The following is a 56,838-nucleotide window of genomic DNA, read 5'->3' on the forward strand; positions in this document are numbered from 1 at the left end:
TCTTCGCCTTTGCCGCGTCCGACCTTGCTGCCTGCATGGCAGGCACCATGCTCAACCAATCGGCGGGGCATATCCTGGAATGACGGCGACTGGCGGAACTCACGGCAATCAGAGATCAGGGATTACCGCTGATCCGAAGTGCCGGGTATCCAGAAGGCAAACCGGTTCCTTTGCCTCGAACGGGTAGTCTTCAGGCCGGTTCAAAAGAGCCCACGATCGAAGCGACAGAAGGGTTTTCAGCTTTTTGACGGGTCTGAGCCAGAAGCGATAGCCTGAAGAAGCCTCGGGCGGTCCGCCTCGTAGGCTTGGGCAAATGAAGCCGGTGCCGTGGTGTCTGGGTCGTGCTTGGCCCCCCAGTAGGCCATCTCGACCAACACCGGCACAAGCGCCAGCCCGGCCGCCGTCGGCTCGTAACGGATCTGTCGGCTGTCGCCTTCGACACGCTGTGACGTAATCAGCCCTGCCTGGGTCAACTTGTCGAGCCGGTCGGCCAGAATATTGGTCGATATTTTTTCCTCAGATGCCTGGAACTCTCTGAATCCGTGTTTTCCCTGAAACAACAGGTCCCGCAGAATAAGTAGCGTCCAACGGTCACCGAAGATCTCAAGCCCGAAGTTGATCGGACAATGTGAACGTAACTCACGGGACGGTCTGACCATGTGAATCCCCAAAATTATCACTTGCATTATGCAAGTAATCTAAGTACCACTTGCATTATGCAACCTATTTTGGAGAGCCCGCAATGGCAAGAAAATTCTGGTTCGCCTTTGCTGCCTACGTCGCGCCGACCTTCCCCCTTGGCTATCTGTGGCACTTGTCTTTCTTTCAGCACCGCTATGACGCGCTCGGCTTGTATCGAGAGGAGGTGATCATCCCTCTTGGCCTCGCTGCGATGGTCGCGCAGGGGCTGGTGTTTGCTTATACCTACCCCCGGCTCTTCAGCACCGCGGCCACGGATTGGCTGGTTAGTGCGTTGAAGTTCTTCCTTATTTTTGGCCTGCTTTCCTGGTCGTTTCAGGTTCTACCGGTCGCAGCCAAATACAACATGGTATCGGCAATCTCATTCATCACACTCGAGACAGTGTTTACGTTTCTACACTTTGCGGTAACGGCGCCGCTCATTGCCCTGGCGTGGCGGCAAAGCTCACCCTTGGCCGCATCCAAGGCAGTTTCTCTTTGATGAGTCCTGCGAGCTGAGTGGCAATGACCGAACTCGGCGGCCCGGAACACAACCTGAATCAGGAAACAGAAATGACATTGACCATCCACACAATCAGCGGCGCACCACGGCCCTGGCGGGTGCTTGTGGCTCTTGCGCTAAAAGGCATCCCTTGGGAACAGCACGTGCTGCGTGCCTCAGCCGGAGAGCACAAATCCGAGCCTTTCCTGTCGCTCAATCCCCGCGGCACCGTCCCGGTGTTGGAAGCGGACGGCATCGTCATCCGCGATTCGATAGCCGCACTTGCGTGGCTGGATCGACGTTTTCCCGAACCTCCACTCTTTGGCGCGACACAGGACGAGGCCGCGCGAATCTGGCAGATCACCATGGAAGCCTGCGATTATGTGCGGGAGGCCAACCGCGCCGTACTGGTGCCGGTCCTGCTGCAGCGCCTCGACCCGGAACCGGGCAGCGAAGAAGAAAAGGCGCTGATCGGGGCCAGCGAGAAGCTGCATTCGGAATGTCGCTGGCTTGAGAGCCTGCTCGCGGAAGGCCCCTATTTGGCGGGAGATGTACCGAGTGCGGCAGACGCTGTCGTGTTCCCGGAAATCCGCCTTATCCAACGGGCGGTCGAAAACCACCACAAGGTAATGGACCGGCTCGGTTTCGGCTATCCGCCAGACCTCTATCCAAGGGTGTCCGATTGGAAAGCCCGGATGAGCGAGCTTCCCGGTATAGAGGAGACGTTGCCACCACATTGGAATGAAAAGGAGGCAGTACCGTCCATGCGAAACTATAAAAAGTCACTCACGGTCGCGGCCACGCCGGAACAAGCCTTCGAAGCACTGACAATGGGGTTCGAACACTGGTGGACCACACCTGATCAGCCGATCCGAAATGAGGGCGATCGGGCCAGATTCACCTTTCCGCCGGGCCGGTCGTACTGGACTTTCGAAGCCAGGCGGCTTGTTCCCGGCAAACTGGTCGAGTTGGAATGCGTCGAGGCGCTGCACCTGCATGAAGGCAAGCCCAGGGAGATCGAGACAGAATGGCTCGGCACGCGGACGATCTGGACAATTTCGCCCGAAGAAAACGGCGCTAGAATCCGCTTCGAACATGTCGGACTTGCCCCCAACTTGCATTGCTACGAGGTTTGCGAAGCAGGATGGGACAGGTTCTTTGTCGATAGCCTGAAGGCCTATCTCGATACCGGCACGGGTATGCCGCACCGTGCATGAGATAGGTCGGTCGTAAGGGCAATGGAAAAGGCTGTTTGCCAGTGAACGTCGTCGATCAGATAACCATGCGGCTGCTTGAAGGGGCAGGAATCGGTCCAGGCATGCGCGTGCTTGATATCGGTTGCGGAACGGGCGCGGTGTCATTCATGGCGGCGGAACGCGTCGGATCGCACGGTCAGGTGATCGGTCTTGATCGGGACGCCGGCGCATTGCAATTGGCGCGCGCCAGACAAATCGAACTGGGATTGCTCAATATTTCCTTCCGTGAGGGAGGCTTTGACGCGGCAGGAGTCGGGAACGAATCCTGCGACGCCACCATCGGGCGGCGTGTGCTGATGTATCAGTCAGATCCTGTGGCCGCGGTACGCAGCCTTGTTCGTGTCGTCAAGCCGGGCGGGCGGGTCTTGTTCCATGAACATGACCTGACCACGATCGAACAGGTCGGAGCGCCTTGGCCGCTGCATGATCGGGTCAGAGGCTGGTTGCGCGATATGCTGTCGGCAGAAGGTGCCGACATCCACATGGGCCACCATTTGCACTCCGTTCTATCGAAAGCAGGACTGGAGGTAGAAGAATTCCGTGCCGAAGCGAACCTTCTGACACCCTCGTCCCGCTACCCGATTGCTTCGATCGTCCGCGCGGCGCTTCCGCGCCTTGAACGGTTCTCGATTGCATCGAAGGCCGACATCGATATCGATACGCTCGATCAACGGCTGATTGACGAGCGCCGGTGCGCCCAAGCGATCTGCGTATGGGAGATTGTATTCTGCGCCACGGCACGGAAGCCTGCCAGGGACGGGTCGGCGCGGCAGCTGCGCTCCCTGGAAAAGAGGAAGCGCAGATGAGACTCTTCTTGCTCGGCGCAAACGGCCGAACCGGCCGCGAGCTCATCCGCCTAGCTCTGGAAGGGGGCAACAGCGTCACGGCGCTGGTGCGGTCCAGGGACAGGCTTTCCGATATCCACCATCGGAATCTGACGATCCACGCGGGCAGCGCTTGCGATACCGAAATATTGGCGGCGCGGGTTCTTCAGTGCGCCGTGCCGCGCTCCATCGAGGCGGCACGGCGCATGGAACAGATCATCTGTGCTGCTACAGTCGACTGGACAATCGTGCGCACCGGCTTCCTCAAGAACGGGATTGACGGAACTTGCCGGACCGAGGTGGGCTCTCTTCCCGCGGAGGCCAGGGCAGTTTCACGCACTGCGCTTGCGCGATTTCTCCTCTCGGAGATAAGGCAGCCCTGTCAAGTTCGGAAAGTCGTCGGTCTGTGCGGCCTAGTGTCAATGCGTTACGAGCTGAGTATTCTCACATGGCTGCCAATGGAGCTTTAAGCAAATGTGCCATGCTCGGCGGCGCTCGCCCGCGAATACATGGATACATTGCGCCGACAGGTGGTTTTCCACGTTCTCTGAGTGCAATCCGTATTCCTAAAGTTACCAAACATCGCCGAGTTTCGTTAGATGATCCTCTGTTCGAGTTCAGAAGGATCTTCAACCTCAACGTGCCAGTAAGCACGCGCTTGAGGAGAAAGCTTGTCGAGTATCCGCTGAAAGTCCCTCGCATTTACGTGCCGCCGCAATGCCCAAGCCACCGCTTCGATGGCATTGTCAGGTGTGAGGTTGTGATGTTTTCGGACGGCTTTGACTTCATCGATGAGAGAAGCACGGTCACCGAACGGAAGCGGTTCTTCCGAGATGTCCCAATCCTTCACGAAAATCGCACGGGGCACACACGGGAGCACACTGGCGAAATCTAGCCCCTCCTGAGCAGTTAAACGCCGCCGAAACACCTGGAATACCGCATCAAGCGCTGTGTAGGCGTTGTTGTCAGACACCAGGCACATTCTTTCTTTGGCATCGTCAAGCAAAGCACGCCATTCCTTCGTGGCGTGCCGGTATGTCCATGGCATCGGCATTTTTTTCCAAGGCAAAAAGAACCGCCTTGGACTGTAGCTTGGCAACGTGGAAACGGGCAAGTGAGCAAGTGAGCAAGGCGAAGAATGCAGTCGCTCATCCATCCCAAAAACAAGATCGGGCCAAGCGATATGTTGCGACGCGCCGAAATGTGGCATCTGGTGCCTTTGGCTGGCGTCCAGTTTACCCGCTCCTCGATGGTCGACACGGCTCGCAGCGAAGCGTCGCTTGATTTTCGCGCGTAGAGTGGCCGACAATGACCGAACTGATGACACATGCAGCTTCACGGCCCCCGCCATGCCGCGTCTGCGTGAAGTTTCTGCTCATGCTGTAGCGGCAACTGCACCAGTCCGCTTTTCCCGCGACCCAATAATTGCCCCGGCGAAAATGCTGCGCGCTCGATAAAGATCCGGATCAACGGGCTGCGCCACGGCAACGACAAGTGGAGACGTACGGCGGGAAAGGGTCGGCCTCGCCTTACGCAATGACAGCTATTGTGCGCATAGCGTCCGTTCGGACCCTACGCAGCATGAGGTAGTTTGGGCTGATATTGTTGAAAAACTCGAAAATTTCACGTTCTCGATTTTCGCAAGACGCCAGAGCATCAGAAAAGTCGCCGCTGTTTGCGCCCAGCTGGTCATGAGCGCCTCATACATCGCCGCACCCGTGTTTTGGCCGACCCCTTAGCCAAATTTTCGGGCTGGCATTCTATGGCCTGCTTTTTCGCTGACTTTTGGCAAAATCTGACTTTTTCAACAGTATGGGTTCACTACCGGCATTCGCCGCCTGATCACGAGTGACTGGTTCGGGGAACACCGCCGTTCGCCGCGCAGCGCACGAACGGGTACGACGCGGGACAAAGTGTGCGTTCTCTGCAATCACACCAATGGCTGCTGGATGCGGTTACCTGCAGGTCGCCCAACTCCAACAAACTCTGGGGCGTGTTTTTGCATAGTGCTGGATTTCTCGACGCTTGTGTCGTCAATAACAGCTTGCCGTTAAGTCGTTAAGCTGTTGACCCAAGTTAAATCGCTTGATTAAACAATCGAACCCAATTTGCAGTTGCAAGTTCAAGTCTATAGAGAGTTCAGAAACATGGCAGATAATGCGCACGGGGGCCACGCGGACCCACATTGGTTTGTGTCTCCAGGCGACGGCGATTATCTGGCAATCGTTGTTCTCGTTATTGTCGTTGGCGGGCTCTACGGTATCGTATACCTCTATGCCGCGTTCGACCGCTGGGCGGAACATAAGGCCCAAGGGACACCGCTTGCGAAGACCATTCCAACCTTGTTGGCGATAGCACTGATTTACGAAATCTTTCCTGTAGATCATTTTCACCCGCTGCTGCCCTTAAGCGCCATTCTCATTGCCCTTATGGCTGATTGGTCTCGTTTTCATCTGAATTTCAAAGCTGATGCCGGTCCATCTGCTCCACCTACCACACCGCTTGAGGAGGGGGAGAACGACGATGTTTGAGCTTATGTTCACGTCCTTTCCTGCAGTGATCCGCTATTTTCAATTGCGGCGTCGCGGTGAAGCAATAACCGTTTGGAATATGAAAACGGCCGTGTTTTTGTGGGCAATCATGGCCTTCGCTGTTTTCACGATTGTCTTTTACTATCACCCAAAAACTTACGCGGGCGTGGTGCCCTTCCGTACCGTGTCTGTCGTTGCGCAAACCACTGGCCCAGTGACTGAGGTTGCTGTCGTCAACGGCCAGCGGGTTGAGCCGGGTGACCTGCTGTTTCGCATCGAAGATAGTGCCCAACGCGCAGCTTTGGCGGAGGCAGAGGCGCAACTAGCTGTGATTGACGCCGAAGAGATTAAGGCAGAGGACAATAAAAAGGTCGCACAAGCGGGCGTGGCCGAAATCGAGGCCCGTATTGTTAGCCTGGAAAACGATCTGGGCGATGCTCAAGCCTTGGTCAATCGCGGGGTAGGAACGACGAATACTGTCATCGAAGCGACCGCTGCCTTGGAAGCTGCCGAAGCCGACCTGCAGGCAGCAAAATCGCAACTCGACCTCGCTTTGGTCGAAATTGAACAAAGCCTCCCGGCAGAACGCCAGGCGATTAAGACTACAATTGAGCAGGCAAATACCGCACTCGCATTTACCGAAGTCAGAAGTCTGGTTCGAGGAACCGTCACACAGCTTGCTCTGAGCGTTGGCAGCCCCGCGACGACACTGGTTGTTCGCCCGTCGATGATTATCATTCCTGACCGTCAGGAAGATTTACCGGTCCGTGTCGTGGCCGGATTCTCTCAGGTAGCCAACTCCACGATTTACGACGGAATGCCGGTAGAGATTGCATGCGAAACCAACGCCAATATTGCATTCCGAAACGCAATTTTCCCGGCTCATATCGTTTCTGTGCAACCAGCAGTCGCGACTGGTCAGGTAGTGCCAAGCGGAGACTTGCTTGAGCTGAACAAAGCAGCATATCGTGGCAGCGTTCAGGCCTTTATTGAATTGGTGCACAAAGAACACGAAGCCATGTTGCTCGACGGATCAGGCTGCATCGTTCAAGGATACACAAATAACATCGACGGAACTTTTGGGCATATCGTTGCTGCGACCGGCGTGGTCAAAGCTGCCGGGTTGCGCATTAAGGTGCTTGGGTCAATTTTGATGGGAATTGGTTTGGCCGGTGGTGGTGGGCATTAGATCTATTTTTTGCAAGTTCGAGTTTGTGGTTTGCGGACATTCACCATGAAAGCCACAAAGGTCATTTCGGACTCAAACTGGATGTCCGATCCGTACGCCTAAAACATCATCGCCGCATGAACCGCCTTCTGCCAGCGGGCATAGGCTGAATCTCGGTCGCTTTGGGCCATTTCCGGTTCGAACCGGCGATCCAGCGCCCAGGTGGCAGCAAAGCCCTCCTGATCGGGGTAAACACCTGCCTGCATCCCCGCCAGCCACGCGGCGCCCAGCGCGGTGGTTTCCTGCATGACCGGCCGGTCGACGGGCGCGCCCAGAAGGTCGGCCAGCCCCTGCATCGCCCAGTCCGAGGCGCTCATGCCGCCGTCGACGCGCAGGATCACATCCGTTTCGGCACCCCAGTCGCCCTGCATCGCCTGCCACAGGTCTCGGGTCTGATAGGCGATGCTTTCCAGCGTGGCACGGGCAATCTCGGCCCTGCCGGAATTGCGGGTCAGGCCAAACATCGCCCCCCGGCAGTCGGGATTCCAATAGGGCGCGCCGAGACCGGTGAAGGCCGGCACAAGCACGACTTTTTGCGTCTGATCGGCCCGTGCTGCCAGCTCGCCGCTTTGCGCGGCATTGTCGATGATTTTTAGCGCGTCGCGCAGCCATTGCACCGCTGCGCCGGCGATAAAGATCGACCCTTCAAGCGCATAGGTTCGCTTTCCGCCCAACTGATACGCGATGGTTGTCAGCAGACGGTTGTTTGACAATACCGGCTCGGCCCCGGTGTTGAGCAGGGCGAAACAGCCGGTGCCATAGGTGGATTTCATCATTCCCGGCGCAAAACAGGCCTGCCCGATGGTGGCCGCCTGTTGATCGCCGGCAACGCCGAGGATCGGTATTTTACCGCCCAATAGTGTCGTGTGCCCGAAATCGGACGCACAGTCGCGAACTTGCGGGAGCATGGCCGTGGGGACGTCGAGCAGATCGCAGATTTCTGTGCTCCACATCCCCTTGTGGATGTCGAACAGCAGGGTGCGGGCGGCGTTGGTGGCGTCGGTGGCGTGCATCCGGCCTTCGGTCAGCCGCCAGACCAGGAAGCTGTCGATGGTGCCAAACAGAAGTTCACCCTTCTCGGCGCGTTGACGTGCGCAGGGGATCGAGTCGAGAATCCATTTCACCTTGGTGCCGGAAAAATAGGGATCAAGCAGCAGACCGGTCTGGTGAATGATGTCGTCTTCGCATCCAGCCTGACGGTAACGGTCACAGATCGCCGCTGTTCGCCGGTCCTGCCAGACGATAGCCCTGTGGATGGGCTTGCCTGTTGCCTTTTCCCAGACCACGGTGGTTTCGCGTTGGTTGGTGATCCCGATACCCGCCACCTGCGCGGGGGTGATGCCGTGGGTGTCCATCACCTGACGGCAGGTTTTCAGAACGCTGTCCCAGATTTCGTCTGCATCATGTTCGACCCAGCCTTCCTGTGGAAAATGCTGGGCGAACTCGACCTGAGCGGTTGCCACGCGCTGCATGTCCTGGTCGAACAGAATGGCCCTTGTGGATGTGGTTCCCTGATCGATGGCCATGACATAGGTCATCGGCACCCTCCCCTTGTCACTTTTGGGAGGACACTAGACCGAAGCGGCGCATTTGCGCCAGACCCGAGTTCAGAGGGCGGGAACCTCGACATTGTCGATCAGGCGGATGCCGTCGGCCCACCCGGCGGCCAACAGGCGCGCGGATTCGGTGGGGCGGTCCAGCGGCGCCAAGGTATGGGCGCTGCGCAAGTCGAAATATTCGATTTGCGTAAACCCCGCGCTGTGCAGTTCAGCAATCGCCGCCTTGGCCAGTGGCGCGAAACTCTCTCCTCTTGTCAGGGCATCCGCGACCGATTGCATGACCGGGTTCAGCCGGGCGGCCACGATCAGCCCTTCGCCAGACAGGCGCAGGTTGCGTGACGACATGGCCAGACCGGAGGGTTCCCGAACGGTCGGGCATCCGATCACGTCGATAGGAATGTCCAGATCGCGCGCCATGCGACGGACGACCATCAGCTGTTGAAAATCCTTCTCGCCGAAATAGGCGCGGCTGGCCTGTGTCTGCAGGAAAAGCTTTGCCACCACCGTGGCAACCCCGTCGAAATGACCGGGGCGAAACTCGCCCTCCATCACGTCGGTCAGACCAGCGACGGACACGTTTGTCGAAAAGCCTTCGGGGTAGATTTCTGCAGGCGCCGGGACATAAATCACGTCGACGCCGAATGGGGCAAGTTTTTCGGCATCCTCGACCTCGGTCCGGGGATATTTCTCCAGATCTTCGGGGTTGTTGAACTGCTTGGGGTTCACAAAAATCGTCACGATCACCCGGTCGCATTCGGCGCGGGCAGCTTCGGCCAGCGACAGGTGTCCCTGATGCAATGCCCCCATGGTGGGCACCACCCCGATAGTTTCACCGGCACGGGTCCAGGCGGTTGTTTTGGCACGCAGATCGGCCAGGTGGCGCAGAATGGGTGCTGTCATTTCGACGAGCCTCTGTCGGGTGCGTGATCGGCAAACACATGTTCGGCCGCGGGGAAAGTGCGGGCGCGCACCTCGGCTGCGTATTCGGCAATCGCCGTCTCAGCCAAGGGGCCAAGCTCGGCGAAGCGTTTGACGAATTTCGGTTTGAAGGCGGTGAAGAACCCAAGCATATCGTCCACCACAAGGATCTGGCCGTCGCATCCCGTAGAGGCGCCGATGCCGATGGTCGGGATCGGCACTTCGGCAGTGATCCGGTCGGCCAGACCTTGAGGCACCTTTTCGAGCACGACCGAGAACGCACCGGCCTCGGCCACCGCGCAGGCATCGGCCAGCACCGCTTCGGCCTGCGCATCGCGGCCCTGCACCTTGTAGCCGCCCAGCGTATTGATCGATTGCGGGGTCAGGCCGATATGCGCCATAACCGGAATGCCGCGCTTGACCAGAAAGCGGATGGTTTCGGCCATCTCGACCCCGCCTTCGAGCTTGACCGCCCCTGCCCCGGTTTCGGCCATCAGACGCGCGGCGTTGCTAAATGCCTGCGCCGGTCCTTCCTCGTAGCTGGCAAACGGCATGTCGATGACCATCATCGCCTTGTCCAGCCCGCGCGCGACGGCCCGCCCGTGCAGGATCATCATCTCCATCGTGACGCCAAGGGTCGAGGTCAGGCCATGCAGCACCATGCCGACGCTGTCACCGACCAGAACAAAATCGCAATGGGCATCCATCAGCCGGGCCATCGGAGTGGTATAGGCGGTCAGACTGACCAGCGGTTCGCCACCTTTGCGGGAACGGATGTCCTCGGCGTTGGGGGCTTTCTTGCGGGCTGTGGCGCTCATAATGGGTCCTGCGGGATTGGTTCGCTGCAGCGCGGCATAGCAGATGGGGCGTTTCAAAGAAAGCGTTTTGCGCCAACATTCCCTTGATTGGTCCGAGGTTTGAGAGGAGATTGAAAGACAAATGACCATCTCTGCGAGTCCGGTCATTCGAAAAAAGGGGAGAGTTTTCATGGGACAACCGATGTTTCGCACCTTTGCCTCGGCGCTGGCGCTGGGGGCCGGCCTGTTTGCGACGCAGGGCTGGGCACAAACCGATATCACCATCGCGACACAGCTTGAGCCACCGCATCTGGACCCGACGAGTGCAGCAGCCCAGGCCATCGATACCGTGGTTTATACGAACGTGTTCGAAGGGCTGACCCGTTTCATGGGCGATGGATCGATTGTACCGGGGCTGGCAGAAGGCTGGGAGATTTCCGAGGACGGCACCGTCTATACCTTCAAGCTGCATGATGGCGTGACCTTCCATGACGGCAGCGCGATGGATGCCGAGGACGTCAAGTTCAGCCTCGACCGCGCCCGGGCCGAGGACAGCGCCAATGCACAAAAGGCGCTGTTTGCCGGAATCACCGAGGTCGAGGTCGTCGATCCCCTGACCGTGAAGGTGACGCTTGATGGCCCGAACGGCAATTTCCTATTCAACATGGCCTGGGGGGACGCGGTGATCGTTGCGCCCGAAAGCATCGAGAACATCAAGACCAATCCGGTAGGCACCGGCGCTTACAAGTTTGATGAATGGGTGCAGGGCGACCGGATCACTCTGGAACGCAACCCGGACTATTGGGGCCCGCAACCGGCGCTGGAAAGAGCGACGTTCAAATTCATCTCGGACCCGACCGCCGCCTTTGCGGCAATGATGGCCGAAGATGTGGACGTGTTCGAAAACTTTCCGGCGCCTGAGAACTTGCCGCAATTCGAGGCAGACCCACGGTTTCAGGTCCTGATCGGGTCCACCGAAGGTGAAACGATCCTGTCCACCAACAACAAGAAACCGCCCTTTGACGATGTCCGCGTTCGTCAGGCGATTGCACACGCTATTGACCGGCAGGCCATTATTGACGGGGCGATGTTCGGCTATGGCACGCCCATCGGCACGCACTTTGCGCCCCACAATCCGGCCTATGTCGATCTGACCGGAATTTCCGGCTATGACCCCGAAAAGGCAAAAGCCCTGTTGGCCGAAGCCGGGCTAGCCGACGGGTTCGAAACCACGCTGCACCTGCCGCCGCCATCCTATGCCCGTCGCGGGGGCGAGATTGTCGCCGCACAGTTGGCCGAAATCGGCATCAAGGCCGAGATCATCAATGTGGAATGGGCCCAGTGGCTGGAAAGCGTGTTCAAGGGCAAGGATTTCGGCCTGACGATCGTCAGCCATACTGAACCAATGGACATCGGCATTTATGCCCGTCCGGAGTACTATTTCCAGTACGACAACCCCGAGTTTCAGGCGCTGATGGAAACCCTGAACAAGACGACCGATCCGGATGAGCGCACGAAACTGCTGGGCGACGCGCAGCGGATGATCGCAGAAGATTACGTGAACGGTTATCTGTTCCAGTTTGCCAAAACAGGCGTAGCTAAGGCAGGTGTTCAAGGATTGTGGGTCAATTCGCCAACGGCCGCAGTTGATCTGACCGGAATATCCTGGGCCGAGTGATAACACAGATGCGTAGCCCCCGTTCTGCGGGGCTTCGCTTGTTCTACTCCGCGAACTGGTAACAAGAGCATGATGATATCGGGTGTCCTTCGGCCTTTTGTCCACTTGATGGTCTTGACCGCGCTCAGTTTGGTCAACCTCGCCCTTCCCGCCAACGCACAGGAGGAGCTGTCCGGGAATCTGGAGGTCATCACCACAACACCCGCTGCCCCCCTTGATGTCGGGGTCGGCATCAGGATCGATCAGATTGTCAACGTTGATCAGAAAGCGGAAAACTATGGTGCTGTCGCTGTCATAAGGGCTGAGTGGACAGATCCCGCACTCGCATTCGATCCAAACGAGATCGGGCGCGAAGTTCGGATATTAAAACCCAAGGCCCTAGCAGACTATGCATCGACCGTTGGCGCGATCATCCCGGTATTTGTAATCGAGAACCAGCAATCCAACCGCTGGATTCACCAATCCGCCGCGGCCATTCGTCCGGATGGAAGTGTGATCTATGTCGAGAAATCGTCACTAACGCTGCAGGCTCCGTACTTCGATTTCACCAAATACCCTTTCGACACGCAGCGTTTTCAGTTCGAGGTCAGTTCGGTTCTGCCCGCAAATTTCGTGACTTACCACCCCCTGAACGAATACTCCGGCCTCGGCGACCTGCTGGGTGAAGAAGAGTGGATTCTTGGAAACGCGCGCCTGACCAAAACCAATGTGCCGGGGATTTCAGGGAACGACAGCGATCAGATCACGCTGGTCTTCGAAGGAAGCAGGCACATTACCTATTACATCATACGGGTCTTCCTTCCGATGCTGGTGCTGATCACGGTCAGTTGGTCGGTCTTTTTCCTCGACGAATATCGCAAGCGGATCGAGATTTCTGGGGCAAACCTGCTGGTCTTTGTTGCATTCAACTGGGCCATATCGGCGGACCTGCCAAAGCTGGGCTATTTGACCTTTCTCGATTTCATCCTGCAGTGGATGTTCCTTGCCACGGGTGCGATCATCGTTTTCAACGTGGTCCTGAGTAAACTTAAACTGTCCGGGCGCGAGGACGCGGCCCGGAAGCTTGATAATTACGCCGTGAAATGGATCTATCCCATTGGCTATGCCGCCATTGTCGCCTATGCCGTCCTCAAGTTTCTGGTCACGCCTTAGATGCTGGACCCGAATGTAATCCCCGCCTAACGTGGCGCTGATGCTGCGCTACGCCCTCAAACGCCTGACCTCGCTGATCCTGAGCCTGGTGGTTGCCTCTGTTGTCATCTTCGCCGTGATCGAGGTGGCACCGGGGGATCCCGCATCATTCATGCTGGGGGTCAATGCGCAGCCCGATACGCTGGCCGCGCTGCGCGCTGAACTGGGCCTGGATGTGCCCAAGACACAGCGCTATTTCAACTGGGTCGGCGGGATGCTGAGCGGAGATTTCGGCACATCCTATACCTATCGCACGCCGGTTTCAGGCATGATCGCGGACCGGTTATGGGTATCGCTGCCGCTGGCGCTTTATGCCCTGGCGCTGTCGACTGCCATCGCGTTTCCAGCCGGACTTTATGCCGCTTCCCGGCGTGGCAAGGCCGGAGATGCCGCCGTGATGGGCGCGACCCAACTTGGCATCGCGGTCCCGAATTTCTGGTTCGCGATGATGCTGGTCCTGGTCTTTGCCATCAACTTGCGCTGGTTCAACGCGGGCGGGTTTGCCGGGTGGGAAAACGGTTTCTGGGGCGGGATGCACTCGCTGACGCTCCCCGCAGTTGCGCTGGCGCTGCCGCAGGCCGCTATTCTGGCGCGGGTGATGCGATCGGCGCTGCTGGACATTCTGGGCGAGGATTTCATGCGCACGGCCCGGGCCAAGGGGTTGAGCCGCCGTCAGGCGCTGTGGCGGCAAGGGGTACGCAATGCGCTGATCCCGGTGCTGACCATCATAGGGCTGCAGTTTTCCTTCCTGTTGGCAGGGTCGATCATCATTGAACAGGTGTTCTATCTGCCGGGGCTTGGAAGGCTGGTGTTTCAGGCGATTTCTTCCCGTGATCTGATCGTGGTGGAATCGGTGGTCATGCTGCTGGTCTTTGCGGTGATCACCGTGAATTTCTTGGTCGATCTGGCCTATGCCGCCGTCGACCCGCGTCTGAGGAGCCGCACATGAGCCGTAACCTGACCCTGGGCGCGGGCCTGTCGTCATTGGTGGTGCTGGCGGCGCTCATCTCGTTTGTCTGGACGCCTTATGACCACGCAACGCTGGATATCCCCAACAAGCTGCAAACGCCCACTGCGCAACACTGGTTCGGAACCGACCATTTCGGACGGGACATGTTCTCGATGATCATGGTGGGTGCCCGTACGTCGATTGCGGTCGCGCTGGTTGCGGTGGGCATCGGCATGGGTTTTGGCGTGCCGCTGGGCCTGACGGCGGCGGCACGCAAGGGATCATGGCTGGACGAGCTGATCATGCGCGGCAACGATCTGGTCTTTGCCTTTCCGTCTCTGGTCATCGCCATCCTGATCACTGCCGTCTTTGGCGCAGGTGCGGTCAACGCGATCATTGCCATCGGTATATTCAACATTCCGGTCTTTGCCCGCATCACTCGCGGTGCCGCGCTATCCTTGTGGGAGCGCGAGTTCATCATGGCCGCCCGTGTTGCCGGCAAGGGCGCGGCGCGGATTTCGGCAGAGCATATCCTGCCGAACATCGCCAACCTGCTGATCGTGCAGGGCACCATCCAGTTCAGTTTGGGCATTCTGGCCGAGGCCGGGCTCAGCTATGTCGGGTTGGGTGCACAGCCACCAACGCCCAGTTGGGGTCGGATGCTGGCGGATGCGCAGACCATGGTCAGCTTTGCGCCGCACCTGGCGCTGATCCCGGGTCTGGCGATTGTTCTTACGGTGCTGGGGCTGAACCTGATGGGGGACGGGTTGCGCGACTGGCTGGACCCGCGCATTCGGGTGGCGCGCGCATGAGCCTTTTGCAGATCGACACCCTGTCGCTGTCCATCCAGGGGACGAACATCCTGAATGGCGTCAGCCTTGCGGTCGAACCGGGCGAGGTGGTGGCAGTTACCGGTGAAAGCGGGTCGGGCAAATCGATGACCGCGCTATCGATAATGCAGCTGCTGCCAAACGGCGCCAGTACAAGCGGATCGATCCTGCTGGACGGGCAGGAATTGCTTGACCGACCCGAAGCCCAGATGTGTACCCTGCGTGGCGCCGGGATCGGCATGGTGTTTCAGGAGCCCATGACCGCGCTCAACCCGGTCATGACCATCGGGGATCAGGTGATTGAAACGATTCTGATCCACAAGGCGATGACCCCTGCAAAAGCTCGGGATCGCGCGCGTGAGGTGTTGACGCGCGTAGGCCTGCCGCCCGAAAGCTACCCGCTTGGTCGCTATCCCCACGAACTGTCGGGCGGACAGCGTCAAAGAGTGGTGATCGCGATGGCCATTGCCTTGCGGCCAAGGCTGCTGATCGCAGACGAGCCAACCACGGCTCTTGATGTGACCACTCAGGCGCAAATCCTCGATCTGCTGAAAGGGTTGGTATCCGAGTTCGGCATGGGACTGCTGATGATCACCCATGACCTCGCCGTGGTGGCCGATATGGCCGACAGGATCGTGGTCATGCGAGACGGCGAAGTGGTGGAAGCCGACACCACCCGCCGGTTGCTGACCGGGATGCAGCATCCCTATACCCGCATGCTGTTCGAGGCCTCGGGTCATCAGGTCATCCTTCCCACGGGCCGCGACTCCGCGCCTTTGCTGTCGGTGGCAGCCGTCGTGCGGGACTATCGCCTGCCGCGAAAACGCCTGTTCGGCAAACCGGAGCACCATCGCGCCGTCGATCATGTGAGTTTTACCTTGCATCGGGGTGAACGTCTGGGACTGGTGGGTGAATCCGGTTGCGGAAAATCGACCCTGACGCGAGCCATTCTGGGTCTTGAAGACGTCCAGCAGGGGCATATCCTTTTGGACGGTCAACCGGTTTTCAGCGGCAAAAATCCCAACCTGGAAGTGCGGCGCAAGATGCAGGTCGTGTTTCAGGACCCGTTCGGCAGCTTCAACCCCCGCCACAAGGTCGCGCGCCTGATCACCGAACCCTTTCACCTGCTCGACAGGTCCCCGACCGGATCAGAACGCACTGACCGGATTGCCGAGGTGCTAACCGCCGTGGGTCTGTCGCCGGACGACGCAGGAAAATATATTCACGAGTTTTCCGGCGGCCAGCGCCAGCGTATTGCCATTGCACGTGCGCTGATCATCCGCCCCGAACTGATCCTGTTCGACGAGGCGGTATCGGCCCTTGACGTGTCCGTTCGCGCCCGCATCCTCGATCTGCTGGCAGAGCTGTGCGACGCCTATGACCTGAGTTACCTGTTCATCAGCCACGACCTGAGCGTGGTGCGCACGATTACCGATCGGGTGCTGGTCATGAAAGCCGGCCGCATTGTCGAGGAGGGTGAAACCGAGCAGGTGTTCACCGACCCTCAGCACCCCTATACCGAAGCCCTGATCGCCGCAGCGCCGCGTCTGCCGGACATACGATGGGGCGCAGCGTGATACAGGTACAGGAAGCAGTCTACGCAAGCGACCCTACGGGGACCTCTTGCCATGAACAGGAAAGGATCCGCACGATGAATGACGCTATCTGGTTTGACCCCGGCCTCTGCCTGATCGGCGGTCAATGGCAATCCTCGTCCTCCGGCCAGACCCTGCCGCTGATCAACCCGTCTGACGGCCTGGAGATCTGCCGGATTGCCCGCGGGAATGGCGCGGATATCGACACTGCGGTCGGCGCAGCGCAAGGCGCTTTGGATGGCGCATGGGGACGCATGACTGCGCTGGAACGGGGTCGCACCCTGACGCGGATAGGGCAGCTGGTGCTGGAGCGGGTAGACGAACTGGCTGCGCTTGAAGCGATGGATGTGGGCAAGCCGCTGACGCAAGCACGGGCCGATGCGGTAGCGCTGGCGCGTTATTGCGAATTCTACGGCGGTGCGGCGGATAAGGTGATGGGGGAAACCATTCCTTATCTCGATGGCTACACCGTCTATACTCTGCGCGAACCGCATGGGGTGACGGGGCATATCGTGCCGTGGAACTATCCGATGCAGATAATCGGGCGTTCGGTCGGAGCGGCGCTGGCGATGGGCAATGCCTGTGTGTTGAAACCGGCCGAAGAGGCATGCCTTACGGCGCTGGCCTTTGCTCACCTGGCGGTCGAGGCCGGGTTGCCCGCTGGTGCACTGAACGTGGTGCCCGGACTTGGGGCCGAGGCGGGGGCGGCGCTGTCGGGACATCCGGGCGTGCATCATGTTTCATTCACCGGATCGGTTGCCACCGGAGCGCTGGTGCAGCAGGCGGCCGGGCGCAACGTGGTGCCGGTGACACTGGAACTGGGCGGCAAATCCCCCCAGCTTGTGTTCGACGATGCCGATCTTGGGGCTGCCTTGCCGTTTCTGGTCAATGCAGGGATCCAGAATGCGGGCCAGACCTGTTCCGCGTCATCCCGCATCCTCGCCCAGCGCGGCATTTATGATCAGGTCCGGGCGTGCATGGCCGAGGCCTATGAGCAGCTGACCGTCGGACCAGCCGCCGAGGATCTGCGGGTGGGGCCACTGATCTCGACCCGGCAAAAGGAGATTGTCGAGGGTTTTCTGGCTCGTGGAGCTGACCTGACCATTGCGGCGCAGGGGCAGATTGTTGCCCACGCGCCTGAAACCGGCGCTTATGTGCGGCCAACGCTTTTTGCTGAAGTCCCTTCAGATCATGAACTGGCCCGGAACGAAATATTTGGCCCGGTTCAGGTGCTGATCCCTTTCGACACCGAGGAAGAAGCGGTGGAGATCGCCAACGGCACCGATTACGGGTTGGTTGCCAGCATCTGGACACGTGATGGCGCGCGGCAGATGCGGCTGGCCAAGCGGCTGCGATCGGGTCAGGTTTTTGTCAACAATTATGGCGCGGGTGGCGGTGTGGAACTGCCTTTTGGTGGCGTCGGCAAATCCGGTCATGGGCGTGAAAAAGGGTTCGAGGCGTTGTATGGCTTTTCGCAACTGAAAACGGTTGCGGCCTACCATGGCTAGGATCGGAGTTTTCCTGGCGCTGATCGCCGTTGCCATCGTTGCCGCAGGGATATTTGGCGCGCTGCACAATCAGGTCACCTATTCGGTCGGGCCGGATTATTTCCATCAGTTCAAGTTCCTTCAGTTTGGCATCCCACCCGAAACACCGCCACGCATCGGCGCTGCGATTGTCGGTTGGCGGGCAAGCTGGTGGATGGGCGTTCTGGTCGGCTCGCCGCCTTTTTTGCTGGGCCTGTTGCTGTTGTCTTCGGCCAGAATGTTCTGGTCGGCGGGGCTGCGTGCGATATTCGCGGTGCTGCTCATGGCTTCGCTTGCTGCCAGCATTGGTTGGGTTTTCGGGTTGATGGCGGTCGACGCCAAGACGGCGTCACAGATTCAGCTGCCCGCCACGATCACCGAGCCGGTGGGTTTCCTGCGCGCGGGCGTGATGCATGATGCAAGTTATGTCGGCGGCTTCGTCGGAATCTTTGCCGCTATCTGGATCATGTTCCGGGCGTCGAGGCACTCGCAGTGAACGACAACCGGGACAATGTGGCGCTGGCCATCGCCCTGTCGCTGCTCGCCCTTGTCCTGTTCGATGTCATGGGATTGATCATCAAGTATCTGTCGCCCCGGTATACCGCTGCAGAACTTTCGGCCTATCGCAATTTCTTTGGTATTTTTCCCGCGTTGATTGCTCTGTGGTCATCCTCGGTCTGGCGACAAAGTGGGAGGCCCTGGAAAATCCGGCAGTGGAAACTGGGTCTGATGCGGGGGATTTACGTCACCTTTGCCCAGTTCCTGTTCTATTACTCGTTGGGCAAGCTGGCCTTTGCCACGGCATCCACCATCACCTATTCCAATGCAGTCTTCATGACTGCGCTTGCCGTACCGATGCTGGGCGAGCGTGTCGGGGCCGTGCGATGGATGGCCGTGCTGATCGGGTTTGCCGGCGTGATCCTGATCATGAGGCCCGGAAGCGACACGTTTTCGCTGGATGCGGTCGCACCATTGGGGGCGGCGTTTCTGTATGCGCTGACTGGGGTGTCGGCTCGATTGATGGACCGGGATGTGCCCAGCCCCTTGCTCAACCTGTATTCGGTGGTATCGGCCTTGTTGGGCGCGCTGATCCTTGCCACCATCGCCGGCGGGTTTTCCCCGATCAACCACCCCCAGGACGTCATCTGGATCGTCGCCATGGGGGCATTCGGCGGCACCGCCGTCTTGTGTCTTGTGGTCTCGTACCGGATGACAGAGCAAAGCAATCTGGCCCCGTTCAGCTATTTCGGCATCCCCTTTGCCTTTGTCGCGGGATGGCTGGTGTTTGATGAAACACCGTGGTCAGACCTGTTTCCCGGGGCGCTGTTCATTGTCGGCGGAGGTTTGATGGTGATCTGGCGCGAGCGACGCTTGCGCCGCAAACCCGTTAACCACTAGACCACGACCTTGATCGGTTCCTGCCGGCCCACGTCGAACACCCGCTTGTAGCGCTCGATCTCGGCCTTGGGACCCATCGCCTTTTCTGGATTGTCCGACAGTTTCACCGTCGGGTGGCCATTGGCCGAAACCGCCTTGCAAACCAGAGAGAACGGGGCAAGCCGGTCGCCGGAAACTAAGCCGCGAAAATCGTTGGTCAGCAACGTCCCCCAACCGAACGAGACATTGGCCCGCCCGGTAAAACGGGCGTGCAATTCGATAATCTTGTCTACGTCCAGGCCATCCGAAAAAATGATCCGCTTTTTTGTCGGATCCTCGCCGCGTGATTTCCACCAATCGATGGCAATTTCCGCGCCCTTGGCCGGATCACCGCTGTCGATTCGGATACCGGTCCATCCCGCCAGCCAGTCGGGGGCGCGTTCCAGAAACCCCTTGGTGCCGTAAGTGTCCGGCAAGATGATCCGCAGATTACCCTCATGCTCGTCATGCCAGTCGCTTAGCACGTCATAAGGGGCCTGCGCCAAGGCCGCGTCATCTTGGGCCAAGGCGCAATACACCATCGGCAATTCGTGTGCGTTCGTGCCGATTGCCTCGACTTCGCGGCGCATCGCGATAAGACAGTTGGATGTGCCGGTAAAGGATTTACCCAAACCTTCGATCATTGCCTGAACACACCAGTCCTGCCACAAAAAGGAATGGCGGCGGCGGGTGCCGAAATCGGCAATTCCAAGCCCTTTGATCTCTCTCAAACGCTCAATCTTTTCCCAGACGCGGGTCATGGCGCGGGCATAGAGCACCTGCAATTCGAAACGGCGCATATCGTTCAACACTGCCCGCGAGCGCAGTTCCATCAGGACAGCCAGCGCAGGGATTTCCCAAAGCATGACCTCGTGCCACTTGCCCTCAAAGGTCAGTTCGTACTGGTCGCCTTTGCGTTCAAGGTGATAGGGCGGCAAACGCAGGTTTTCGAACCATTCCATGAAATCCGGGCGGAACATCTGACGCTTGCCATAAAACGTATTGCCACGCAGCCAGGTGCTTTCGCCCCGGCTGAGACTGAGCGAGCGGATATGATCCAGTTGCTCGCGCAACTCGCCCTCGTCGATCAGATTGGCCAATGGAACGTGAGTCGACCGGTTGATCAGCGAAAACTCCACATTTGTTTGTGGCTTGTTTCGAAACACTGACTGACACATCAATAGTTTGTAGAAATCCGTGTCGATCAAAGACCGCACAATCGGATCAATTTTCCACTTGTGATTGTAGACGCGTGTCGCGATATCAATCATAGGGCGCTCCTATTCCGCAAATACTTAGAACAAGCGACAATGAGATTGGCAAGAGCGCCCTGATACATGACAATATCCCAGTTGTGTCATAGTCCGGGCGCAAATGGTTTTGATGATTTCCCGGTGTTGGGTAAAAGGTGAAAATTGAGTGTTGTGATGGCTCTCAGGTACGATTTCGACATATTTACGATTATGCCGGATGAGGTATTCGAGAACGAACAGTTCGTGGAATTGTTGAGTCAGACTGGCATCGACAAAAATTCGGCGCACAACAAGATCGCGCTGTTCCGCGATGTGAAAACCGCCGATGCATTGCGCGGTGCCTCGCCCAAAGTGCGGCAGTTGTTTCTGGATTCCGGATTCGGGCTGAATACGTATGACAGCGGCGTGCCCGACGGGTTCTATCCGGCGCGGGATCAATCTGCGCGCAATTACATCCTCAGAAGATTCGTCCGCAACGTCAAATCGACTTCGCTGAAGGGCGAGTATTGCGGCGATTTCGATTTTTCCGAATTCATGGACCACCTTTTGCTGGCGCGTCCCTTGCCGGGGGGGCCGGAAAGAAAACGAACGCCTGCTCGACTTGCCAGCAAGAACACGCCTCCGCAACGCCAGTCGCCGATTGCACGTATCGGATTCGCCATCGGGGTCGCGGTACTGGTTCTGGTGGTCGCCAAATTGCTGGGCGCGGTGATGCAGCGTTAAGGCCCCGTTGATCGCGACTTCTGGCGCGAACGCCGTGTCAACGGCCGCCAGCACCATTCCCCGCGAGACGTCCGAAAACCGATCCGTTGATCAACCCTGTTCCGCCCGGATAGTTGAAGAAAAACACGCCGCCGACCAGTTCACCCGCGGCGAAAAGTCCGGGAATCGGGGCAAGATCATTGTCCAGAACCTGGGCCGTTTCCGGGTCAATGCGCAGGCCGCCAAAGGTGAAGGTAATGCCACAACCGACCTGATACGCTTCGAACGGACCCTGATCGATTGTGTTAGCCCAATTCGATTTCGGCACAGCCAAACCCCTGGTTCCGCGTCCATCCTTTACGTTGGGATCGAATGGCGTGTCGGCATCGACCGAGGCGTTGTAGGTTTCCATCTCGTCAAGGAACGCCCGCGTGTCAACGCCCTCAATCTTTTGCGCCAATTCCGCCAGCGTCGGGGCCACCACCTTGGTTACCCGCTTTATGCGATACTCGTCGCGCAGCAGATGCGTGACCTTTGCGTCAAAAATCTGCCAGGCAAACTGATCGGGCTGTTCGAGGATCACCCGGCCGTATTTGGCGTAAGTATAGTTTCGAAAATCCGCGCCTTCGTCGACAAAGCGCCGACCCGTGGCATTGACCATGATCCCCCAGGGATAGGAATGTTTCTGGAACCCGTCGCCAACATCCAGATCCCCGAACTCCGGTGCGTTGTAGTCCCAGCCGACCGCATGGCACCCCGACCAGTTGCCATAGGTTGACGCACCGATTTCCATCGCCATCTTGATGCCTTCACCAGTGTTGAAGCGCGAACCGCGCACGCGGGCCATTTCCCAGCCCGGCCCAAGATAGCGTGTGCGCATTTCGGTGCTGGCCTGAAACCCACCCGAGGCCAATATGACCGAGCGGGCCTTCAATTCGAACACCTCTCCCCTGTGGCGTACCTTGACGCCGGTCACCGCATGCCCGTCGGTGACCAGCGACAGTGCTCGCGTTTCATAGCGGATTTCAACACCCGCAGCGCGTGCAATGGTCGCGTGCGCATCGACCAGCCCCGGACCGCCGCCCCAAGCCTCCAGCGTCAGCCCGCCCCAGAACTTGAAGCGTCCGTCCACCTTGAACGCCTGACGACCGTAAATGGGCATGAAGCGGATGCCCTTGTCTCGCATCCAGAACATGGTCTCGCGCGAGGTGGTGACCAGCCTTTCGCATAGTGCCGGATCGGTGCGAAAACGGGTGACCCGGAACATGTCGTCAAAGAACTGATCCGTCGTATAGGTTCCGAAATCGGTTATGGAGGTCTGATCTTCGGAAAGGTCCGGACATAGCGCGCGAATATCGTCCACCCCATCATAGGCGAACCGGATGGCGCCGGCGGTGTAGCGTGAATTGCCGCCATTCTCGACCTCGGGGGCGCATTCCAGCATGAGCACGCTCGCGCCTTTTTCGCGCGCCGCGTGCGCGGCACAAAAGGCTGCATTTCCAGCACCGACGATGATGGTGTCCCAGGTCGTCATGTTTTCAATCCTTTTTCGGTGCATTGAACAGGTCCTTGCGCAGCGTCATCAGTGCGCCGGGATCAATCTTGCCCTGGATAACCGTAGTCTCATTGCTGGCAATGGCCGTGGCCAGCGCGGGCCCCATCTCGCCCGGGCCGTTCACCCAGATCCCCTTGCCGCCGCAAAGTTCAGCAAATTTGTCAAAACGTGGCGACCGGATTTCAGCGCCAAGCAAGCGCCCGCCAAAAAATTCTTGCTGATAGGCTTTCTCGGCCCCCCATGCTTCGTTGTCGAGAACGACAATCACGATCGGCAATCCGTGAGAGACGGCCGTTTGGATTTCGATCAATGTATAACCGATGGCACCATCGCCCATGAGTGCCACGACCGGGCGATCCGGTGCGGCGGCCTTGGCCCCGATGGCAGCAGCCAAGCCGAAACCGACCAGCCCGAAGTCCAGCGGCGTGATCAGGGACATGGGTGCATAGTGTGCCAGGCGGTCGGCGGCCTGCAGGCAGGTGTTGCCCGTATCGAGCGTTACGATAGCGTTCTCAGGCAGCATGGCACGGATTTCCGCCAAAGCCCGACGAGGATGCATGGGCCGCGAGGCAATCTGCGCTTCGCTGGCCCGTTCCGCAACAAGGCTGGCCATGTCCGTCTTGAAGGCAGCGCGCCACTCATCAGCGTCGGGCTTTGATGCGGTCGCGGTCAAGGCTTCGGCGGTCAGGCGTGCATCCGCCTGCACTGCGACTTCCACCGGGAAGTACCTCCCCACTGCAGAACCTTCAATGTCAACATGCGCGATACGCGTGTCAGCCCCTATGTATTCGTTGCTATGGAACGTGGAGTTGAATCCCAGCCGAGCACCCAGCACGACCATCACATCGGCCTCTTTGGTCAGACGGCTGGCCACCCAGTTGCCACGCGGTCCGGCCTGACCGGCAAACCATGTATGGCCGTGGCGCATGACATCGGCGTGACCCGTCGAAGCAACAACCGGCACCTCCAGCTTTTCCACCAGCGCGGTCAGAACGTCGCGGCCCTTGCTCCACTTGAAACCACCACCTGCAAAGATAACAGGGCGTTTTGCCGAAGAGAGCAGCCGGGCAATCGCATCCACATCCTCCGGAGCAGCAGGTCCCGGTCTGGCGATGTTGACTGGTTTCGGATCGAAGGCCGGCACTTCGTCCGCGAACAGATCGCGCGGAACATGCAATACAACCGGCCCGCGCCGCCCGGAATTGGCCAGCCGGATTGCATCCTCGAGCATCGGGACCAGCCGGGAAGCATCGGTCACCATGACAGATCGCTTGCAGATCGGTGCGAATAGGGCGACCTGATCGACCTCCTGAAACGTGTCCTTGGCCTGATCTGACCGCGTGATTGCCCCGGCGATAACAACCATCGGAGAATAGGCCAAATGCGCCTCGGCCACGGCGGTGACAAGGTTGACCACACCCGGCCCGGCCTGCGCGCCCAGCACCACGCCGGGTTTGCCGGTCATCCGCGCCCAGGCATCCGCCATGTGACCCGCTGCACGTTCATCCCGCGCACCCACATAGGCGATCTCGCCGCCTCGGAACATCGCGTCGTAGAGCTCCAGCATCGAACCACCCAAAAGCCCAAAGACGGTGTCGATACCGTTGGCTTTGAAAACGCGGTAGACGGCCTCGCCGCCATTGATCGTGGCCATGGCTTACTCCTCGGATCGGGGGCGCAGGTTTTGTGGGTCGAAGATTGCCTCGTGGTGAATGGTGACGGGAATGGACCGGTTCAGAATCTGCACCGATAGTCCTGACCGGGCTGTTCCCTTGCGGACGAAAAGCCAACCGAGTGATTTTTCGACGGAATATCCGTATCCGCCCGAAGTTGTCAGGCCCACCGGCTTGCCGTCCAACAACACCGGCTCACCACCATGAATATCGATGTCCTCGGCGTGAAGCTCGGCGTACAGAAGTTCCCACCCCGGCTTGCGGGCCAAAAGAGCATCACGGCCAACGAAATCTCGCCCCTCGGCGCGCACGAAACGATCCAACCCTACATCGAACGGGCCGACATCGGTGGTGAGTTCACCGGAAGCCCGAAAGGCTTTCTCCATCCGCATACCATTGAAGGCATAAGAGCCCAGATCGGTCAGCCCATACTTTTCTCCGGCAGCAAACAGCTCATCGTACAGCTCGCCAATACGGTCGAAAGGCGCGTGAAGCTCCCATCCAAGCTCACCAACAAAGGACACCCGCAGCGCATAACAGGGTATACCTGCAACCGAAATTTCCTGTCCCGACAGCCAGGGGAAGGCAGCGTTGGACAGGTCGACCTCGGTAAGGTCCGACAGAATACGCCGCGAGGCCGGGCCGGAAAGCGCCAGCATGCCCCAATCGGCAGAGCGGTTGATCATGGTCACGTCTTCGCCGGGGTGAATATGCGACTTGATCCAGTCGAAGTCCGGCTTGGCGCGGGCGATGGGCGAGCCTGTAAAATAGCGATCTTTGGCAATGCGCCAGATTGTGATCTCGGTCTCGAACTGGCCCATGGGCGTGAGCAGGTGGTTCAAGCTGATCCGCCCGTCACGCGCCGGGATCGTGTTCGCGGATAACCGCTCCAGAAGCGCGCCCGCATCCCGGCCCGTGATCTCGAACTGGGCAAACGCGCAGAGGTCGATGACGCCGGCCGCCGCGCGGGTCGCCTTGGCCTCGGCCTTGGCATTTTGATGCCAGGGTTGATGGCCCCAGCCGATCTGTTCAACCTCTCCGCCATTTCCGAAATAGCGCGGCCGTTCCCATCCTGCGACTTCACCAAACACCGCACCCTTGGCGGCCAGCCGGTCATAGAGCGGATGACGCCGGACCGGGCGCATGCTTTGGAACTGTTTGCCCGGACATGGCGTATCGTGTCGGCGCATGAACTCGTCTTTGGTGCGCTCAATGATGAAGGTGTCGCTGGCAAATTCGCCATAGCGACGCGGGTCCATCGAGCGTGTGTTGATCTGGGCCGCGCCATGCACCATCCAGTCGGCAAGCACTTTGCCCGCACCGCCGCCCCAGGCCAGCCCGATGGACGATCCGCAGGACAACCAGACATTCGGAGCACCGGACGGACCGACCAGCATGCCCCCGTCGGGCGTGTGCGTGATCGCACCACGCACCACGCGCTTTATCCCGAGGTTGGCCAGTACCGGCATTTTGCCGAGGGCGATCATCAGGAAATCGCCAATCGAGTCGTAGTCCGCCTCGAACAATTCATTTTCGGCAGTCCACGGCGCACCCCGTGGCATTTCCCAGATCGTCGGGCACGTGTGACCCTCGTAGATGCCGATCAGCCCCGATTGCTGTTCTTGCCGAACATAACCGCCAAATGCATTGTCGCGCATCACCGGCAGTTCCGGCCGCCCCTGAAACTCGGGCACAGTGTCGGTGACCAAGTAGTGATGCAAGCACGAGACCGAGGGGATTCTGAGCCCGAACCACTCGCCCACCTGATTGGCGTAGGACCCTGCGGCGATAACCACATGCTCGGCCAGAACATCACCATTTTCGGTCCTCAGCAGCCACATGCCCCCCTTGCGGCTGGCGCCGGTCACCCGGTTGTGGCGCACTATCTTGGCTCCTCGTGCCCGCGTCGCGGCGGCCAGCGCCATCGTCACGCCTGAGGGGTCGATATGCCCATCCTCGAAGGTCTGGACCGCAGCCTTGACGTCATTGATCTTGTAAAAGGGATTACCCCTGGCGACTTCTTCTGGTCCGACAAGTTCCATCGGCAGGTCCAACAACTTGCCGACCCCCATGATGGATTTCATCCAGTCCACCTCGTCGTCGGTAGTGGCGATCCGAAAGCCGCCGACCTCGTGCCAACCGATCGACTGGCCGGTTTCCGCTTCGGCACGTTTGTAGATTTCGATCGAGGTCTTGTTGATCCAGCCCATGATGCGGCTGCCAACTGCATGGGCGATCTGCCCCGCTGCATGCCAGGTCGAGCCGCTGGTCAGCTCCGCCTTTTCGAACAGAATCGTATCGGTCCAGCCATTTTCGGCCAACTGGAACTGGGCCGCGACACCCATGATGCCGCCGCCGATTATTGCCACCTGCGTGGTGCGAAGCGCATCGGTCATTGGAACGCCTCCTTGGCGGGCTTCAAGGAGGCCCGGGCCGCAAAACGCTGGCAGGCAATTTCGACCTCGAACCCATCAACGATGCCCTCGCATGCAAGCCGCTCCAGAGGTGCGGAAACCATGGCCAGCGCCACCGAACGCCCAAAACGGTAACTCCATGCTGTCGAGGTGATCTGACCAACAACCCGGCCCTCGAAGTAGATCGGTTCGTCGTGGAGCGGGATCGCAGCCGGATCATCAAACAAAACCGAAACGATCCGTCTGTTAGGGTCGTCGCGTGCCAGCGCATCCTCGCCAACAAATCCGGTACCGAATGCACAGAACGCCTCAAGCCCCGCTTCTTGCGACGTGGTGCCGGGGGTTAGCTCGTGCCCGAAGGCACGAAAGCCCGACTCGATTCGTAAACTGCCGATGGCGTAAAGCCCGGCATGGGTAGCACCGACCTTTGTCAGCGCCTCGTGCGCCGCCATTGCCATATCGGCGGGAATGTAGAGTTCGTAGCCGTCTTCGCCGGTATAGCTGAGCCGCCCTGCCCAGCAGCGTGCAAGACCGACTTCGACCGTTGCGAAATGAAAGCGTTTGATATCCGGTACCAGAGTGTTTGTGGTGGCCTGAAGCACCTCGCGCGCCCTTGCGCCCGCAAGTCCCAGGATCGCATAACCGCTTGTCACATCGGTGAATTCTACCCTGAACGCACCACGCAGCTCGCGCATCCGCTTCAGATCGCGCACCACTTCGCCCGCGCCGACGATCATCAGATAGGTCTCGGGCCCATGCCGCTGCACGGTCAGATCGCTTTCGATGCCGCCGCGCGCATTGAGGATCTGGGTGTAGGCGAGGCGACCTTCCGCGATATCCATCTGCGCGGCACAGAGCCGGTTGAGAAACGTGCAGGCGTCCGGCCCCTGAACCATTATCTTGCCGAACGCGCTTTGATCCAGAACGGCGGCGCCATTTCGGCAGGCGTCAACCTCGCGACCCACCTGATCGCGCCATTTCGGCACGCCGAACGTCAATGGCAGATGCGCCGCCTCGCCGCCAAAATGAAGCGCTCGTTCCCAGCCGCCCCGTACCTCGAACCTGGCATCTGCGGCCGCCAGACCTGCATGGATGGGCGACCGCCGCTGCCCACGCGCCGTTTTCATCGTGCGACCGGGATAGGGATTGTCGTAGTGGCGACCAAGAACTTCCGGTATCCGCGCCTCCAGCGCGCCCAGCACGTTCATTTCCGGGCTAAAACGGCGGATGTCGGCCTCGTTCAGCTCCATCGTCGGCTCGCCAGCGATAATCCATTCTGCCATCGCCTTGCCTGCACCGCCTGCCAATGCGATTCCTGTGGAGTTCATCCCGCCCATCAGGAACAGGCCGGGCACCTCGGGGCTTTCCCCAAGCATGAACTGACTGTCGAGCGTAAAGCTTTCGGGGCCGTTCAGGAGCATCCGCACCTCGGCCCGCTCTAGCGCCGGGATGCGGCGCAGGGCGTTTTCCATCATCGGCATGAAGTGATCCCAGTCTTCGTCCAAGAGATCAAAGCTGAAATCGGCGGGCAGGCGGTCAAGGGGCAGCCCCTTGGCATGAGGTTCAAACGAGCCGACCAGCAACCCCTCAACATCGTCGCGGGCATAAAGGTAAGCGTCCTGATCATTCAGTGTCGGCAAATGCATGCCCTTGCCCAGCGCCTGAACCTCTGCCAGCGGCTTGGTCAGTATGTAAAAATGCTCGCAGGCATAGAGCGGCATGTGAGCGCCTGCCATGGCCGCCACCTCACGCGACCAGAGTCCGCAGGCGATGACCACCTCACCTGCTTCGATTGCATGATCACCGATCTCGACCCCGCTGATCCGCCCGGCTTTTTTTCGCAGCCCTGTCACACGGGAGTCCTCATGAATCCGGACACCGCGCGCGCGCGCCCCTTTCGACAGCGCCAGCGCCACGTCCGACGGGTTCACCCGGCCATCGGCGGGCGACCAGACGGCGCCGATTACATCATCCACCCGGATCAGAGGCCAAAGCTCCTTGGCGCGGGCGGCATCCACAACTTCGGCATTCAGCCCGAATGCGCGGCCAAGCGACACCTGCCGTTTGATGTTGGTCAGACGGTCGGGATTGGTAGCAAGCGTCAACGACCCGGTCTGTGTCCAGCCGGTGGCCTGCCCGGTCTCGCGTTCCAACTCGCGATAGAGGTCGATCGAATAGTTGATCAGCCGCGTTAACGTCGCCGAAGGGCGCAGGCGGCGCACCAAACCCGCCGCGTGCCATGTCGTGCCTGAGGTCAGCTTGGAGCGTTCGAGCACCACGATATCCTTCCGCCCCTCGCGGGCCAGATGATAGGCGATGGAACAGCCGATGACGCCGCCACCGATAATGACCGTGCGGGCATGTGTGGGCAGGGGCATCAGATCACTCCATCCCGTGTCAACGCGGCGAAAACCACGTCAAATGCACCCAGTGCTTCGTCGATCAGGTCGGGCGTATGAGCGGCGGAGGTCACGCATGAAGTGTGGCTCATCAGATCGACGCCTTGCTCCAACAGGCCACCGCGCAGCCCGGCGACCAGCGCGGGCGGTACGCTGCGGATCTCCGCAGGCGTCAGGGTCAGCGGATCGGTCTGCCCGAACAGCATGTGGCAGGTCGAACTTTCGCCATAAGCCACACCGGTGATCCCCCGCTTTGCCATCAGCCGGTTGATCCCGTCGCGCAGACGCGCTGCCATGTCATCGGCCTGACGCTGTGCCACGCCACTAGCCAGATGCGGCATCGCCGCAAGCGCCCCGGCGGCAATCAGCGGCGACGCGTTAAACGTTCCCTTGTGGCTGACCGGAGGCGACAGCCCGTCACGGGTCGCGGTATTGTTCATCATTTCCATGATCTCGGTGGTCCCACAGACAGCACCACCCGGCAGACCTCCGGTCACGATCTTGGCCAGCGTGGTCAGGTCGGGCACGATGCCGTCGCGCGCCTGCCGCCCGCCAGGGGACCAGCGGAACCCGGTTATGATCTCGTCAAAGATCAGAACGGCTCCGGCCTTGCGGGCGACGTCATGCATGGCTTTCAGGCGGTCCGTGGGCAGGGGAACCGAACCATAGTTCGCACCTGATGCCTCGATGATGACTGTACCGATCCGGTCGTCCTGCAACGCGCGTTCCATCTCGTACGGATCGGCGGCACAGACTTCGATCAAATCGCCGAGCGCGCCGGGAACGCCAAGTGACGTTGCGCGCTGATTGCCCGGTTTCGAGCCTTTCAGCGCATGATCATGCCAACCATGATAATGTCCGTCGATCCTGAGAATACGATCCTTGCCTGACCATGCCCGCCCCAGCCGCAGGGCCAGCATGGTCGCTTCGGACCCCGAAGCGGTGAACCGTGTGCGTTCGGCGCTCGGGAACAGGCGATTTATCCAATCCGCCCACTCAACTTCGCCCTCATGGCAATCGGCGCTGAAAATCGCCTGTGCCGCCTGCATTTGCAGCGCAGCCACGACATCGGGGTGACCATGGCCCAGCAATTGGCTGGCCGATCCCATCTTGAAGTCGATGTAACGCCGCCCCTCGACATCCCATTTCTCGGCGCCTTTTGCCCTGTTACTATAGATGGGATGAGGATCGCGAAAGCGCAGTTCGTGGCTGACCCCGCCGGGAAGCGCCGCGCGGGCGCGGGTGTTGAGTGACCTGTTGCTCATCCGGTACGTCCCATCTGTGCACGTGTCAGGCGAATGTCGAATTCTTGGTGAAGGCACCGGTCCAAGGCGTCGGGGATATGAACCGGGAAATGACTGTGCAATATCTCGCGAGCTCTTTGCCGGGCCGCGTCGCCCACGCGTTTGCCGCCGTCCTTTTCCCATTCGGTGGGGGAGCGACGATCACCGACAGCCGGATAGAAGTAATCGGATTTCATCCGGCTATACGTATGCTGTTGGCCAAGATAGTGTCCTTCGCCGCGGCACACTCCGGCAATCACATCGGTGGCAATGTTTTCAGGGTTCGCCTCGATCCCGCGAATGGTGCGCAGGATATTTCCCAAAAGGTCGTTGTCGCTGACATAGGCCGCATGGCTGACGCCCAGAAGGCTCGACATCATGCCCGCTGCCTGGGTAACGATATTCGCCCCGGCATGTGCCGCCAGGGTCACCGCCAGAGACTTTTACGCGCCATATTGCGCGTCCAGACACTTGGAGTCGGTGATCCCCGCTATCGAACTGGTCGGCAGATCCCAGTACCGGCCCATCTGTGCCGCCCCGGCCATCAGGACGGCCTGTTCGCCGCCGCCGCCGCTCATCGAACCTGTGCGCAGGTCCGCGACCAGCGGTTTGGGGGCAAAGATGGCCTTGGCCTGCGGGTCAACCAGCCTTGCAAAAACCAGCCCGGCCAAGGTTTCTGCCAGCGCCTGCACCAGCGATCCGGCAATTGTCGCCGGGCTTGTCGCCCCCGCCTGTCCCGCGCTGATCAGTTGCACCGGGAACCCCGCCAGAATCGCGGCCTCCAGCACCTCGCAAGCATCCTGAGCAAACCGCATTGGAGGCACGACATGACACACCATGACGGTCAGAACCGGACGTGCGCGAAACGCTGCCTCTTCACCCGCAACGCGATAGCATAAGCGGGCAATATCGGGAACGTTTTCGGCTTGCGAGATAGAGATGGACACGTGCTTGGACGTGCCGGCAAGACAGGCATAGGCCGTGTTCAGGTCCATCAGTGCGGGGTCTTCGATATCCCGCGCGACCACCGGTCGGCTGAAATGGTGGATGTTTTCCATCCGATCGACGATGCGGGCTGCATCATAGAGATCGCGCAGGGTCGAGGGACGGTATGCCTGCGTCTCAAGATCGAACACCCCCGGCGCCGCGCCCCCGGTCGACATATGCACGCGCGCGCCAGAGATTCGCAGGTCGTTTTCGGGGCGTTGACCACACAAGTCGAACTCCCGCTGCGCACCGTCGATGGCCCATTTCACCAGCGCGCGCGGGAACAAAAGCCTGCCGTCGCCAGCCAGGGCACCTCCGGCAGACCGCACTCTGTCGATCATTGACGGAGTGGCCTGGCTCAACCCCAATGTTTCCAGCAGGTTCAGCGCACTTTCCTCAACCAGTGTCGCTTCAACCGGCGACAATGGTTTGAATCTTCCGGCTTCAAGACCTGGCCAGACAGAAGGGTTGCCTTCAGGTGTTTCGACCTGCCCAAGGCGAGTCTTTCTGCCACGTCTGCGTAAATTTTCGACCATCTGGGTATGATTCCCAAGCAAGACTCAGGAATGATGATCACGCTGTCACGCTATTTACAAAGGCAGCTTACTCAGCAAATGATGAGGTGAACTCATCGGTAGACAGAATGCTTCCGTCCCTGCCCGCACTCAGAGCCTTTGACGCCGCTGCCCGCCTCGGAAGCTTCCGTGCCGCAGCTGAAGCCCTGTCGATCAGCGCTACGGCGATCAGCCACCATGTACGCGGTCTGGAAGAGCAGTTGGGTACAAAGCTTTTCCACCGTGTGGGGCGCAACGTCACCCTGAGCGAAGACGGTCAGCGCCTGGCGTCTGCGACAGGAGAAGCTTTCAGCCTGCTCGAAGTGGCGGTCGAAAGCTTCCGAGTGGGACGACGCAAAACTGTTCGCGTGGCCGCCGGGCCGATATTCACTGCAAGATGGCTGATGCCGCGGATCAGTGATTTCTGGGAAACCTATTCCGGAGTCGAGCTGGAATTTGTACCGACATATCGCCCTGGTGATCTTTCAGGCAACAACGCAGACATTGTGATCCGCTGGGAGCGCCTGCAGGACATGGCGGTTGGAGCACACAAGCTGATCGAATTGCAACCGATCGCCGTCGCAAGCCCCGGCTTCATTGCCCGGTTCGGTCCCTTTGCAAGTGCCGAGGACCTGCTTGCGGTGCCGATCCTGCATCAGCGCAACCACTGGGGTTGGATCGACTGGTTTGCCGCACAGGGTATCAAGATACCCCAGCCGATGCGCGGCGCGGTATTCGAAGACGCAAATGTGCTGATACGTGGGGCCGCACAGGGTCAAGGCGCCATTGTCGGCTGGCTCCCTCTGATCGAGCAAGATTTGAAAGATGGGCGAGTAACTCGTCTGTTTGACGAACAGATCACTCCTACACACGGGTATTTTGTCGAAATTCAGGAAGAGGCAAAAACGAGACGAGAGGCACGCCTGGTCTTCGACTGGTTGATCGCCAGCAGCCAGGTTGCGCTGTAACAATGGTCTTCGGATCACTCTGACGTTCATTCAAACGTGCTGCCAAAGGATCAGAACCTGAAACGGTAAACTTATTCGATACAAACCGCCATAATGTGACTGAGATTACATACATAATCCCGCGACAAGCTCACTCTAAAAGCAAGTTATTTGTTATTGGAGCGCTTGTTATGCCCACACCCAGACGTTCCCGCCTGTTTTCAATGATCTCGAATATGTTCCGCTCCGTCCGCCAATGTGCACGGATGCAGCATCGAGTGAACCGTCACCACTAGCAGTTCCAAAGACGCATCGGATTTTCGCGTTCTATCCTGCGACCCGAAAACTATGCGCGGGTCGGCGCCCGTCTGTGAGTTCCCCGATCGAATTCACCAAGGAATGCCGGTCAATCCCAAAGTGCCGGGACAGATCGCCAATGGTGCCGGTTTGCCCGAAATGCTCCACACCGTGCGAAATCGTACGGTGACCAGCGACTGACCCGAGCCAGGCCAATGTTGCCGGATGGCCGTCGATGGCCGTGACGATCGTGCAATGTCGCGGCAGATCGCCCATGAGCGTCTCGACATGCGATCTGGCGTGGGGATTTCCGCGCGCGCGTTCGCGTTGCGCGGCGGTCCATCCGGCGTTCAGACGGTCGGCTGAGGTTACGGCCAGCACACCGACATCACGACGCAACTCGCCAATCGTACCTGCAGCGGCAATCGCCTCGTCGGCAACCGCGCCCTGATAGGCGATGACCACCGAGCAATTGGGGCCGGGCTTTCGCAGCCAGTATGCGCCGTCAATCGTTCCCTGCAAAAACGCGTCATCGACACGCTTTCCGGGCTGCTCCAGCGGCTTTGTGGTCAGCCGCAGATAAACCGACCCGCCAGTTTCATCCCGCAACCATGTCCGCTCGTCCGGATCGCCTTCGCCATCGCGTTGAAGATAGTCGAAGGCCCATTGCATGATGACGGCCAGTTCATCGGCAAAGGCAGGTTCAAAGGCCGCTAGCCCGTCCTGCGACATACCGATAAGCGGTGTGCCGATCGACTGATGCGCCCCGCCTTCTGGGGCCAGCGTGACCCCCGAAGGAGTTCCGACAATGAGGAAACGGGCATTCTGATAACAGGCATAGTTCAATGCATCGAGTCCTCGGCAGACAAACGGATCATAGACAGTTCCAATGGGAATGATCCGTTTGCCAAACAACGAATGCGAAAGACCGGCAGCGCCAAGAAGAAGCATCAGGTTCATCTCGGCAATTCCAAGCTCCAGATGCTGGCCCTGGGGGGCAAAGTTCCATTTCGCGGTAGACGGAATTCGGTGTTCGATGAATGCATCGCGCTGTTCCTGCCGTGAAAACAGCTTGCGCCGGTTCACCCAGGGCCCAAGCCCAGTGGTTCCCGTTACATCGGGCGACGTGGTCAGAATGCGGGACGCCAGTTCGCTATTCCCTTTCGCCAGATCATCCAGGATCTTGCTGAATGCAGCCTGAGTGGACATCTCCCGCCCCGTTTCAATCGAGATGCCGGGTACCGGCAGAGGCGCGTCGGAGTACCTGCGCGGCCCTTTCGCAAAAAACGGAGAACTAGCAAGAAAGCGCCGCAGGCTTGCCGGATCAGTGACGGTGGCGAACGGGTCCCACTCCTGCCCCTCCGGCACCCCCATATGGGACTGCCATTCGACCATTTGCGCCTTGGTCATCAGCCCGCCGTGATTGTCCTTGTGACCCGCAATCGGCGTACCCCAACCCTTGATCGTGTAGGCCAGAAAACAGGTCGGGCGGTCGTGATCAATGGCGGCAAAGGTGTCGGCCATCGTCTCGACGCAGTTGCCGCCGAGGTTTTCCATCAGCGCGGCCAGTTCCGCATCGCTGCGCCGATTCAACAGGGCCGTCACATCCCCCTGATCGCCCAGATCATCCATCAACCGCTGGCGCCATACAGAACCGCCCATATAGGTCAGGGCTGAATAAACCGCATTCGGGCAGGCATCGATCCAGTCTTTCAGCTGTTCGCCGCCGGCTTCTTCAAATGCCGCCCGTTGCAATACGCCATATTTCACGCGCACCACGTCCCAGCCGAAGGCTTGGAAAACCTTTTCGACCCGTTCAAACAGACCTTCGCGCACGATGCCGTCCAGCGACTGTCGATTATAATCGATGATCCACCAGCAATTGCGCAGGTCGTTCTTCCAACCCTCCTGCAGAACCTCATAGACGTTGCCTTCGTCCAGTTCGGCATCGCCAACCAGCGCCACCATGCGCCCGGTTATGGCGTCGTTCCCCCAGTCCTTGGCCTTGATGTAGTCCTGAACCAGCGAGGCAAGCGCCGTGATCCCGACGCCAAGACCCACCGACCCGGTCGAGAAATCGACGTCATCCACATCCTTGGTCCGACTGGGGTAGCTTTGCACGCCGCCAAAACCGCGGAAATTCTCCATGTTCTCGCGCGTCTGATTTCCCATCAGATATTGCATCGCGTGAAAGACCGGGCTGGCATGCGGTTTGACGGCTACCCGATCCTCGGGTCGCAGCGCCGAGAAATAGAGCGCCGTCATGATCGACACCATCGAGGCGGAGCTGGCCTGATGCCCGCCGATTTTTATCCCATCCGTCTTGGGCCGGATGTGGTTCGCGTTATGGATCATCCAGTGCGACAGCCACAGCAACCGCTGTTCGATGGTTTTGAGATGCATCAGATCGGCGGTCATGATCGCGCTCCTTACTCGGCGGCAAAGCGCATGTTACGCGGCAATGCCTGATCCAGATCGGCCAGAATATCCTCGACCTCTTCCAACCCTACCGAAAGACGGATTAATCCGTCGCTGATTCCATGCTCGGCGCGTTCCTCTGGCGTATAAGTAGAATGCGTCATCGAGGCCGGGTGTTGAATGAGCGTCTCGGCATCGCCCAGCGAGACCGCGCGCTGGATCATTTTCAGGCGGTTCATCAATGTGGTTCCCGCCTGCAATCCGCCTTCGATTTCAAACGCGATCATCGCGCCGGGTTTGGCCATCTGGCGTTCGGCCACGTCATGCTGTGCAAAGCTTTCCAAACCGGGAAAATGAACCGCAGATACTGTCGGATGCGCCTCCAGCCAATCGGCAACCACGACGGCCGAAGCGCAATGGCGATCCATGCGCAGCGCCAGCGTTTTCAACCCGCGCAGGATCAGCATCGCGTTAAAGGGTGCCATGACCGCGCCGGTCATGTCCTTCATACCCACGAGACGAATTTCCTTGATCTGCCCGGCGGTGCCGGCGACCAACCCGGCGACGACATCCCCATGACCCCCGAGATACTTGGTTGCGGAATGCAGAACGATATCCGCACCCAATTCTATGGGTCGGGTCAGATAGGGCGTCGCATAGGTGTTGTCGACCACTACGGTGGACCCGGCCTGATGTGCTATTTCGGATACTGCCGCGATGTCGACCAGCCGCATGTTCGGGTTGGCCGGGGTCTCGAAATAAACCACGCGGGTCTTGCTGCTGATTGCCTTGCGCAGATTCTCGGGATCCGTCATGTCGACATGGGTGATGGTCACGCCCCATTTGGTCAGCCCGTGACGCATATAGGCAAAGGTGCAGCCATAAAGTGTTTTGTCGACGATCACCTCGTCGCCGGGACTGAGAAGGGTCCACAAGACGGCCGTCACTGCACCCATCCCGCTGCTCAGTGCCAGACCGGCCTCGGCCCCTTCCAGCGTGGCGATGCGTTGTTCCAACAGATCACAGGTCGGGTTCGAGATACGGCTGTAGATGTGGCCCTCACGCTCACCAGCAAACATTTCACCGCCTGCTTCGGCGGTTTCAAAGGCAAAGGTCGATGTCAGGTGCAAGGGCGGCGTCAGCGCACCCTCGTTCTGTTGCGGATCATAGGCGTGATGGATGGCGCGGGTGGCGAATCCCTTGGACGTGCTCATGGCAAACCTCATATCTGTGCTTGAGGCATGATGAACCACTCTCCTAGATAATTAATTGCAAATTATGCCAGATTTAGTTATTATTTTGGCATTTTCTGCCAATGGACTCGCAAATGGACGCCAAAGACCGCCAAATCATCCGCGCCTTGCAGAAAAACGGGCGCATGACCAATCAGGACCTCGCCGAAGAAGTGAACCTATCGCCCTCACCCTGTCTGAGACGAGTTCGAATTCTCGAGTCCTCAGGGGCAATCCGGGGATATATGGCCGATGTTGACCCGACTACTTATGGTCTGCCAGTCACGGTCTTTGTCCGCATCCGGCTGGAGCGGCACAATGAAGAAGACGTGCAGCGGTTCGAGCGGCGTATCCAGATGATAGACGAAGTGCTCGAGTGCCATATCCTGACAGGCGCTACCGATTATCAACTCAGGGTCGTGGTATCGGGGCTGGACGCTTACGAGGATTTCATCCGCAATCGCATACACCCGATTGGCGGCATTGCCTCGATCGATACCAGCTTCGTCTACAGCACGGTGAAGCGGACAGCCGTGTTTCCATCGACCGATTGAACAAGAAAAACCGCCCGGCAAACCCGGGCGGCCTGTAAGATCAGTCCCTAACTCAGCCCAATATCCGCGGCAGGCGAAGTCCGTGCTCGCGGGCGCAGTCCTTGGCGATCTGGTATCCGGCATCTGCATGGCGCCACACCCCCGAGGCGGGGTCGTTCCACAGGACACGCTCCAACCGCCGCGCGGCATCCTCGGTACCGTCCGCGCAGATCACCACGCCTGCATGCTGGCTGAACCCCATGCCGACGCCGCCACCATGGTGCAGCGACACCCAGGTCGCCCCTGACGCGGTGTTGATCAAGGCATTCAATAGCGGCCAGTCCGATACCGCGTCCGAGCCATCGAGCATCGCTTCGGTTTCACGGTTGGGAGAGGCAACCGAGCCCGAATCCAGATGGTCGCGCCCGATCACCACCGGCGCTTTCAACTCACCACTCGCAACCATCTCATTGAAGGCCAGACCCGCCCGATGACGGTCACCCAAACCGATCCAGCAGATTCGCGCCGGCAGACCCTGAAACGCGATCCGCTCCCGCGCCATGTCAAGCCAGCGGTGCAAGTGCTCGTTCTCGGGGAACAACTCCTTCATCTTGGCGTCGGTCTTGTAGATATCCTCGGGGTCGCCAGACAGCGCACACCAACGAAAGGGGCCAATGCCCTTGCAAAACAGCGGGCGGATATAGGCGGGAACGAAACCGGGAAAGGCAAAGGCGTTTTCCAGCCCTTCATCAAGTGCCACCTGCCGGATGTTGTTGCCGTAATCCAGCGTCGGAACGCCCGCGTTCCAGAAATCGACCATCGCCGCAACGTGCTGTTTCATGGACGCCCGCGCGGCCTTTTCGACCGACTTAGGGTCTGATTCCCTCTTTTCGCGCCACTGAGCCATGGTCCAGCCCAAAGGCAAATAGCCGTTTACCGGATCATGGGCGCTGGTCTGGTCGGTAACGATATCAGGACGCATTCCGCCGTCTATCATGCGGCGGTAGATCTCGGGGAAAACCTCGGCGGCGTTGCCCAGCAGCCCAACCGATTTCGCTTCGCCTGCCCTAGTCCAGCGGTCGATCATTTCCAACGCCTCGTCCAGGGTCTCGGCCTTTTCATCGAGGTATCTGGTACGCAGGCGGAAATCGATGCTATCCGGGTTGCACTCGACTGCCAGACAGCAGGCTCCGGCGAACACCGCCGCCAGTGGCTGTGCTCCGCCCATGCCGCCCAGCCCACCTGTCAGTATCCACTTGCCCTTGAGGTTGCCGTCATAGTGCTGGCGCCCAGCCTCGGCGAATGTTTCGTAAGTGCCCTGAACGATGCCCTGCGTGCCAATGTAGATCCAGGACCCGGCGGTCATCTGGCCGTACATCATCAGGCCCTTCTTATCGAGCTCGTTGAAATGATCCCAGTTGGCCCAGTGCGGCACGATGTTGGAGTTCGCGATCAGCACGCGCGGCGCGTCCTTGTGGGTGCGGATAATCGCAATCGGTTTGCCGGACTGGACGATCAGGGTCTCGTCCTCTTCAAGATCCTTGAGGCTGGCCACGATGGTGTCGAAGTCATCCCAGGTGCGCGCCGCGCGTCCGATGCCGCCATAGACCACCAGTTCATGCGGGTTCTCGGCCACGTCCGGGTGCAGGTTGTTCATCATCATCCTGAGCGGCGCCTCGGTGACCCAGCTTTTTGCATTCAACTCGGGGCCGGTGGGGGGATAGACGTCGCGGGTATTCTTGCGCGGATCGCTCATGACTGGGCTCCTTTTTCGGTCAGATCGCCCGACAGGGCGAGGTCGCGGAGGTGTTCAAGCATCGCTTTCAGATGCGGTCGAAGGGTTGCGGCACGGTCCTCGCGCCAACTCCAGGGCGGGGTTTCGTCCAGATAGGCGCGCTGCGCGATTTCCATCTGAATCGCGTGGATGCCTGTTTCGGGGCGACCATAGTGGCGCGTTGCCCAGCCGCCCTTGAAACGGCCATTGAGCACCGAGCTGTATCCTGTGGCCGAGGATGCTATGCCAATCACCGCCTTCTCGATCAGCGGATGACAGGTCGCGCCATTGTTGGTGCCGGTATTGAATACGGGCAATTCGCCATCGAACAGGAACGGGATCAACGAGCGGATGGAATGACAGTCGAACAGGATCGCCGTGCCGTGCCTTGCCCGCACCCGATCCAGCTCCTGTCTCAGTGCCGCGTGATACGGCGCATGGTATTTTTGCCGCCGCTCTTCGACTTCGTCCGCCGATGGCTCCTGCCCTTCGGTCCAGATCGCCCGCCCGTCGAAATCAGTAAGCGGCACCAGAGTGGTCGTGTTCTGACCAGGGTAAAGCGACACGCCCGCAGGGTCGCGGTTGGCGTCGACGACATAGCGGTGAACATGCGACTGAACGACCGTCATATCGGTCAAAAGACCCGAATAGAGCCTGTTTATGTGCCAATCCGTGTCTGCCAGCCCGCACCCGGTTTCATTCAGGCGCGCGGCGATGTCATCGGGCACATGGGTGCCGCCATGAGGCTGGCCAAGAACAATGGGGCCGTCACCACGCAGGACATCGCAAACCTGCATCAGACCAACTCCGGCATATCGACACCGACGGCGGACAGAACCGTGCCTGCGGCCACTAGAGATTTGATAGTTTCAAGTTCGGGCGCGAGATAGCGATCGTCCGTCAGGGGCGGGATATCGGCCCGAACCCGGTCAATCACGCGCTGTAGTGGGGCGCTGGTTGCAAGCGGTGAACGGAATTCCACGCCCTGTGCCGCGCACAGCAATTCGATCCCCAGAATGTAGTTGAGGTTGTTCACCATGCGCCCCAACCGCCGCGCGCCATGGGCGGCCATCGAAACGTGATCCTCCTGATTGGCCGAGGTCGGCGTGCTGTCCGTGACACAGGGATTGGCCAGATGCTTGTTCTCGCTCATCAATGCAGCGGTGGTCACTTCGGCAATCATCATGCCCGAGTTCAACCCGGGCTTAGGTGTAAGAAACGGCGGCAGGTCGAAACTCAACGTCGGGTCCACCATCAGCGCGATACGACGCTGTGCAATGGCACCGATTTCTGAAACGGCGAGGGCAATCATGTCCGCGGCAAAGCCAACCGGCTCTGCATGGAAGTTTCCGCCCGAAACGATGGCTTCGGGGTCAGACAAAACCAGAGGATTGTCAGTGGCGGCGTTCGCCTCAATGGTCAACGTCGCAGCGGCCTGTCGCAAAACATCCATCGCGGCACCTGTCACCTGCGGCTGGCAGCGAATGCAATAAGGGTCCTGCACCCGCGTGTCGCCCTCGCGATGGCTTTCGCGGATTTCCGAACCCTCAAGCACGACCCGCATCGCACCTGCCGCCTCGATCTGCCCCCGGTGACCGCGCAATTCGTGAATCTGGGGCTGCAGCGGGGCGGTGGATCCCATGATCGCATCGGTCGATGCCGCAGCGATCACCAGCGCGTTCTGCGCCGCGCGCCACGCTTCGAAAAGCCCAGCCAAGGCGAAGGCCGTCGAGAATTGGGTGCCGTTGATAAAGGCCAGCCCCTCTTTCGGACCAAGCTGAATCGGCTCTAATCCGACCGATTTCAATGCCTCAGCACCCGGCGCTACCTGTCCGTTCACCTCCGCTTCGCCCTCGCCGATGACCACAGCGGTCATATGCGCCAACGGCGCCAGATCACCCGATGCTCCGACCGAACCCTGCGCCGGTATCACCGGCGTGACGCCACGCGCCAGCATCTGCTGCAAAAGCTCGATCAGCTCCCACCGCACACCCGATGCACCGCGGCCAAAGGACAACAGCTTTAACGTCATCATCAGCCGAGCAAGCCGACGCGGAACAGCTTCGCCCACACCGCAGCAATGGCTGAGGATCAGGTTGCGCTGCAGGGTCGAGGTATCCTCGGGCGCAATCTTTAGGCTGGCGAGTTTTCCAAAGCCGGTATTGACGCCGTAAACCGCCTTGTCCCCCGCCGCGGCCGCGGCAATCCGCGCTGCGGCCGCCTGAACCTGAAGTTTGCAGCCCTCGTCCAACAGGATCGGAGTTTCTTTCCAATAGATTTCGGCCAGCTCGGACAGGGTGACGATGCCCGGAGTGAGCTTCAAGACGCTCATTCAGTGCCTCCAAAGATGCGTTTGTGCAATGGATTGAAGCCGATGCGATAGGCCAGTTCGGCGGGGTGTTCGACGTCCCATACCGCCAGATCGGTCCGCTGACCGAGCGCGATTGTGCCCGTGTCGTTCAGACCCAATGCACGGGCCGCTTCACGAGTGGCCCCGGCCAGCGTTTCTTCGGGCGTCATCCGGAACAAGGTGCAGGCCATGTTCATTGTCAGCAAAAGCGAGGTCAGCGGTGACGAGCCCGGATTGCAATCGGTCGCCAATGCCATCGGCACCTTGTACCGACGCAACAGGTCGATAGGCGGTACCTGTGTTTCGCGCAGGGTATAGAACGCCCCAGGCAGGACCACCGCGACGGTTCCGGCGTTTGCCATCGCGGCCACCCCTTCTTCGTCGAGATACTCGATATGATCCGCAGATAGCGCGCCATACGAGGCCGCAAGTTCGGCACCGCCCAGGTTCGAGAGCTGTTCGGCATGCAACTTGACCGGCAATTCCAGCGCTGTCGCCGTATCGAAAACACGGGCGATTTGCCTGGGGTCAAAGGCGATCCCTTCGCAGAACCCGTCGACCGCATCGACAAGCCCTTCGGCATGGGCCGCACGCAGGGCCGGTATGCAGACCTCGTCGATATAGGCATCGTCGCGGCCCTTGTATTCGGGCGGAACCGCATGCGCACCCAGAAATGTGGTTTTGACGCGGACCGGGCGCACCTGCTCAATCCGGCGGGCGGCGCGAAGCATGCGCAACTCTGTTTCCTGATCCAGACCGTAACCGGACTTGACCTCGATACAGCTGACGCCTTCTGCCAACAGGGCATCGACCCGCGGCAGGGCATCAGCGAGCAGCTGATCTTCGGACGCGGCGCGGGTGCCATTCACAGTCGACAGGATACCACCACCTGCACGGGCTATTTCTTCGTACGAGGCACCGTTCAGCCGCATCTCGAACTCGACCGCGCGATTACCGCCGAACACCACGTGCGTGTGGCAATCGATCAAGGCCGGCGTGACAAGCCGACCGCCAAGATCCTCTACCTGCCAACCCGTGAACGCGTCCGGCAGCAGGGACGCAGCGCCGACCCACGCGATCTTGCCGCCTTCAACAGCAACCGCGCCGTCCGGTATCATCCCATACGGGGTCGCGGCGTCATCCAATGTGGCAACCTGCGCACCGCGAAGAACGAATTTTTCGGTCATGACGATTCTTTGGGGCTCCCCTTTCGAGTTGTTTTTTCGTATACGTATATAAAATTAAAGTCTACACAAAAGAGCGTCTGATGAAAATCCATGCAAAAACCGCCTTGTTAGGCTCTGATTGGGCAAGTGATCTAAGGGTGACGATTGCAGATGGCCGGATTGCCGTCATCGAATCCGATGTCGCTCCGGCCCCGGATGACCTGCAGGTGGATACCCTGCTTCCGTCATTGGCCAACCTGCACAGCCACGCCTTTCAACGCGCCATGGCGGGTATGACCGAGGTGCGCGCGGCGGGCAAAGAAAGCTTCTGGACGTGGCGCACGCTGATGTATCGCTTTCTGGACCGGTTGACTCCCGAGCAGGTCGAAGCCATCGCCGCGCTTGTTTTCATGGAGATGCAGGAAGCCGGGTATGCTTCGGTCGGTGAGTTCCACTATGTCCATCACCAGCCGGGGGGACAGACCTATGATCACCTCTCCGAACTGAGTCAACGCATCTTTGCCGCTGCGGCCCAGACCGGGATCGGCCTGACCCATCTGCCGGTGCTCTACACCTATGGCGGTGTCAATCAGGAAAGCCTTGCCGGAGGTCAGTTGCGGTTTGGCAATGACGTGGATCGGTTTCTGAGACTTGTCGACGAATGCAGGGCAATCGGTGGGATGCCCCCTGACACCCAGGTCGGCATCGCGCCGCATTCCATGCGGGCCACTTCGCCTGCCGATTTGTCCGAGATTCTGGCGCAAGTGCCCTGCGGGCCGATCCACATTCATATTTCGGAACAGCTCAAGGAAGTCGCCGACATCCAGGCAAAGCTCGGCCAACGGCCGGTCGAATGGCTGTTGGAAAACGTAGATGTGGATCGCCGCTGGTGCCTGATCCACGCAACCCACATGACTGATGCCGAAACCGCCGGTCTGGCGCAATCCGGCGCGGTTGCCGGGCTGTGCCCGATTACCGAAGCCAATCTGGGCGATGGCATTTTCAATGGCGCCGTCTATGTCGAAAACAACGGCGCGTTTGGCGTCGGATCAGACTCTAACATAAGGATTTCGCTAGTCGAAGAACTCCGCACGCTGGAGTATTCGCAGCGCTTGCGCGACATGGCGCGAACCGTGCTTGTTCCCGGCGAAGGTTCGGTCGGTCATACTCTATATACCGGGGCCGCACTGGGCGGCGCACAGGCCCTTGGCCGGGACGCCGGTGAGATCGCTGTCGGCAGGCTTGCCGATGTGGTTGCAATCAACCGCGAACACCCGACCCTGTGTGCGCTGGAGGAATGGCAACTGCTGGACGGGCTGTGTTTCGCGGCATCCGACACAGTGGTGACAGATCTGTGGTCTGCCGGCCGGCACAGGGTTCGGAACGGAAGGCACGTGGAACGAGACGCGATCACCTCGCGGTATCGCAAGGCCATTGCCGACCTGCTGCGCGATGTCTAAACGTTTCAAACACACCAACGGTCCCCGCCAATGAACCAGAACACGGAAACAACCAGCTATCGCGACATCAAGCGGATCGTTCTGGACCGCATCCGTTCGGGTGAGTGGCGGCCAGACTCTCTGTTGCCCAACGAACAGGATCTGGCGATCGAGTTCTCCTGTACCCGAACGACAGTGAACCGCGCCTTGCGGGAATTGGCGGACGAAGGGTTTCTGGAGCGGCGCCGCAAGGCTGGCACCCGGGTTCTCAGTTCCCCGCAACGGCAGGCCCGCTTCACGATACCGCTGGTTCGGGACGAAGTCGAAGCAATGGGCGGCACCTATCGCTATGCCCTGGTTTCGGCCGAATTGAATGGCGCGCCTGAATGGCTGGGCGCGCGACTGCGGCTGGAGGCAGGGCAAAAGGTGATGCATGTACGATGCATGCACTATTCGAACAACACGCCATTCCAGTACGAGGATCGGTGGATCGTCGTCGACAGCGTGCCAGAAGTCGAAACAGCCGATTTTTCCGTCGTCGGACCAAATGACTGGCTGGTGCAGACCGTGCCCTTCACCAACGTCGAGCTGACCTTTCTGGCCAGCCGTGCAGACGCCACTCTGGCCGGGTTTCTGGATGTTCCCGAAGGAGAGCCGGTTTTCACCGCCGAGAGGATCACGTGGCTGCAAGGGCGCCCAGTCACCTTTGCCAAGTTCTATTTCGCGGCCGGATACCGGATGACAACGCAAATCTGACCTGCGCCGCTGCGCACTCTTTACCATTCGGCCAAACCAAGACACTTTCCAGAACACCACATGCGCCGCTTCGGTTCAGGAAAGGATGCGCCCATGCCCAACCCGCTTTATGATCGTCTGTTCGGAAAACACATCGGCAAACAGACACCTTTCCTGTATCTGCCCGATGACACGGTGATCACCCATTCCTCATTCCTGGACACCGCCGCGCGGATCGCAAATGCGCTTTGCGGGCTGGGGTTGGAGGCAGGTGATCGCGTGGCTGTGCAGGTGCACAAATCGCCCGAAGCCTTGGCTCTTTATGCCGCCTGCGCTCAGGCCGGGTTGATCTTTCTGCCACTCAATACTGCATATACTGTCGATGAACTGACCTATTTCATTGAAAACAGCGGCGCGAAACTGGTGGTGTGCGACGCCGCCAGTGAAGACGATCTGCAGCCCGTCACCGAAGGGCTGGACGCGCAAATAGCAACGCTCAACGCTGATGGGTCTGGCAGCTTGATGCGCCGCGCGCTGGGTATGCTTCCGGCCTTTGCTCCGATCAGGAGGAGCGCGGAAGATCTGGCCGCTTTCCTCTATACCTCGGGCACGACAGGCCGATCCAAAGGAGCGATGCTGACGCAAGAGAACCTGCTTTCGAACGCCGAAGTTTTGGCGAAGGAATGGCGGTTTACCGCAGATGACGTGTTGCTGCACGCCCTGCCGATATTCCATACCCACGGCTTGTTCGTTGCCACAAACATCGTGTTGGCGACCGGCGGCAGCATGATCTTTCTGCCCGGATTCGACCTGGATGAAATCCTGCGCCTGATGCCGCGTGCCACGTCGATGATGGGGGTGCCGACCTTTTACACCCGTCTTCTGGGCGATCCGCGTTTCACCCGCGAACTGGCATCGCACATGCGCCTCTTTGTTTCCGGCTCTGCCCCGCTGCTTGCCGATACCCATGTGCAATTCGAAGACCGCACCGGTCACCGTATCCTTGAACGCTATGGAATGACCGAAACGAACATGAACACATCAAACCCTTACGACGGCGAACGTCGTGCCGGAACTGTGGGCTTTCCCTTGCCGGGCATAGACTTGAAAATCACCAACCCGGAAACCGGAGAAATCCTGCCGCAGGGTGAAATCGGCCTGATTGAGGTTCGCGGGCCGAATGTGTTCAAGGGTTATTGGCAGATGCCCGAGAAGACCGCCGCCGAGCTGCGTGAGGACGGGTTCTTTATCACCGGCGATCTGGGGCGGATCGACGAGGCCGGCTATGTCCAGATCGTGGGGCGCAACAAGGATCTGATCATCTCGGGCGGCTACAACATCTATCCCAAGGAAATCGAACTGGTTCTGGACGAACAACCCGGAATTCTGGAAAGCGCTGTGATCGGTGTTCCGCATCCGGATTTCGGGGAAACCGTACTGGGCATTCTGGTCCCCGAGGCCGGGGCCAATCCCGACCTGGAGGCCGTGATGGCTTCGGTGCGGTCCAGCCTTGCCCGTTTCAAACACCCGCGCAAGCTGATCGTGATGGATGAATTGCCCCGCAACACGATGGGCAAGGTTCAGAAAAACCTTCTACGGAATACCTTCAAAGACCTGTTTTCCAGCGGCTGACACAGAAACTCACCTGCGAAAAGGAAATTCTTTCAGCGCCTGGCGACCCCGTTTCGTCAGCAACCAGCACTCACGCCCCTCGAAAACGGCGCAAGCCAATGGCCGCCCATATCCTGCACCAGCGTCAAGGTTGACACGGTTGCCCCGATGTTCTGCATGCTTGGCCGGCGTATGACCGTGCACCACTAGCCATGGATGTTCACGCAGGTCTTCCAGAAACTCGTGCCGTATCCAGATCAGGTCATCCTCAGTTTGCTGTTCCAGCGGCACCCCGGGACGAATACCGGCATGAACGAACAGCAGATCACCGTCACGGTGATAGTTTACCAAGCCGTCCAAAAATCGCAGATGTTCTTCGGGAACCGCCTCGCGCGCCTGCTCATGGATCTGGAAAATTCGGCTGTCTTCACTCAGGTGCACGCCATAAGAGGCCAGCGTTTCGACCCCGCCCAGGCGTTCGTGCAGCCAGTGATGGCCAACCAGCAAGCGGTCATCGTTGGCCGGATAGTCCTGCATGAAAAGCGAGAACATCCGGTCATGATTGCCCCGCAACATGATCCAGTCCCGGCCAGCCCGCTGGCCTTCGATCAGCAAATCCAGCACTCCCCGGCTGTCCGGGCCCCGGTCGGTATAGTCACCCAGAAAGACCACACGCGCATTCGCGCCGCCATCCGACTCGATCCGGGCCAGTGCGTCCTCAAGCATCGTGCGCTGACCGTGAATGTCGCCGATTGCATAAATGGGCTGTGGCAAATTGGTTCTCCGCAATTTTCCCTTTTATTGAACGAGTTGGTTCTCAGAAGGAAGGGGAATGATCCAGGCGCGCCATCAGCATTGCAATCTGGTCACGCAACCACACATGCGCGGGTGTGTTGGTCGTGCGCTTGTGCCAAACCATCATGATGTTCACCGGCTCGACGTCGATAGGCGCCTGATACAAGTCAAGTCCGACACGCGGTGCGACCCGTTCTGCAAGTTGATGTGGCATCAACGCAATCAGATCGCTTTGCGATACCGCGTTGTAGACGCCTGAAAAGACCGGCATGGTCATGGCGACCTTTCGGGTCCGTCCAACCTTTTCCAGCGCCGCGTCGCCTAATGCCTTCAGGTTGCCCTCGGGGGAAAACAGAACATGCTGCAAGTCACAAAACAGTTTGAGCGGAATTATATCACCCGGGCTTAGGCCACTGGCGGCAAGTCTTGGGTGTCCCTTTCGCGCAATGACGACGAAATGCGAACGGTGCAGAAAACGCGACCCGACCCAGTCAGGAAATCCGGTTCGCGGCAGTATCGCAATGTCGACTCCAAACTGATCCAGCGAATGAACATAGTTGTCTGGCACCAGATCCACCAATTGCACTCTCATGCGCGGCGCATGATGGGACAGATGATCGGCCAACTGAGGCAGCAGCATTTCGGCATAAAAATCGCTGCCTGAAATCTTGAACCGGGCGTCGGAGAGTTTCGGGTCGAACCCCTTTGGGCCGGTCAGCAGGGTTTCCGTGGTTTCCAGAAGTTCCCTCAACGGAGCCTTCAGGCTTCTGGCATAGTCCGTCGGTACCAGCTTTCTGCCCTTGCGTATGAAAATCGGGTCGCCCAGCGCGTGCCGCAGTCGCCCCAAAGCAGCCGAAATTGCCGGTTGCGACAAACCGATACGCTTTCCGGCCAAGGTCGTTGATCCGGTTTCAAGCAGCGCATCCAGAACGCGCAGCAGGTTCAGATCGAAGCTTCTGAAATTCATGGTGTTAATATGTATAATAGTATCAATAAATTTCTCATATCAAAAAAGCCGGTGCAGGATCCGCCTGAATGAAACGGGCAGGCCAACGGAGGGGTCATGAAGGGCATAGCGTATTGGTTCATGGTTATAGCGGTTGTTGCCGCATTGTGCGGGATGGCATGGGGCATTCACATGGCGGCGAGTCAGGATCACACCCTGTCACCTGCACATGGACATCTGAACTTGCTGGGATGGGTCAGTTGCGCGATTTACGCGTTCTATTACCACCTGGTTCCCGAAGCGGCCCAAGGACCGTTGCCGCGCCTACACTTAGCGCTGTCATTGGCGTCCCTGGTGATCCTCGCGCCGGGAATCGCGCTGGCCATTCTCGGGCAAGGCGATGGTATGGCCAAGTTGGGATCAGTTCTTGCGTTGGCTGCGATGGCAAGCTTTGGCTTTATCGTCATTCGCACCGCTCGGGTAGCGCGAGAGATCCACGTATGAGAGTGGGAAGCCGAGTGTGAAAACGCCGCCTGGTGGGGCGGCGTTTCCGCAGTTGGTGTATCAGGCGACGTCGAACTCCAGCGGCTTGATCTGGGTAAACAACCCGGTTTCGGCCAGCTTGGCCCGCGCCTCGGCCGGAACCTGTTCATCAACGTAAAGCAAGGCAATCGCCTCACCCCCTGCCGCAGCGCGACCGAGCGTAAAGTTGGCGATGTTGACGCCATGCTCGCCCATGGTTCCACCCAAAGTACCGATGATGCCGGGGACATCCTCGTTGGTGGTATAAAGCATGTGCGCGCCGACCTCGGCATCGATATTGATACCCTTGATCTGGATGAACCGGGGCTTGCCATCAGAAAACACGGTGCCCGCAATCGAACGTTCTCGTTTGTTGGTAACCACTGTTACCTTGATGTAGCCATCGAATGACCCGGACTTGTCCTGATTGGTCGTCGAAATCTGAATCCCGCGCTCTTTAGCCACGACCGGGGCCGAGACCATGTTCACCTCGGGGTTCGATTTCTTCATGATCCCCGCGACCAGCGCACAGTTGAGTGCGGCAAGGTTCATCTCCGAGGCGACACCATCGTATAGGATGTTGATGGCCTTGATCGGTTCATCGGTCATCTGGCCGACAAAACTGCCCAGATGGCCCGCAAGCTTGATCCACGGCCCCATGACCCTGGCTTCTTCCGCCGTCACGCTCGGCATGTTCAAGGCATTTTCCACCGCACCTGTCAGCAGATAGTTCGAAATCTGCTCAGCCACCTGCAATGCCACGTTTTCCTGTGCTTCGGTCGTGGCGGCGCCCAGGTGAGGCGTGCAAACAACGTTGGGCAGATTGAACAACACATTGTCCTTTGCCGGCTCTACACTGAAAACGTCGAATGCTGCCCCGGCGACATGGCCGGATTTCAGCAGGTCAGCCAGCGCCTCTTCGTCCACCAGTCCCCCGCGGGCGCAGTTGATGATGCGCACGCCCTTCCTGGTTTTTTCCAGGTTTTCGCGACTCAGGATATTGCGCGTCTGATCGGTCAACGGCACGTGAAGCGTGATGAAATCGGCGCGCTTCAGCAACTCGTCAAGCTCGACCTTTTCGACACCCATCTTGTCCGCTTTCTCGTCGCCGAGATAGGGATCATAGGCGATCACTTTCATTTTCAGGCCATGCGCCCGCTCACAGACGATGCCGCCTATGTTGCCAGCGCCGATGACACCCAACGTCTTGTTGGTCAGTTCGATCCCCATGAACTTGGACTTTTCCCACCTGCCCGCATGGGTCGAGGCGCTGGCCTCGGGGATCTGACGTGCGACCGCAAACATCATCGCGATTGCATGTTCGGCGGTGGTGATCATGTTGCCAAAGGGCGTGTTCATCACGATCACACCTTTCTTGGACGCGGCATCCTTGTCGACATTGTCGGTGCCGATCCCGGCGCGACCAATGACCTTGAGCTTGTCGGCTCTTTCCAAAATCTTTTCGGTCACCTTGGTGGCCGAACGGATGGCGAGGCCGTCATATTGGCCGATGATTTCAGCCAGTTTTTCCTTGTCCTTGCCCACGTCGGGCAAGAAATCCACGTCGATTCCGCGGTCGCGGAAGATCTGAACAGCGGTTTCGCTCAGCTTGTCGGATACGAGTACTTTGGGGGCCATTTCAGTTGGTCCTTTGAATTCTTCAGGGGGTAGCGGGCCGAAACCCGCCTTACATTAGTGATGGGGTAGGCCGGGCTACAGCCCGGCACATGAAACTCAAGCAGCTTGGGTCTGCGATGCAATCTCGGCCTCGAACGCCCATTCCAGCCACGGCAGCATCGCCTCGATATCCGAGGTTTCCACAGTACCGCCGCACCACACGCGCAGGCCCGCAGGCGCGTCGCGATAAGCGCCTATATCCAGCGCGATATTCTCGGCCTCAAGCCGTTTGGCCACCGCCTTGGCGAATGCTGCGCCGTCCCGGATGCGATCATCGGTGAACTTCAAACAAACCGATGTATTCGAGCGCGTGGCGGGGTCTTCGGCCAGATTGGCGATCCAGTCATGACGGTCGCAAAAGGCGTGGATAGCATTCGCATTGGCGTCCGCACGCGAGATCAAACCTTGCAGCCCACCAACGGAACGCGCCCAGTCCAGCGCGAACAGATAATCCTCGACCGCCAGCATTGACGGCGTGTTGATCGTGGCCCCCGTAAAGATGCCTTCGATCAGCTTTCCGCCTTTGGTCAGTCGAAATATCTTGGGCAGGGGCCATGCAGGCGTGTAGCTTTCCAGCCGTTCGACAGCGCGCGGAGAAAGTACCAGCAACCCATGTGCCGCTTCGCCGCCCAGAACCTTTTGCCAGCTGAAAGTGGTCACATCCAGTTTGTCCCAGGGCAGGTCCATCGCAAAGGCGGCAGAAGTCGCGTCGCAGATGGTCAGGCCCTGACGATCATCCGCAATCCAGTCGCCATTCGGAACCCGCACGCCCGACGTCGTGCCGTTCCACGTAAAAACCACGTCATTGGCGAAATCGACCGAGGTCAGATCGACGATCTTTCCGTAATCCGCGGTTTTTACCTCGGCATCGACCTTGAGCTGCTTGACCACATCGGTCACCCAGCCGGAGCCAAAGCTTTCCCAAGCCAGCATTTCGACCTTGCGAGCGCCCAGCAGCGACCATAGCGCCATCTCGACAGCACCGGTATCCGAAGCGGGCACGATGCCGATGCGGTAATCCGCCGGAATACCGAGAACCTCGCGAGTACCATCAATGGCAGCTTTCAGCTTGTCCTTGCCGATTGCGGCGCGATGCGACCGGCCCAGTGCGGCGTCGGCAAGCTTCGTCAGATCGAATGTGGGGGGTTTGGCGCAGGGGCCAGAAGAAAAGCGCGGATTGGCCGGCCGCGTTGCCGGTTGAGCGATAGTCATAGGTGTTACCCTTCCAGATATACGCCCCTCGTTGGGGAGGGGTGTCCCGCGGTTAGAGCTATTGCGCCGCAGCGCGGCAGGCAAGTGCGAAAGCGGCCGAAATCGCCGCTTTGGAACTCATTTCCGACGCGTATCGGCTACGATCGGAAACTTGCGTTTCTTGATTGAAATTCGAACAGCAGTCAGGCCTCCCGACCCAACCGGCCTTTCGGCCGCAAAAAAATTACTTTATTGCAATCTCTTGCACTCAAAACTCCGGCATTGCTCCACATTTCATTTGGCTCACAGGCTTCGGTGTCCAGCTTACAACTGCTCTCTGGTGAAATTTCTGCGCCTGCGCTATGCGGCTTACCCAAGACAGGAGATCCCGAATGCATATCGCCACGTTGCTGACCAATCCTCAGAACCCGATCCTTGAGGCCGTCTTGGTCGAGTCGTTGCGCAATGCATGGGGCGGGGGCGAGGCAGTCTGGCTGAATCCCGGCGTCGCAGCCGAATTTCAGTTGGCCAACATACCGGTCAATCACTGGGATATCTGGGCCGAGATGCAGGGCCTTGGCGTCGACCTCGTGATCCAGCCAGCACAAGGTCGCCGCAAGAAAATGCTGCTTGCAGACATGGACAGCACGATGATTCAACAGGAATGCATCGACGAACTGGCGGACGAAGCAGGCGTGGGCGATCACGTCAAGGACATCACTGCGCGGGCGATGAATGGTGAGTTGGATTTCGAAGGCGCACTGATCGAACGGGTCGGTTTGCTGGAGGGTCTGGATGAAGGCGTGATTGCCAAGGTTCTGAACGAGCGGATCACGTTCATGCCGGGTGGGCGGGAACTGGTTGCGACCATGCGCGCGAACGGGGCTTATGCTGCGCTGGTGTCTGGCGGCTTCACCGCCTTTACAGCGCACGTGGCGGCAACCCTTGGGTTTGACGAGAACCGGGCCAATACCCTGCTTGTGGCCCAAGGCAAGCTCACCGGGGGCGTTCAGCGCCCGATTCTGGGGCGCGAAGCCAAGATACAAGCGCTGCACGAGATCACCTCCCAATTGGGCATTGCCACATCCGATGCAATTGCCGTCGGCGACGGCGCCAATGATCTGGGCATGCTTGGCCTTGCTGGCACGGGTGTAGCCCTGCACGCCAAACCATCAGTCGCCGCGCAATGCGACGTGCGGATCAATCACTGCGACCTGACGGCCTTATTGTATCTGCAAGGCTATTCCTCTGACCAGTTTGTGGTGAAATGAATGTCACGAGTCTGCATCGGCTGAATTCCCTTTCCATTATTTAACTTTTGTGTTAAATAATGGATATGACGAACCTGTTTCCCATATTTTCGGCCCTGTCCGACCCGACCCGATTCGCAATCATCGAGCAATTGATGGAACTGGGCGAACAACCCGCCGGAGACCTGATCGAAGGCAAAGGCATGTCTGGTGCTGCCATTTCGCGCCACCTCAAGGTTCTGCGCGAGGCCGGTTTGATAAACCAACGCGTCAACGGAACCCAGCGGTTGTACTCTGTCCGCGCCGAGGGCCTGCGTGCCATCGCCGAGTGGACCATTTCGAAACGGCAATTCTGGGAATCCAGCCTCGACCGTCTGGGCGAACTAATCGAAAGGGAAAACACATGGCCGACCTGAGATTGAAGCGGGATTTTCCCGTCAGCCCGGAAACCCTGTTCGCCTGGATCAGCGACGGCGCCAAGCTTGTGCAATGGTGGGGGCCCGAAGGGTTGCACGTTCCCAAGCACAATCTGGATTTCACCCGCACCGGTCCCTGGTTTTCGGTGATGGTCAACGGCGAGGGGCAAGAATTCAAGGTTTCGGGTCAAGTCACCCATGTGAATCCTCCGACCTCGGTTGGTTTTACCTGGGGATGGCATGACGAAAACGATCAGCGCGGCGATGAAAGCCACGTGATGCTGACGGTTGAAGCAACTCGGACCGGATCGCGGCTGGTGCTGGACCATCGCGAACTCGGCGACGACGAGCTCAGCGCACGCCACGAAGAGGGCTGGACATCCTGCCTGCGCAAGCTCGAAGCCAATCTGAACTGATTTTCACCAAGGGAGGTAAAACAATGCCGGAATTCATTTTTGCCTATCACGGGGGCAAGACCCCGGACACGCCGGAAGAAGGCGAAAAAGTCATGGCTGCATGGAAGGCCTGGTTCGAAGGCATGGGAGAGTCGGTCGTCATTCCCGGCGCACCCGTCGGCATGTCCAAGACCGTAAGCTCAGGCGGTATCGCGGATGATGGCGGCGCCAATCCGCTTTCGGGTTATTCCGTCGTCAAAGCGGCGGATATCGGCGCGGCAACGGAAATGGCCAAGGGCTGCCCAATGGTGGTGACCGGAAACGGCTCGGTCGAAGTGGCCGAGATCATGGAGATGTAAAGTTCCGCCAGATCGGCCGTCAGATGAACCCGGCGGCCGGTTTTATCACTCCGCACTCGATACCCCGGCGGCTGTACTGCGTCGCATTCAGGTACTTTCGAGTTGCCGGATGGTTCGCATCCAGAACGCCCAGATCAACCAGAATGGCCGCAATCGCGCATTCACTGGCCCGTGTCGTGCCATCGGCGATTTTCACCGCCACCCCCATCCTTTTTTCCGGAATGATCGCGACATAAACCGCTTCGGCCCCGGTCTTGATCGCCACGCGCCCGTCCATTGCGCGCATGAGTTCGGTACAGGCTTTGCCTTCGCCCGCCACCAACTCGGGATGCTTGATCATCGCGCCGACAAGTTGTTGAGCAGCATCGCTTTGCCGGTCAGACCGGTCAGCGGCCGACGCAAACCACGCCATCGATCGCGCAAAGCCTTTTAGAGAAGTCTGAAAGTTCGGAGCAGAACAACCATCAATCCCGTATCCCGGGCTGGTCTCGCCCGTAACTTCCTCGAATGCGGCCAAACAGGCTTGCTGTACCGGATGATCGATTTCCACGTATTCCGGCCCGGCCCCCATGTGCTGCGCCAGCGTCAGAAATCCCGAATGCTTGCCCGAACAGTTGTTGTGGATCTGGCAAGGCGTATCGTCAGCCAGAATCAGACCGTCCCGCGCCGCCATGTCCGACGGTTCCTGCGGGCCGCAGCGCAGATCCGTCTCGCCCAGCCCCAGATGATCCAGCCATGCGTTCACGCGGTCGGTATGGATCGCCGCGCCGGTATGTGACGCGCAGGCCAATGCCAGATGTTCGGGCCCCAACCCATATTTCGCCGCCGCACCGGACGTTACCAACGGCAACGCCTGAATCATCTTGGCGGACGAGCGGGGATAGATCGTGGCATCGGGATCACCCCAGCTTTGCACGATCTGACCGCTGTCGTCGCATATCACCGCATGCCCCAGATGCAGGCTTTCAAGCAGCGAACCACGCCACACTTCTGTCATCGGTACCGGATGCGTCACGACGTCCCTCATTTTCCTGCGCAAAATTCTGCCAATCGCCCTTTCGCCCATGGCGAAATCTGCGTTAGTGTGTGTATGTCGGCAAATGATGGGCAGCGCAATATGAGACAGGCCGCAAAGACCTGCATGCGCGCCCGGATAACTTGAGGTAGAAGTCGGGCTAGGAGGCTGGACAAATGGGATCAAAGCTCGTCCGCATAATTGCGGGCCTGTGCATGGCCGGAATGGCCACCACCGCAATCGCTCAGCAAGCGCAAAGCACCAACCGGGTCGCCGCCAAGACCGACTGGAGTGTTTTCGTGGAAAGCGACCCAACAGAATGCTGGAGCGTTTCGGCGCCCAAGGAGACCGTGAACACCCGTGGCGGCCGTGTCGTATCGGTACGACGCAGCGATATCTTGCTGTTCGTGTTCTTCCGGCCAGAAAAAGACGTAAAGGGGCAGGTGACCTTTACTGGCGGCTATCCGTTTGCACCGGGATCGACAGTGAACCTTGTTGTTGATGGCACCGAGTTCGAGCTGATCACGGATGGCGAATGGGCCTGGCCCGCCACCCCGGCCGAAGACCTTAAGGTCGTGACCGCCATGAAACGCGGCTCCGAGGCGGTTCTGACCGCGCGCTCGGCTCGCGGCACGCAGACCAAGGACACGTTCTCTCTGCTTGGGTTCACAGCCGCCGTCGAAGATGCCGAGAAACGCTGCGCAAACTGATTGCAATCAGCAAAACACAGGAAAGCCCCGCCGATCCGGACGGGGCTTTTTTGTTTCCCGGTCCCGAAAAAGATTGCGTCCTCCGGCGGGCACAGGGCACTTTCGACCCGGCCAGACCCGGGCCGCTTCGGGTTTCCCAAAGGAAGTTCACATGCGCAGCAGCAAGACAATTCACGTCATCTCCGCCCATGCCGAAGGCGAAGTCGGCGATGTCATCGTCGGTGGCGTGACTCCTCCGCCGGGTGACACGCTGTGGCAGCAACGATCGTTCATCGCGCAAGATCAGACGCTGCGAAACTTCGTACTCAACGAACCGCGCGGTGGTGTATTTCGACATGTGAACCTGTTGGTGCCCCCCAAACACGCCGACGCGGATGCCGCTTTCATCATCATGGAGCCCGAAGACACGCCGCCGATGTCGGGATCAAACTCGATCTGCGTGTCGACTGTGCTTTTGGACAGCGGCATCATTCCGATGCAGGAACCCGTGACCGAACTGGTGCTGGAAGCGCCGGGAGGCTTGGTCCGGGTGCGCGCCGATTGCCGGAACGGAAAGGCCGAACGCATCCATGTGCAGAACGTCCCCAGCTTTGCCGACAAGTTAGGCGTACCGCTCGAAGTTCCGGGACTGGGAACGATCACCGTCGACACCGCCTATGGCGGCGACAGTTTTGTGGTGGTGGATGCCGCCGCGTTGGGGCTCGAGATCATCGAATCCGAAGCCAAGCACATCGCCCGTTTGGGCGTGGCCATCACCAATGC

51 protein-coding genes and 1 pseudogene (2 of these 52 only partly in view) are annotated in these 56,838 nt (G+C 59.3%); 29 read left to right on the forward strand and 23 right to left on the reverse strand.

Annotated features, from left to right (window positions below):
- Positions 1-83: the 3' end of an SDR family NAD(P)-dependent oxidoreductase gene (locus ACR0LZ_RS05835; protein ID WP_480748839.1), read on the forward strand. The gene continues 694 nt to the left of window position 1, outside the view; 83 of the gene's 777 nt are visible here — the last part of the coding sequence; its start codon lies beyond the left edge, outside the window; its stop codon occupies positions 81-83.
- A 153-nt stretch (positions 84-236) separates the two neighbouring features.
- Here ACR0LZ_RS05835 and ACR0LZ_RS05840 read toward each other — a convergent pair whose 3' ends face one another.
- Positions 237-659, reverse strand: a complete 423-nt coding sequence (locus ACR0LZ_RS05840; RefSeq protein WP_480748840.1) for a winged helix-turn-helix transcriptional regulator — start codon at positions 657-659, stop codon at positions 237-239.
- An 83-nt stretch (positions 660-742) separates the two neighbouring features.
- Between ACR0LZ_RS05840 and ACR0LZ_RS05845 the strand changes: the two genes are divergently transcribed.
- The 4 genes from ACR0LZ_RS05845 to ACR0LZ_RS05860 all read left to right on the forward strand — a co-directional run bounded on the left by ACR0LZ_RS05845 (position 743) and on the right by ACR0LZ_RS05860 (position 3,730).
- On the forward strand, positions 743-1,180 hold the full coding sequence (locus ACR0LZ_RS05845) for a hypothetical protein (protein ID WP_480748841.1): 438 nt from the start codon (positions 743-745) through the stop codon (positions 1,178-1,180).
- 71 nt (positions 1,181-1,251) lie between these two features.
- The gene (locus ACR0LZ_RS05850; RefSeq protein WP_480748842.1) at positions 1,252-2,397 is read left to right on the forward strand and encodes a glutathione S-transferase N-terminal domain-containing protein; all 1,146 of its coding nucleotides are present in this window, start codon (positions 1,252-1,254) and stop codon (positions 2,395-2,397) included.
- A gap of 65 nt (positions 2,398-2,462) precedes the next feature.
- The gene (locus ACR0LZ_RS05855; protein WP_480748843.1) at positions 2,463-3,242 is read left to right on the forward strand and encodes a methyltransferase domain-containing protein; all 780 of its coding nucleotides are present in this window, start codon (positions 2,463-2,465) and stop codon (positions 3,240-3,242) included.
- Entirely contained in the window at positions 3,239-3,730 is a 492-nt protein-coding gene (locus tag ACR0LZ_RS05860; RefSeq protein ID WP_480748844.1) for an NAD(P)-dependent oxidoreductase, read from the forward strand. Before ACR0LZ_RS05855 ends, ACR0LZ_RS05860 begins: the two co-directional genes overlap by 4 nt.
- A 125-nt stretch (positions 3,731-3,855) precedes the next feature.
- Here the strand turns inward: ACR0LZ_RS05860 and ACR0LZ_RS05865 are convergent, their stop codons facing one another.
- On the reverse strand, positions 3,856-4,329 hold the full coding sequence (locus tag ACR0LZ_RS05865) for a DUF2267 domain-containing protein (RefSeq protein WP_480748845.1): 474 nt from the start codon (positions 4,327-4,329) through the stop codon (positions 3,856-3,858).
- A gap of 69 nt (positions 4,330-4,398) precedes the next feature.
- Between ACR0LZ_RS05865 and ACR0LZ_RS05870 the strand changes: the two genes are divergently transcribed.
- The 3 genes from ACR0LZ_RS05870 to ACR0LZ_RS05880 all read left to right on the forward strand — a co-directional run bounded on the left by ACR0LZ_RS05870 (position 4,399) and on the right by ACR0LZ_RS05880 (position 6,980).
- Positions 4,399-4,557, forward strand: coding sequence for a hypothetical protein (locus ACR0LZ_RS05870; RefSeq protein WP_480748846.1), 159 nt, complete (start codon positions 4,399-4,401; stop codon positions 4,555-4,557).
- An 850-nt stretch (positions 4,558-5,407) separates the two neighbouring features.
- On the forward strand, positions 5,408-5,791 hold the full coding sequence (locus ACR0LZ_RS05875) for a hypothetical protein (protein ID WP_480748847.1): 384 nt from the start codon (positions 5,408-5,410) through the stop codon (positions 5,789-5,791).
- Entirely contained in the window at positions 5,784-6,980 is a 1,197-nt protein-coding gene (locus ACR0LZ_RS05880; RefSeq protein ID WP_480748848.1) for an HlyD family secretion protein, read from the forward strand. Before ACR0LZ_RS05875 ends, ACR0LZ_RS05880 begins: the two co-directional genes overlap by 8 nt.
- Positions 6,981-7,078: 98 nt before the next feature.
- On the opposite strand, the gene glpK is transcribed toward ACR0LZ_RS05880, so the two are convergent.
- The 3 genes from glpK to panB all read right to left on the reverse strand — a co-directional run bounded on the left by glpK (position 7,079) and on the right by panB (position 10,314).
- Positions 7,079-8,557 (reverse strand): glycerol kinase GlpK, encoded by a 1,479-nt coding sequence (gene glpK / locus ACR0LZ_RS05885; protein ID WP_480748849.1) that lies wholly within the window; start codon positions 8,555-8,557, stop codon positions 7,079-7,081.
- A gap of 69 nt (positions 8,558-8,626) precedes the next feature.
- A complete protein-coding gene (panC, locus tag ACR0LZ_RS05890; RefSeq protein ID WP_480748850.1) occupies positions 8,627-9,478 on the reverse strand; it encodes a pantoate--beta-alanine ligase in 852 nt (283 codons plus the stop codon).
- On the reverse strand, positions 9,475-10,314 hold the full coding sequence (gene panB / locus ACR0LZ_RS05895; RefSeq protein ID WP_480748851.1) for a 3-methyl-2-oxobutanoate hydroxymethyltransferase: 840 nt from the start codon (positions 10,312-10,314) through the stop codon (positions 9,475-9,477). Before panB ends, panC begins: the two co-directional genes overlap by 4 nt.
- 169 nt (positions 10,315-10,483) lie before the next feature.
- Here panB and ACR0LZ_RS05900 point away from each other — a divergent pair, with 169 nt between their 5' ends.
- From ACR0LZ_RS05900 to ACR0LZ_RS05935, 8 genes are all read left to right on the forward strand, one after another.
- Complete coding sequence (locus ACR0LZ_RS05900) at positions 10,484-11,971, forward strand: ABC transporter substrate-binding protein (protein ID WP_480748852.1); 1,488 nt, start codon at positions 10,484-10,486, stop codon at positions 11,969-11,971.
- A 69-nt stretch (positions 11,972-12,040) separates the two neighbouring features.
- On the forward strand, positions 12,041-13,123 hold the full coding sequence (locus ACR0LZ_RS05905; protein WP_480748853.1) for a ligand-gated ion channel: 1,083 nt from the start codon (positions 12,041-12,043) through the stop codon (positions 13,121-13,123).
- Positions 13,124-13,163: 40 nt separating this feature from the next.
- On the forward strand, positions 13,164-14,111 hold the full coding sequence (locus tag ACR0LZ_RS05910) for an ABC transporter permease (RefSeq protein WP_480748854.1): 948 nt from the start codon (positions 13,164-13,166) through the stop codon (positions 14,109-14,111).
- A complete protein-coding gene (locus ACR0LZ_RS05915) occupies positions 14,108-14,923 on the forward strand; it encodes an ABC transporter permease (RefSeq protein ID WP_480748855.1) in 816 nt (271 codons plus the stop codon). The genes ACR0LZ_RS05910 and ACR0LZ_RS05915 overlap by 4 nt, the downstream gene beginning before the upstream one ends.
- Positions 14,920-16,518 carry an ABC transporter ATP-binding protein gene (locus ACR0LZ_RS05920; RefSeq protein ID WP_480748856.1) on the forward strand — a complete coding sequence of 533 codons (1,599 nt, stop codon included), beginning with the start codon at positions 14,920-14,922 and terminating at the stop codon, positions 16,516-16,518. The genes ACR0LZ_RS05915 and ACR0LZ_RS05920 overlap by 4 nt, the downstream gene beginning before the upstream one ends.
- Positions 16,519-16,592: 74 nt before the next feature.
- A complete protein-coding gene (locus ACR0LZ_RS05925) occupies positions 16,593-18,044 on the forward strand; it encodes an aldehyde dehydrogenase family protein (protein WP_480748857.1) in 1,452 nt (483 codons plus the stop codon).
- Positions 18,037-18,558 carry a hypothetical protein gene (locus tag ACR0LZ_RS05930; RefSeq protein ID WP_480748858.1) on the forward strand — a complete coding sequence of 174 codons (522 nt, stop codon included), beginning with the start codon at positions 18,037-18,039 and terminating at the stop codon, positions 18,556-18,558. Before ACR0LZ_RS05925 ends, ACR0LZ_RS05930 begins: the two co-directional genes overlap by 8 nt.
- Positions 18,555-19,460 (forward strand): DMT family transporter, encoded by a 906-nt coding sequence (locus ACR0LZ_RS05935; protein ID WP_480748859.1) that lies wholly within the window; start codon positions 18,555-18,557, stop codon positions 19,458-19,460. Before ACR0LZ_RS05930 ends, ACR0LZ_RS05935 begins: the two co-directional genes overlap by 4 nt.
- Here the strand turns inward: ACR0LZ_RS05935 and pncB are convergent.
- Positions 19,457-20,749 carry a nicotinate phosphoribosyltransferase gene (gene pncB, locus ACR0LZ_RS05940; RefSeq protein ID WP_480748860.1) on the reverse strand — a complete coding sequence of 431 codons (1,293 nt, stop codon included), beginning with the start codon at positions 20,747-20,749 and terminating at the stop codon, positions 19,457-19,459. The genes ACR0LZ_RS05935 and pncB overlap by 4 nt on opposite strands.
- 156 nt (positions 20,750-20,905) lie before the next feature.
- On the opposite strand from pncB, the gene ACR0LZ_RS05945 reads away from it, so the two are divergent.
- On the forward strand, positions 20,906-21,454 hold the full coding sequence (locus ACR0LZ_RS05945; RefSeq protein WP_480748861.1) for a hypothetical protein: 549 nt from the start codon (positions 20,906-20,908) through the stop codon (positions 21,452-21,454).
- A gap of 37 nt (positions 21,455-21,491) precedes the next feature.
- Here ACR0LZ_RS05945 and tcuA read toward each other — a convergent pair whose 3' ends face one another.
- From tcuA to ACR0LZ_RS05975, 6 genes and pseudogenes are all read right to left on the reverse strand, one after another.
- Complete coding sequence (gene tcuA / locus ACR0LZ_RS05950) at positions 21,492-22,967, reverse strand: FAD-dependent tricarballylate dehydrogenase TcuA (protein WP_480748862.1); 1,476 nt, start codon at positions 22,965-22,967, stop codon at positions 21,492-21,494.
- A 4-nt stretch (positions 22,968-22,971) separates the two neighbouring features.
- The gene (locus ACR0LZ_RS05955) at positions 22,972-24,642 is read right to left on the reverse strand and encodes a thiamine pyrophosphate-binding protein (protein WP_480748863.1); all 1,671 of its coding nucleotides are present in this window, start codon (positions 24,640-24,642) and stop codon (positions 22,972-22,974) included.
- Between the two features lie 3 nt (positions 24,643-24,645).
- Positions 24,646-27,057: an FAD-dependent oxidoreductase gene (locus tag ACR0LZ_RS05960; protein WP_480748864.1), complete on the reverse strand. Its 2,412-nt coding sequence runs from the start codon at positions 27,055-27,057 to the stop codon at positions 24,646-24,648.
- Entirely contained in the window at positions 27,054-29,453 is a 2,400-nt protein-coding gene (locus ACR0LZ_RS05965; protein WP_480748865.1) for a GcvT family protein, read from the reverse strand. Before ACR0LZ_RS05965 ends, ACR0LZ_RS05960 begins: the two co-directional genes overlap by 4 nt.
- Positions 29,453-30,739, reverse strand: a complete 1,287-nt coding sequence (locus ACR0LZ_RS05970) for an aspartate aminotransferase family protein (protein WP_480748866.1) — start codon at positions 30,737-30,739, stop codon at positions 29,453-29,455. Before ACR0LZ_RS05970 ends, ACR0LZ_RS05965 begins: the two co-directional genes overlap by 1 nt.
- Positions 30,736-32,280, reverse strand: a pseudogene (locus ACR0LZ_RS05975) (trimethylamine methyltransferase family protein). Before ACR0LZ_RS05975 ends, ACR0LZ_RS05970 begins: the two are co-directional and overlap by 4 nt.
- A 107-nt stretch (positions 32,281-32,387) precedes the next feature.
- On the opposite strand from ACR0LZ_RS05975, the gene ACR0LZ_RS05980 reads away from it, so the two are divergent.
- Positions 32,388-33,266 (forward strand): LysR substrate-binding domain-containing protein, encoded by an 879-nt coding sequence (locus ACR0LZ_RS05980; protein ID WP_480748867.1) that lies wholly within the window; start codon positions 32,388-32,390, stop codon positions 33,264-33,266.
- A 306-nt stretch (positions 33,267-33,572) separates the two neighbouring features.
- Here ACR0LZ_RS05980 and ACR0LZ_RS05985 read toward each other — a convergent pair whose 3' ends face one another.
- Positions 33,573-35,960 carry a 1-deoxy-D-xylulose-5-phosphate synthase N-terminal domain-containing protein gene (locus tag ACR0LZ_RS05985; protein WP_480748868.1) on the reverse strand — a complete coding sequence of 796 codons (2,388 nt, stop codon included), beginning with the start codon at positions 35,958-35,960 and terminating at the stop codon, positions 33,573-33,575.
- Positions 35,961-35,971: 11 nt separating this feature from the next.
- Positions 35,972-37,174 carry a methionine gamma-lyase gene (locus ACR0LZ_RS05990; RefSeq protein ID WP_480748869.1) on the reverse strand — a complete coding sequence of 401 codons (1,203 nt, stop codon included), beginning with the start codon at positions 37,172-37,174 and terminating at the stop codon, positions 35,972-35,974.
- A 113-nt stretch (positions 37,175-37,287) separates the two neighbouring features.
- On the opposite strand from ACR0LZ_RS05990, the gene ACR0LZ_RS05995 reads away from it, so the two are divergent.
- Positions 37,288-37,746 carry an Lrp/AsnC family transcriptional regulator gene (locus ACR0LZ_RS05995; RefSeq protein ID WP_480748870.1) on the forward strand — a complete coding sequence of 153 codons (459 nt, stop codon included), beginning with the start codon at positions 37,288-37,290 and terminating at the stop codon, positions 37,744-37,746.
- 52 nt (positions 37,747-37,798) lie between these two features.
- Here the strand turns inward: ACR0LZ_RS05995 and hutU are convergent, their stop codons facing one another.
- The 4 genes from hutU to hutI are packed head-to-tail and all read right to left on the reverse strand — an operon-like array spanning position 37,799 to position 43,036.
- Positions 37,799-39,481 (reverse strand): urocanate hydratase, encoded by a 1,683-nt coding sequence (hutU, locus tag ACR0LZ_RS06000; RefSeq protein ID WP_480748871.1) that lies wholly within the window; start codon positions 39,479-39,481, stop codon positions 37,799-37,801.
- Positions 39,478-40,296, reverse strand: coding sequence for an N-formylglutamate deformylase (gene hutG, locus ACR0LZ_RS06005; RefSeq protein ID WP_480748872.1), 819 nt, complete (start codon positions 40,294-40,296; stop codon positions 39,478-39,480). The genes hutU and hutG overlap by 4 nt, the downstream gene beginning before the upstream one ends.
- Positions 40,296-41,831 (reverse strand): histidine ammonia-lyase, encoded by a 1,536-nt coding sequence (hutH, locus tag ACR0LZ_RS06010; RefSeq protein WP_480748873.1) that lies wholly within the window; start codon positions 41,829-41,831, stop codon positions 40,296-40,298. Before hutH ends, hutG begins: the two co-directional genes overlap by 1 nt.
- Positions 41,828-43,036 carry an imidazolonepropionase gene (gene hutI, locus ACR0LZ_RS06015; RefSeq protein ID WP_480748874.1) on the reverse strand — a complete coding sequence of 403 codons (1,209 nt, stop codon included), beginning with the start codon at positions 43,034-43,036 and terminating at the stop codon, positions 41,828-41,830. The genes hutH and hutI overlap by 4 nt, the downstream gene beginning before the upstream one ends.
- Before the next feature lie 80 nt (positions 43,037-43,116).
- On the opposite strand from hutI, the gene ACR0LZ_RS06020 reads away from it, so the two are divergent.
- The 3 genes from ACR0LZ_RS06020 (at position 43,117) to ACR0LZ_RS06030 (ending at position 46,821) form a co-directional block, all read left to right on the forward strand.
- Positions 43,117-44,475 carry a formimidoylglutamate deiminase gene (locus ACR0LZ_RS06020; RefSeq protein ID WP_480748875.1) on the forward strand — a complete coding sequence of 453 codons (1,359 nt, stop codon included), beginning with the start codon at positions 43,117-43,119 and terminating at the stop codon, positions 44,473-44,475.
- A gap of 30 nt (positions 44,476-44,505) precedes the next feature.
- Positions 44,506-45,210, forward strand: a complete 705-nt coding sequence (locus ACR0LZ_RS06025) for a GntR family transcriptional regulator (RefSeq protein WP_480748876.1) — start codon at positions 44,506-44,508, stop codon at positions 45,208-45,210.
- Between the two features lie 93 nt (positions 45,211-45,303).
- Positions 45,304-46,821, forward strand: a complete 1,518-nt coding sequence (locus ACR0LZ_RS06030) for a malonate--CoA ligase (RefSeq protein WP_480748877.1) — start codon at positions 45,304-45,306, stop codon at positions 46,819-46,821.
- A gap of 9 nt (positions 46,822-46,830) precedes the next feature.
- Here ACR0LZ_RS06030 and ACR0LZ_RS06035 read toward each other — a convergent pair whose 3' ends face one another.
- The gene (locus ACR0LZ_RS06035; protein ID WP_480748878.1) at positions 46,831-47,574 is read right to left on the reverse strand and encodes a metallophosphoesterase family protein; all 744 of its coding nucleotides are present in this window, start codon (positions 47,572-47,574) and stop codon (positions 46,831-46,833) included.
- 43 nt (positions 47,575-47,617) lie between these two features.
- The gene (locus ACR0LZ_RS06040) at positions 47,618-48,562 is read right to left on the reverse strand and encodes a LysR family transcriptional regulator (RefSeq protein WP_480748879.1); all 945 of its coding nucleotides are present in this window, start codon (positions 48,560-48,562) and stop codon (positions 47,618-47,620) included.
- 96 nt (positions 48,563-48,658) lie between these two features.
- Between ACR0LZ_RS06040 and ACR0LZ_RS06045 the strand changes: the two genes are divergently transcribed.
- Positions 48,659-49,045, forward strand: a complete 387-nt coding sequence (locus ACR0LZ_RS06045) for a hypothetical protein (protein WP_480748880.1) — start codon at positions 48,659-48,661, stop codon at positions 49,043-49,045.
- A gap of 60 nt (positions 49,046-49,105) precedes the next feature.
- Here the strand turns inward: ACR0LZ_RS06045 and serA are convergent, their stop codons facing one another.
- Together serA and ACR0LZ_RS06055 are read right to left on the reverse strand one after the other, a co-directional pair.
- Positions 49,106-50,701 carry a phosphoglycerate dehydrogenase gene (serA, locus tag ACR0LZ_RS06050; RefSeq protein WP_480748881.1) on the reverse strand — a complete coding sequence of 532 codons (1,596 nt, stop codon included), beginning with the start codon at positions 50,699-50,701 and terminating at the stop codon, positions 49,106-49,108.
- A 96-nt stretch (positions 50,702-50,797) separates the two neighbouring features.
- Complete coding sequence (locus tag ACR0LZ_RS06055; RefSeq protein ID WP_480748882.1) at positions 50,798-51,952, reverse strand: phosphoserine transaminase; 1,155 nt, start codon at positions 51,950-51,952, stop codon at positions 50,798-50,800.
- 371 nt (positions 51,953-52,323) lie between these two features.
- On the opposite strand from ACR0LZ_RS06055, the gene serB reads away from it, so the two are divergent.
- From serB to ACR0LZ_RS06075, 4 genes are all read left to right on the forward strand, one after another.
- Complete coding sequence (gene serB / locus ACR0LZ_RS06060; protein WP_480748883.1) at positions 52,324-53,202, forward strand: phosphoserine phosphatase SerB; 879 nt, start codon at positions 52,324-52,326, stop codon at positions 53,200-53,202.
- 65 nt (positions 53,203-53,267) lie between these two features.
- Positions 53,268-53,597, forward strand: a complete 330-nt coding sequence (locus tag ACR0LZ_RS06065; RefSeq protein WP_480748884.1) for an ArsR/SmtB family transcription factor — start codon at positions 53,268-53,270, stop codon at positions 53,595-53,597.
- The gene (locus ACR0LZ_RS06070) at positions 53,585-54,013 is read left to right on the forward strand and encodes an SRPBCC family protein (RefSeq protein ID WP_480748885.1); all 429 of its coding nucleotides are present in this window, start codon (positions 53,585-53,587) and stop codon (positions 54,011-54,013) included. Before ACR0LZ_RS06065 ends, ACR0LZ_RS06070 begins: the two co-directional genes overlap by 13 nt.
- A gap of 23 nt (positions 54,014-54,036) precedes the next feature.
- Positions 54,037-54,351, forward strand: coding sequence for a YciI family protein (locus ACR0LZ_RS06075; RefSeq protein WP_480748886.1), 315 nt, complete (start codon positions 54,037-54,039; stop codon positions 54,349-54,351).
- Between the two features lie 19 nt (positions 54,352-54,370).
- On the opposite strand, the gene ACR0LZ_RS06080 is transcribed toward ACR0LZ_RS06075, so the two are convergent.
- On the reverse strand, positions 54,371-55,366 hold the full coding sequence (locus ACR0LZ_RS06080; protein WP_480748887.1) for an asparaginase: 996 nt from the start codon (positions 55,364-55,366) through the stop codon (positions 54,371-54,373).
- Positions 55,367-55,542: 176 nt separating this feature from the next.
- On the opposite strand from ACR0LZ_RS06080, the gene ACR0LZ_RS06085 reads away from it, so the two are divergent.
- A complete protein-coding gene (locus ACR0LZ_RS06085; RefSeq protein WP_480748888.1) occupies positions 55,543-56,076 on the forward strand; it encodes an invasion associated locus B family protein in 534 nt (177 codons plus the stop codon).
- A 151-nt stretch (positions 56,077-56,227) separates the two neighbouring features.
- Positions 56,228-56,838, forward strand: partial view of a trans-3-hydroxy-L-proline dehydratase gene (locus tag ACR0LZ_RS06090; protein WP_480748889.1) — the 5' portion only. 415 nt of this gene lie beyond the right edge of the window; 611 of the gene's 1,026 nt are visible here — the first part of the coding sequence; the start codon lies at positions 56,228-56,230; the stop codon falls past the right edge of the window.

Source organism: Ruegeria sp. CI1, assembly GCF_056536925.1.

What these genes read in the sequence shown, in the direction of transcription:
- ACR0LZ_RS05840 (WP_480748840.1), bottom strand. Translation starts at nt 659, where the DNA reads ATGGTCAGACCGTCCCGTGAGTTACGTTCACATTGTCCGATCAACTTC.
- ACR0LZ_RS05850 (WP_480748842.1), top strand. Translation starts at nt 1,252, where the DNA reads ATGACATTGACCATCCACACAATCAGCGGCGCACCACGGCCCTGGCGG.
- glpK (WP_480748849.1), bottom strand. Translation starts at nt 8,557, where the DNA reads ATGACCTATGTCATGGCCATCGATCAGGGAACCACATCCACAAGGGCC.
- panC (WP_480748850.1), bottom strand. Translation starts at nt 9,478, where the DNA reads ATGACAGCACCCATTCTGCGCCACCTGGCCGATCTGCGTGCCAAAACA.
- ACR0LZ_RS05930 (WP_480748858.1), top strand. Translation starts at nt 18,037, where the DNA reads ATGGCTAGGATCGGAGTTTTCCTGGCGCTGATCGCCGTTGCCATCGTT.
- ACR0LZ_RS05995 (WP_480748870.1), top strand. Translation starts at nt 37,288, where the DNA reads ATGGACGCCAAAGACCGCCAAATCATCCGCGCCTTGCAGAAAAACGGG.
- serA (WP_480748881.1), bottom strand. Translation starts at nt 50,701, where the DNA reads ATGGCCCCCAAAGTACTCGTATCCGACAAGCTGAGCGAAACCGCTGTT.
- ACR0LZ_RS05845 (WP_480748841.1), top strand. Translation starts at nt 743, where the DNA reads ATGGCAAGAAAATTCTGGTTCGCCTTTGCTGCCTACGTCGCGCCGACC.
- ACR0LZ_RS06045 (WP_480748880.1), top strand. Translation starts at nt 48,659, where the DNA reads ATGAAGGGCATAGCGTATTGGTTCATGGTTATAGCGGTTGTTGCCGCA.
- pncB (WP_480748860.1), bottom strand. Translation starts at nt 20,749, where the DNA reads ATGATTGATATCGCGACACGCGTCTACAATCACAAGTGGAAAATTGAT.
- serB (WP_480748883.1), top strand. Translation starts at nt 52,324, where the DNA reads ATGCATATCGCCACGTTGCTGACCAATCCTCAGAACCCGATCCTTGAG.
- ACR0LZ_RS05925 (WP_480748857.1), top strand. Translation starts at nt 16,593, where the DNA reads ATGAATGACGCTATCTGGTTTGACCCCGGCCTCTGCCTGATCGGCGGT.
- ACR0LZ_RS05985 (WP_480748868.1), bottom strand. Translation starts at nt 35,960, where the DNA reads ATGACCGCCGATCTGATGCATCTCAAAACCATCGAACAGCGGTTGCTG.
- ACR0LZ_RS05980 (WP_480748867.1), top strand. Translation starts at nt 32,388, where the DNA reads ATGCTTCCGTCCCTGCCCGCACTCAGAGCCTTTGACGCCGCTGCCCGC.
- hutU (WP_480748871.1), bottom strand. Translation starts at nt 39,481, where the DNA reads ATGAGCGATCCGCGCAAGAATACCCGCGACGTCTATCCCCCCACCGGC.
- ACR0LZ_RS05960 (WP_480748864.1), bottom strand. Translation starts at nt 27,057, where the DNA reads ATGACCGATGCGCTTCGCACCACGCAGGTGGCAATAATCGGCGGCGGC.
- ACR0LZ_RS05880 (WP_480748848.1), top strand. Translation starts at nt 5,784, where the DNA reads ATGTTTGAGCTTATGTTCACGTCCTTTCCTGCAGTGATCCGCTATTTT.
- ACR0LZ_RS05965 (WP_480748865.1), bottom strand. Translation starts at nt 29,453, where the DNA reads ATGCCCCTGCCCACACATGCCCGCACGGTCATTATCGGTGGCGGCGTC.
- ACR0LZ_RS06055 (WP_480748882.1), bottom strand. Translation starts at nt 51,952, where the DNA reads ATGACTATCGCTCAACCGGCAACGCGGCCGGCCAATCCGCGCTTTTCT.
- ACR0LZ_RS06025 (WP_480748876.1), top strand. Translation starts at nt 44,506, where the DNA reads ATGAACCAGAACACGGAAACAACCAGCTATCGCGACATCAAGCGGATC.
- ACR0LZ_RS05915 (WP_480748855.1), top strand. Translation starts at nt 14,108, where the DNA reads ATGAGCCGTAACCTGACCCTGGGCGCGGGCCTGTCGTCATTGGTGGTG.
- ACR0LZ_RS05870 (WP_480748846.1), top strand. Translation starts at nt 4,399, where the DNA reads ATGCAGTCGCTCATCCATCCCAAAAACAAGATCGGGCCAAGCGATATG.
- panB (WP_480748851.1), bottom strand. Translation starts at nt 10,314, where the DNA reads ATGAGCGCCACAGCCCGCAAGAAAGCCCCCAACGCCGAGGACATCCGT.
- ACR0LZ_RS06070 (WP_480748885.1), top strand. Translation starts at nt 53,585, where the DNA reads ATGGCCGACCTGAGATTGAAGCGGGATTTTCCCGTCAGCCCGGAAACC.
- ACR0LZ_RS05875 (WP_480748847.1), top strand. Translation starts at nt 5,408, where the DNA reads ATGGCAGATAATGCGCACGGGGGCCACGCGGACCCACATTGGTTTGTG.
- ACR0LZ_RS06085 (WP_480748888.1), top strand. Translation starts at nt 55,543, where the DNA reads ATGGGATCAAAGCTCGTCCGCATAATTGCGGGCCTGTGCATGGCCGGA.
- hutI (WP_480748874.1), bottom strand. Translation starts at nt 43,036, where the DNA reads ATGACCGAAAAATTCGTTCTTCGCGGTGCGCAGGTTGCCACATTGGAT.
- ACR0LZ_RS05990 (WP_480748869.1), bottom strand. Translation starts at nt 37,174, where the DNA reads ATGAGCACGTCCAAGGGATTCGCCACCCGCGCCATCCATCACGCCTAT.
- ACR0LZ_RS05900 (WP_480748852.1), top strand. Translation starts at nt 10,484, where the DNA reads ATGGGACAACCGATGTTTCGCACCTTTGCCTCGGCGCTGGCGCTGGGG.
- ACR0LZ_RS06020 (WP_480748875.1), top strand. Translation starts at nt 43,117, where the DNA reads ATGAAAATCCATGCAAAAACCGCCTTGTTAGGCTCTGATTGGGCAAGT.
- hutH (WP_480748873.1), bottom strand. Translation starts at nt 41,831, where the DNA reads ATGAGCGTCTTGAAGCTCACTCCGGGCATCGTCACCCTGTCCGAGCTG.
- ACR0LZ_RS05860 (WP_480748844.1), top strand. Translation starts at nt 3,239, where the DNA reads ATGAGACTCTTCTTGCTCGGCGCAAACGGCCGAACCGGCCGCGAGCTC.
- ACR0LZ_RS05945 (WP_480748861.1), top strand. Translation starts at nt 20,906, where the DNA reads ATGGCTCTCAGGTACGATTTCGACATATTTACGATTATGCCGGATGAG.
- ACR0LZ_RS06075 (WP_480748886.1), top strand. Translation starts at nt 54,037, where the DNA reads ATGCCGGAATTCATTTTTGCCTATCACGGGGGCAAGACCCCGGACACG.
- hutG (WP_480748872.1), bottom strand. Translation starts at nt 40,296, where the DNA reads ATGCAGGTTTGCGATGTCCTGCGTGGTGACGGCCCCATTGTTCTTGGC.
- ACR0LZ_RS05970 (WP_480748866.1), bottom strand. Translation starts at nt 30,739, where the DNA reads ATGAGCAACAGGTCACTCAACACCCGCGCCCGCGCGGCGCTTCCCGGC.
- ACR0LZ_RS05920 (WP_480748856.1), top strand. Translation starts at nt 14,920, where the DNA reads ATGAGCCTTTTGCAGATCGACACCCTGTCGCTGTCCATCCAGGGGACG.
- tcuA (WP_480748862.1), bottom strand. Translation starts at nt 22,967, where the DNA reads ATGACGACCTGGGACACCATCATCGTCGGTGCTGGAAATGCAGCCTTT.
- ACR0LZ_RS06065 (WP_480748884.1), top strand. Translation starts at nt 53,268, where the DNA reads ATGACGAACCTGTTTCCCATATTTTCGGCCCTGTCCGACCCGACCCGA.
- ACR0LZ_RS05955 (WP_480748863.1), bottom strand. Translation starts at nt 24,642, where the DNA reads ATGGCCACGATCAATGGCGGCGAGGCCGTCTACCGCGTTTTCAAAGCC.
- ACR0LZ_RS06030 (WP_480748877.1), top strand. Translation starts at nt 45,304, where the DNA reads ATGCCCAACCCGCTTTATGATCGTCTGTTCGGAAAACACATCGGCAAA.
- ACR0LZ_RS05905 (WP_480748853.1), top strand. Translation starts at nt 12,041, where the DNA reads ATGATGATATCGGGTGTCCTTCGGCCTTTTGTCCACTTGATGGTCTTG.
- ACR0LZ_RS05910 (WP_480748854.1), top strand. Translation starts at nt 13,164, where the DNA reads ATGCTGCGCTACGCCCTCAAACGCCTGACCTCGCTGATCCTGAGCCTG.
- ACR0LZ_RS06040 (WP_480748879.1), bottom strand. Translation starts at nt 48,562, where the DNA reads ATGAATTTCAGAAGCTTCGATCTGAACCTGCTGCGCGTTCTGGATGCG.
- ACR0LZ_RS05855 (WP_480748843.1), top strand. Translation starts at nt 2,463, where the DNA reads ATGCGGCTGCTTGAAGGGGCAGGAATCGGTCCAGGCATGCGCGTGCTT.